This is a genomic window from Comamonas denitrificans (assembly GCF_017368815.1).
Taxonomy (GTDB): domain Bacteria; phylum Pseudomonadota; class Gammaproteobacteria; order Burkholderiales; family Burkholderiaceae_C; genus Comamonas; species Comamonas denitrificans.
This window is the reverse complement of the sequence record NZ_JAFNME010000011.1, coordinates 1-57,536: the sequence shown is the minus strand read 5'-3', so window position 1 is coordinate 57,536 and position 57,536 is coordinate 1. Positions and strand designations below refer to the sequence as shown.

Annotated in this window: 49 protein-coding genes (1 of these 49 running past the window's edge); 27 read left to right on the top strand and 22 right to left on the bottom strand. The window is 58.8% G+C overall.

Translation table 11 applies throughout. The features are described from left to right. The 4 genes from J1777_RS06745 to J1777_RS14500 form a co-directional block, all read left to right on the top strand. Positions 1–268, top strand: the final stretch of a protein-coding gene (locus J1777_RS06745) for a hypothetical protein (RefSeq protein ID WP_207575048.1). It extends 284 nt beyond the left edge of the window; the window shows 268 of its 552 coding nt (coding positions 285–552); its start codon lies beyond the left edge, outside the window; its stop codon occupies positions 266–268. Between the two features lie 2 nt (positions 269–270). After that, on the top strand, positions 271–864 hold the full coding sequence (locus J1777_RS06740; protein WP_207575047.1) for a hypothetical protein: 594 nt from the start codon (positions 271–273) through the stop codon (positions 862–864). 97 nt (positions 865–961) lie between these two features. Continuing rightward, entirely contained in the window at positions 962–2,239 is a 1,278-nt protein-coding gene (locus J1777_RS06735; RefSeq protein WP_242700429.1) for a RelA/SpoT domain-containing protein, read from the top strand. 56 nt (positions 2,240–2,295) lie between these two features. Further along, positions 2,296–2,532, top strand: a complete 237-nt coding sequence (locus tag J1777_RS14500; protein WP_341352942.1) for a DUF1010 domain-containing protein — start codon at positions 2,296–2,298, stop codon at positions 2,530–2,532. Positions 2,533–2,874: 342 nt separating this feature from the next. Here J1777_RS14500 and J1777_RS06730 read toward each other — a convergent pair whose 3' ends face one another. Beyond that, positions 2,875–4,431 (bottom strand): Fic family protein, encoded by a 1,557-nt coding sequence (locus tag J1777_RS06730; RefSeq protein WP_207575046.1) that lies wholly within the window; start codon positions 4,429–4,431, stop codon positions 2,875–2,877. 179 nt (positions 4,432–4,610) lie between these two features. Between J1777_RS06730 and J1777_RS06725 the strand changes: the two genes are divergently transcribed. Next, a complete protein-coding gene (locus tag J1777_RS06725; protein WP_207575045.1) occupies positions 4,611–5,507 on the top strand; it encodes a LysR family transcriptional regulator in 897 nt (298 codons plus the stop codon). Between the two features lie 45 nt (positions 5,508–5,552). On the opposite strand, the gene J1777_RS06720 is transcribed toward J1777_RS06725, so the two are convergent. The 5 genes from J1777_RS06720 to msrB all read right to left on the bottom strand — a co-directional run bounded on the left by J1777_RS06720 (position 5,553) and on the right by msrB (position 8,780). Next, positions 5,553–6,377, bottom strand: coding sequence for a type IV pili methyl-accepting chemotaxis transducer N-terminal domain-containing protein (locus J1777_RS06720; RefSeq protein ID WP_207575044.1), 825 nt, complete (start codon positions 6,375–6,377; stop codon positions 5,553–5,555). 109 nt (positions 6,378–6,486) lie between these two features. After that, positions 6,487–7,278, bottom strand: a complete 792-nt coding sequence (locus J1777_RS06715; protein WP_207575043.1) for a foldase protein PrsA — start codon at positions 7,276–7,278, stop codon at positions 6,487–6,489. A 66-nt stretch (positions 7,279–7,344) separates the two neighbouring features. Beyond that, positions 7,345–7,641 (bottom strand): BolA family protein, encoded by a 297-nt coding sequence (locus tag J1777_RS06710; RefSeq protein ID WP_207575042.1) that lies wholly within the window; start codon positions 7,639–7,641, stop codon positions 7,345–7,347. After that, positions 7,638–8,183 carry a septation protein A gene (locus J1777_RS06705; RefSeq protein ID WP_207575041.1) on the bottom strand — a complete coding sequence of 182 codons (546 nt, stop codon included), beginning with the start codon at positions 8,181–8,183 and terminating at the stop codon, positions 7,638–7,640. Before J1777_RS06705 ends, J1777_RS06710 begins: the two co-directional genes overlap by 4 nt. Positions 8,184–8,324: 141 nt before the next feature. Continuing rightward, positions 8,325–8,780 (bottom strand): peptide-methionine (R)-S-oxide reductase MsrB, encoded by a 456-nt coding sequence (gene msrB / locus J1777_RS06700; protein ID WP_207575040.1) that lies wholly within the window; start codon positions 8,778–8,780, stop codon positions 8,325–8,327. Positions 8,781–9,085: 305 nt separating this feature from the next. Here msrB and J1777_RS06695 point away from each other — a divergent pair, with 305 nt between their 5' ends. The 3 genes from J1777_RS06695 (at position 9,086) to J1777_RS06685 (ending at position 14,174) form a co-directional block, all read left to right on the top strand. Further along, on the top strand, positions 9,086–11,329 hold the full coding sequence (locus J1777_RS06695) for an NADP-dependent isocitrate dehydrogenase (RefSeq protein ID WP_207575039.1): 2,244 nt from the start codon (positions 9,086–9,088) through the stop codon (positions 11,327–11,329). A gap of 162 nt (positions 11,330–11,491) precedes the next feature. Further along, the gene (locus J1777_RS06690) at positions 11,492–12,847 is read left to right on the top strand and encodes an alanine/glycine:cation symporter family protein (protein ID WP_207575038.1); all 1,356 of its coding nucleotides are present in this window, start codon (positions 11,492–11,494) and stop codon (positions 12,845–12,847) included. Between the two features lie 85 nt (positions 12,848–12,932). Next, positions 12,933–14,174: a PLP-dependent transferase gene (locus J1777_RS06685; protein WP_207575037.1), complete on the top strand. Its 1,242-nt coding sequence runs from the start codon at positions 12,933–12,935 to the stop codon at positions 14,172–14,174. 98 nt (positions 14,175–14,272) lie between these two features. Here J1777_RS06685 and J1777_RS06680 read toward each other — a convergent pair whose 3' ends face one another. Together J1777_RS06680 and J1777_RS06675 are read right to left on the bottom strand one after the other, a co-directional pair. Continuing rightward, complete coding sequence (locus J1777_RS06680) at positions 14,273–15,340, bottom strand: FAD:protein FMN transferase (protein ID WP_207575036.1); 1,068 nt, start codon at positions 15,338–15,340, stop codon at positions 14,273–14,275. A gap of 58 nt (positions 15,341–15,398) precedes the next feature. Further along, positions 15,399–15,878: a c-type cytochrome gene (locus J1777_RS06675; RefSeq protein WP_207575035.1), complete on the bottom strand. Its 480-nt coding sequence runs from the start codon at positions 15,876–15,878 to the stop codon at positions 15,399–15,401. A gap of 245 nt (positions 15,879–16,123) precedes the next feature. Between J1777_RS06675 and nosZ the strand changes: the two genes are divergently transcribed. From nosZ to purL, 9 genes are all read left to right on the top strand, one after another. Next, positions 16,124–18,046: a TAT-dependent nitrous-oxide reductase gene (gene nosZ, locus J1777_RS06670; protein WP_207575034.1), complete on the top strand. Its 1,923-nt coding sequence runs from the start codon at positions 16,124–16,126 to the stop codon at positions 18,044–18,046. Between the two features lie 96 nt (positions 18,047–18,142). Next, on the top strand, positions 18,143–20,779 hold the full coding sequence (locus J1777_RS06665; protein WP_207575033.1) for a NosR/NirI family protein: 2,637 nt from the start codon (positions 18,143–18,145) through the stop codon (positions 20,777–20,779). A 107-nt stretch (positions 20,780–20,886) separates the two neighbouring features. After that, on the top strand, positions 20,887–22,110 hold the full coding sequence (locus J1777_RS06660; protein ID WP_207575082.1) for a nitrous oxide reductase family maturation protein NosD: 1,224 nt from the start codon (positions 20,887–20,889) through the stop codon (positions 22,108–22,110). Further along, positions 22,085–23,014, top strand: a complete 930-nt coding sequence (locus J1777_RS06655; protein ID WP_207575032.1) for an ATP-binding cassette domain-containing protein — start codon at positions 22,085–22,087, stop codon at positions 23,012–23,014. Before J1777_RS06660 ends, J1777_RS06655 begins: the two co-directional genes overlap by 26 nt. A 32-nt stretch (positions 23,015–23,046) precedes the next feature. Further along, on the top strand, positions 23,047–23,862 hold the full coding sequence (locus J1777_RS06650; protein WP_207575031.1) for an ABC transporter permease: 816 nt from the start codon (positions 23,047–23,049) through the stop codon (positions 23,860–23,862). After that, entirely contained in the window at positions 23,859–24,401 is a 543-nt protein-coding gene (locus J1777_RS06645) for a nitrous oxide reductase accessory protein NosL (protein WP_207575030.1), read from the top strand. Before J1777_RS06650 ends, J1777_RS06645 begins: the two co-directional genes overlap by 4 nt. Positions 24,402–24,420: 19 nt before the next feature. Continuing rightward, entirely contained in the window at positions 24,421–25,059 is a 639-nt protein-coding gene (locus J1777_RS06640) for a nitrous oxide reductase accessory protein NosL (RefSeq protein WP_207575029.1), read from the top strand. A 138-nt stretch (positions 25,060–25,197) separates the two neighbouring features. Further along, positions 25,198–27,378, top strand: a complete 2,181-nt coding sequence (locus J1777_RS06635; RefSeq protein WP_207575028.1) for a putative bifunctional diguanylate cyclase/phosphodiesterase — start codon at positions 25,198–25,200, stop codon at positions 27,376–27,378. A 173-nt stretch (positions 27,379–27,551) separates the two neighbouring features. After that, entirely contained in the window at positions 27,552–31,565 is a 4,014-nt protein-coding gene (gene purL / locus J1777_RS06630; protein ID WP_207575027.1) for a phosphoribosylformylglycinamidine synthase, read from the top strand. A gap of 117 nt (positions 31,566–31,682) precedes the next feature. Here the strand turns inward: purL and J1777_RS06625 are convergent, their stop codons facing one another. Continuing rightward, positions 31,683–31,904, bottom strand: a complete 222-nt coding sequence (locus J1777_RS06625) for a hypothetical protein (protein ID WP_207575026.1) — start codon at positions 31,902–31,904, stop codon at positions 31,683–31,685. Between the two features lie 219 nt (positions 31,905–32,123). Here J1777_RS06625 and J1777_RS06620 point away from each other — a divergent pair, with 219 nt between their 5' ends. Continuing rightward, a complete protein-coding gene (locus tag J1777_RS06620) occupies positions 32,124–32,720 on the top strand; it encodes an OmpW/AlkL family protein (protein ID WP_207575081.1) in 597 nt (198 codons plus the stop codon). A gap of 144 nt (positions 32,721–32,864) precedes the next feature. Here J1777_RS06620 and J1777_RS06615 read toward each other — a convergent pair whose 3' ends face one another. From J1777_RS06615 to sufB, 7 genes are all read right to left on the bottom strand, one after another. Further along, a complete protein-coding gene (locus tag J1777_RS06615) occupies positions 32,865–34,151 on the bottom strand; it encodes an O-acetylhomoserine aminocarboxypropyltransferase/cysteine synthase family protein (protein WP_207575025.1) in 1,287 nt (428 codons plus the stop codon). A gap of 132 nt (positions 34,152–34,283) precedes the next feature. Next, positions 34,284–34,838, bottom strand: a complete 555-nt coding sequence (sufT, locus tag J1777_RS06610) for a putative Fe-S cluster assembly protein SufT (RefSeq protein ID WP_207575024.1) — start codon at positions 34,836–34,838, stop codon at positions 34,284–34,286. Continuing rightward, a complete protein-coding gene (gene sufU / locus J1777_RS06605; protein ID WP_207575023.1) occupies positions 34,835–35,317 on the bottom strand; it encodes a Fe-S cluster assembly sulfur transfer protein SufU in 483 nt (160 codons plus the stop codon). Before sufU ends, sufT begins: the two co-directional genes overlap by 4 nt. Beyond that, entirely contained in the window at positions 35,314–36,567 is a 1,254-nt protein-coding gene (locus J1777_RS06600; protein WP_207575022.1) for an aminotransferase class V-fold PLP-dependent enzyme, read from the bottom strand. Before J1777_RS06600 ends, sufU begins: the two co-directional genes overlap by 4 nt. Beyond that, positions 36,564–37,787, bottom strand: a complete 1,224-nt coding sequence (locus J1777_RS06595) for a SufD family Fe-S cluster assembly protein (protein WP_207575021.1) — start codon at positions 37,785–37,787, stop codon at positions 36,564–36,566. Before J1777_RS06595 ends, J1777_RS06600 begins: the two co-directional genes overlap by 4 nt. 10 nt (positions 37,788–37,797) lie before the next feature. Next, entirely contained in the window at positions 37,798–38,556 is a 759-nt protein-coding gene (gene sufC / locus J1777_RS06590) for a Fe-S cluster assembly ATPase SufC (protein WP_207575080.1), read from the bottom strand. A 77-nt stretch (positions 38,557–38,633) separates the two neighbouring features. Next, the gene (sufB, locus tag J1777_RS06585) at positions 38,634–40,103 is read right to left on the bottom strand and encodes a Fe-S cluster assembly protein SufB (protein ID WP_423220535.1); all 1,470 of its coding nucleotides are present in this window, start codon (positions 40,101–40,103) and stop codon (positions 38,634–38,636) included. A gap of 529 nt (positions 40,104–40,632) precedes the next feature. On the opposite strand from sufB, the gene J1777_RS06580 reads away from it, so the two are divergent. Next, positions 40,633–41,070: a universal stress protein gene (locus J1777_RS06580; RefSeq protein WP_207575019.1), complete on the top strand. Its 438-nt coding sequence runs from the start codon at positions 40,633–40,635 to the stop codon at positions 41,068–41,070. Positions 41,071–41,173: 103 nt separating this feature from the next. Here the strand turns inward: J1777_RS06580 and J1777_RS06575 are convergent, their stop codons facing one another. Beyond that, positions 41,174–42,727, bottom strand: a complete 1,554-nt coding sequence (locus tag J1777_RS06575) for a GGDEF domain-containing protein (protein ID WP_207575018.1) — start codon at positions 42,725–42,727, stop codon at positions 41,174–41,176. A gap of 89 nt (positions 42,728–42,816) precedes the next feature. Between J1777_RS06575 and surE the strand changes: the two genes are divergently transcribed. From surE to J1777_RS06545, 6 genes are all read left to right on the top strand, one after another. Further along, the gene (gene surE / locus J1777_RS06570; RefSeq protein WP_207575017.1) at positions 42,817–43,596 is read left to right on the top strand and encodes a 5'/3'-nucleotidase SurE; all 780 of its coding nucleotides are present in this window, start codon (positions 42,817–42,819) and stop codon (positions 43,594–43,596) included. Next, on the top strand, positions 43,593–44,372 hold the full coding sequence (locus J1777_RS06565) for a protein-L-isoaspartate(D-aspartate) O-methyltransferase (protein WP_207575016.1): 780 nt from the start codon (positions 43,593–43,595) through the stop codon (positions 44,370–44,372). Before surE ends, J1777_RS06565 begins: the two co-directional genes overlap by 4 nt. Positions 44,373–44,387: 15 nt before the next feature. After that, positions 44,388–45,221, top strand: coding sequence for a peptidoglycan DD-metalloendopeptidase family protein (locus J1777_RS06560; protein WP_207575015.1), 834 nt, complete (start codon positions 44,388–44,390; stop codon positions 45,219–45,221). Positions 45,222–45,281: 60 nt separating this feature from the next. Then, complete coding sequence (locus J1777_RS06555) at positions 45,282–46,313, top strand: RluA family pseudouridine synthase (protein WP_207575014.1); 1,032 nt, start codon at positions 45,282–45,284, stop codon at positions 46,311–46,313. A 268-nt stretch (positions 46,314–46,581) separates the two neighbouring features. Next, positions 46,582–47,295, top strand: a complete 714-nt coding sequence (gene scpB, locus J1777_RS06550) for an SMC-Scp complex subunit ScpB (protein WP_207575013.1) — start codon at positions 46,582–46,584, stop codon at positions 47,293–47,295. Between the two features lie 8 nt (positions 47,296–47,303). Next, the gene (locus J1777_RS06545; RefSeq protein WP_207575012.1) at positions 47,304–48,494 is read left to right on the top strand and encodes a pseudouridine synthase; all 1,191 of its coding nucleotides are present in this window, start codon (positions 47,304–47,306) and stop codon (positions 48,492–48,494) included. 47 nt (positions 48,495–48,541) lie between these two features. On the opposite strand, the gene galU is transcribed toward J1777_RS06545, so the two are convergent. The 3 genes from galU to J1777_RS06530 form a co-directional block, all read right to left on the bottom strand. Continuing rightward, a complete protein-coding gene (gene galU, locus J1777_RS06540) occupies positions 48,542–49,426 on the bottom strand; it encodes a UTP--glucose-1-phosphate uridylyltransferase GalU (protein WP_207575011.1) in 885 nt (294 codons plus the stop codon). Between the two features lie 126 nt (positions 49,427–49,552). After that, the gene (locus J1777_RS06535) at positions 49,553–52,432 is read right to left on the bottom strand and encodes a valine--tRNA ligase (RefSeq protein WP_207575010.1); all 2,880 of its coding nucleotides are present in this window, start codon (positions 52,430–52,432) and stop codon (positions 49,553–49,555) included. A gap of 127 nt (positions 52,433–52,559) precedes the next feature. Then, positions 52,560–53,000 carry an Lrp/AsnC family transcriptional regulator gene (locus J1777_RS06530; protein WP_207575079.1) on the bottom strand — a complete coding sequence of 147 codons (441 nt, stop codon included), beginning with the start codon at positions 52,998–53,000 and terminating at the stop codon, positions 52,560–52,562. 130 nt (positions 53,001–53,130) lie between these two features. Here J1777_RS06530 and J1777_RS06525 point away from each other — a divergent pair, with 130 nt between their 5' ends. Both J1777_RS06525 and rocF read left to right on the top strand, forming a co-directional pair. Next, positions 53,131–54,234 (top strand): ornithine cyclodeaminase, encoded by a 1,104-nt coding sequence (locus J1777_RS06525; RefSeq protein WP_207575009.1) that lies wholly within the window; start codon positions 53,131–53,133, stop codon positions 54,232–54,234. A gap of 27 nt (positions 54,235–54,261) precedes the next feature. Further along, on the top strand, positions 54,262–55,194 hold the full coding sequence (gene rocF / locus J1777_RS06520) for an arginase (RefSeq protein ID WP_207575008.1): 933 nt from the start codon (positions 54,262–54,264) through the stop codon (positions 55,192–55,194). A 23-nt stretch (positions 55,195–55,217) separates the two neighbouring features. Here rocF and J1777_RS06515 read toward each other — a convergent pair whose 3' ends face one another. Both J1777_RS06515 and J1777_RS06510 read right to left on the bottom strand, forming a co-directional pair. Then, complete coding sequence (locus tag J1777_RS06515) at positions 55,218–56,492, bottom strand: heme biosynthesis protein HemY (protein WP_207575078.1); 1,275 nt, start codon at positions 56,490–56,492, stop codon at positions 55,218–55,220. A gap of 20 nt (positions 56,493–56,512) precedes the next feature. Beyond that, on the bottom strand, positions 56,513–57,536 hold a 1,024-nt coding region (locus J1777_RS06510), incomplete at its 5' end, for a uroporphyrinogen-III C-methyltransferase (RefSeq protein WP_207575007.1).

The window sequence follows — 57,536 nt, the reverse complement described above, 5'->3', positions numbered from 1 at the left end:
TGATCGATTTTATGATACGGTTCAAGGTGAGTTGAAATTACTTCACATTGAAAGAATGCAGGTATTAAAAATGGCTGAACGTGCGTCGCAGATGGCACTTTCCAATAATACCTCATCCGAACATAAAATAATCTACAAAGATATGGCAACTGAGCTTATTTCACAACTTTCTGCTTTTGGCGGAAAGGCAAATGAAAGTTTAGATGTTCTTGTGAAAAGTTTGCCTCCCATTTCAATGCCAGATCGTTTGCTTTCTTACGGAGATTAACCATGTTTTGGGTAATCGCCCCGATCGTAGCCGTTGGAGTTGTGGCGGCAATCATGTCGTCGGCATCCGAAGGAGAAAGAGCCGCACGCAGAAATTGGGAGTCAAAACGCGAGGAAGTCAAAAAGACTGTCGAAGAACATCGAAAAAACATTGAAGTTCATCTTAAACAGGCACAACAATCTTATGATTTTCATTTTTTAACTGATCTTCATTTTTCTTCTCACAGGGTTGCTGATAGTGCATACAAACTTCTAAATGACGCCAGAGACTCTTTTGGTGCCATAATCAGAATTCTTAATCAAGCATTCACAAAGAAAAATGAACTGAAATCAAAACTAGAAACTTCAACCCGAGAACAGAAGAATGAATACTTAACAGAAATCAGATCACTGAATGATTTTATAGGCAAGGTTTTAGAGGACAAGAAAACAATGGAGTCGCAAAGAGATGGCCTACTCGCAGAGGTAAAGCGTCTGAATGCGCAAACAGCAGAATTAAAAGCGGCAATTCGTGACCGATGCGGGGAAAAAGGAAGAGACTGGCATCAACGTCTTGAACAAAGAGCGCAAGCAAATAGATTGCGTCGAGCAAAATAGTTTATATCTTTCACCCGCTTATTGGCCTAACATTGCGCTCAACTCGGACGCCTTCGGCGCCGGTTAGCAGGGACGTTAGCTACTAGGAGAAATTTCGTTGGCTCTCACAAAAAGCAAAATTGACAGGGCGGGAATTGCGTTTGCGAAAGACAGCTTCCGTAATGTCGAAGAAATGGTTGAGTTCGAAGACGTCTTCGACGAATATCGAAAGTCACACCTTGAGCCGCTATCCGAAACAACACTGGAACTCCAGAGATGGCTTAACGAATATGGCCATGATTACTACATAGCCCAACGATTGAAGCGAAAGCCGCAAATAATAAGAAAGCTAAATCGTCTCAGTGTCCGACTCACGCAACTCCAAGACATCGGAGGATGTCGAATAATTGTTGAGAAAAATGAATTGGTTGATCAAATCATTTCATTTCTTAAGGCAAAGATAGAAAGCACAGAAGAACTCAAGCTTGTACGCATTACGGACTATCGGGAGAAGGGGCGAGACATTACTGGCTATCGCTCAGTACACCTACTACTTGAGCGCAGTGGAAAGAAATTGGAACTTCAGCTTAGAAGTCGGATTCAGCATTACTGGGCAGAAAGTATTGAGCGCACCTCGGTAATTTACGGACGCCATTTAAAAGAAAGTGAAGGTGATGAGAGAGTCATTTCATACTTTCAGAAATTGTCTGACGCCTTCTTTGAAATTGAATCTGGCCGCACCCCGTCGGTTCGTTTTCGACTAGAAATTGATGTGGCAAAGAAAGAGGCTGAGGGAATTATTCGAAAACATAGCTTATCAAAAGCCATTGATAGCCATGTAAATGAAGATATTATTCTTACTCTTACCGAGAAAGAAAGGAGAAGCTCAAGTCCAATCAATAATTGGATTATCGTCTTTGATTGGAGTTCAGGAAAATTTGTGAGTTGGGATATTGTTGGAAAAACCCCAGATGAAGCTATCAAGGCTTATGTTCACTACGAAAATCAATTCCCAGCGGAAAAGCATTTCGAAGTGGTTCTGATTGGTTCATCTCACGTTGCAACGGTGAGAAAGACTCACAGCCATTACTTCGGAATTGAAGATTACGAAAAAATACTCGAAAATCTGGATGAGTCTATTGAGGGTTTTAGGAGTGTGGGTGCAATTGATGTATCTAGTCGCCAAGTTCTTCTCAAACTCTACACGAAACATTTTTGGGGGCAAAAATCAGTTGCGCAAGAAACTCTGCGTAATCATTTTTGCAGAGAAGTCCACAATCTTGATGCCACATTAGACAAGCTCGTCCAACAAGGGTTGCTTTTACGCGAGTATGCCGGAGGCCCGGTATCCTTGAATATCAAAGCAAGAGCTGAAATTGACAAGCTTGTATCGTGATCTATTGGCTTACAAGTCCGTCGAGAGGCCGCATTTATTCCTGTTCATTTCAGCCCATGAATATCCAAACGCCATTTACCCTCGCAAGCGTTCATTCGCTGGGTATTTGGCGTTCACTTGGGCTTCGCGTGCGTGGGGAGGGCCAGTTTCAAGAATTTTTGGGTCCTAGCCCTTGTATAGCAAGCGCTGGCAGCTCTGATTTTCGTAGTCCGTGGCCCGTACGGTCACATTCTTTTTTGCGCTTTGGGTCTAACCCGGCGCTCAAGCCGACCCGCCTTCGGCGGTCGGCTTAGCTTTTTCGTTAGTCTTTAATAAAAAATGAAAATTTTTCTTGCCGCTATGGTTTTCGTCATTTCATCTAATTCGGCTTGGGCTCATGGCGGTGGATGTAGAAAGTCGTCTCCTCCCGGTAAGTGCTGTCATATGGACAGAAAAGCTGGCAGCGTGCATTGCCATTGAAGTGCTTGGCCAATTTAATAATTTTTATAGCCTGCAGATCAAACCGATCTGAATATTATGTTCGACTTATTTTCTCGTTAGATTTTGCAGCCAAAAAATAATATGCCCCACTGCAGCATCCAACACTCTCCCGATATTCCCCCTGAGGGCTGGGTACTGCTGGGGATAAAAATTCCTTAATCTTTTTCCGGTTCAAATGCCGCCCGCACGGCCTGGATGATGGGCGCGTGCAGGTCAAACCATGGCCCGTCTTCTTGGAAGAGCTGGGGGTATGCCTTGCGCAGCTTGTTGCTGATGGCCCAGTTTTCTTGCTTGAGTGAGCGGATGATGCGGTCGGCATCGGCGTCGGGCATTTCTATGACGGTTTTCAAGGCTTGCAGGGCGCTGTCGTACTGGCGCAGCAGTTGCGCTTCTGCGGCCATGTCGTGCTCCACGGTGTGGCGCAGTACTGCGCTGAGGTAATGCGTTTGGCCTGTTAAGTCTGGGTAGCGCCAGGCGTGTTGGGCATCTTCGGTTTGCAAGAATTGAAAATTGCTCTCCACCCCATCGGGGCAGGTGCGGCGTGGGCCAAAGCGGTAGGCATCTGCATACCGGCGCATGAAGGGGCGAGAAAACAGCTCCAGTGCGCTGTCGTAGTCGGCCCGCCCTTTGGCGCTGCCGGCAATGGTGGCCGACACCGGAACCACCAAATTGGCGGGGACGGCGCCATCGGCAGCCAGCAGGTGGTGGATAAGGAAGCGGTGTACCCGCCCATTGCCATCGGCCAGGGGGTGCAGATAGACAAAGGCAAACGATAGCGCGGCCGCTCTGGCCAAGGGGAGGGCACCACGGGTTTTGAGCTCATACGCCTGCAGTGCCGCCAGCATGCCGGGCACCATGGCGCAATCGGGGGCGATGTAATGCACCACCTGTGCCCGGAAGCTGTTTTCCCCCACAAACACCGGCGACTGGCGGATGCCCAGCCGCAGGGCTTTGTCGCCGAGCACGGCTTTTTGCAGTGTGAGCAGGGCCGGGGTGGCCAGAGGCTCTGGCATGCGCCCGCTGAATTGGCGGATGGCGGCCGCAAAGCGCTGCACCCGGTCGGTTTTATTGGCTTCGTGCTCAATGGCAAAGCTGGCCCGAGATTCTTTGAACGTGAGCCAGGCGGCGCTGCGCAGCAAGAGTTCTGGGCCGTAAGCCGCATCCAGCGCTTGCACACTGGCGGCGATGTCAAAGAGCCAGTCTCTTTGCGCATCTGGCCCCAGGTACACCATGGGGCAAAACGCTGGCGTGCCCGGCAAGTTGTTGTTGATGCGCCAGCGGCGCACCCGCTCGGGCTTGGGGGCGCTGAGGTAGCTGCTGCTATCAATGGCATCCACATAGGCCACGTTGGCGGCGGTGTCGGGCACCGGGAGCGTTTGGCCCGTGAGCCATTCGTACAAGAAGGCGGTGCGCCGTGCATAGCGGCCCGTGGGTTCGTTTTGCACCCACGCTGTGATGTCGGCGGGGCCCAGGTGGGCAAACAGGCGCGAGCAAAACTCCAGATTCAGCCGCTCGTACTTCAGTCCAAACTCGAAATGGCCAGCAAAGTGGTTGGGTGGCGCGTATTGGGGGGGCCAAGTGAGTGTTTCGCCTTGTGGCGAGAGAGCACGCTGGCGCACCGCGCCCAACTGGCTCAGGCTGAACAGGGGCTGCACCAGTTCAATACCGTGCTGCTGTGCCAAGTGTTGAAAGCCTAAGAGTTGGTTTGCCATAAAGATTATTTTGCTAAAAGTTCTATTATTTTGATAAAAAAACGGTGGTTTTACACCAAAACGATATAGTTTCTTGAGGTTTACTCCTATAAAAATAGCTGCTTGCGCTTGCGTGGTAAGCCTTTTGGCCTGTTTTTATAGATAAATAATCTGCCGTCAAGCACCGCTACACTCTGGCCATGGATTGGGATCACTTACGTTTTTTTGCTGCCTTGGTGCAGGCAGGTTCTTTGGCCGGGGCGGCGCGGCTCTTGCAGGTGGAGCACACCACGGTGGCGCGGCGTTTGCGGGCTTTAGAAAAGGTTATGGGCCAGGCGCTGTTTGTGCGCCATGCCGGGGCGTTCAAGCTGACCCAGGCGGGGCAGCAGTTGCTGCCTGCGGTGCAGACCATGGAAAAGGCGGTGCGCGGGGTGGAGCAGGCGGCCTTGCCCGAGGGGGTGGATGATGACCACCCGGCCGGCTTGGTGCGCGTGGGCGCAACCGAGGGGCTGGGCACGGTGCTGTTGGCCAACCAGTTGGCGCGGCTGACGCTGCGCTATCCGCAGCTTTCGGTGGATTTGCTGGCGCTGCCGCGTTTACTGCATTTAAGCCGGCGCGAGGCGGACATTGTGATTTCGCTGGAGCGCCCCAAGCGCGGCTCGGTCATCGTGACCAAGTTGGCCGATTACCACTTGTATTTGTATGGCGAGCGCCAGTATTTGGCCCGTTTGCCGTTGGTGCGCAGCAGCGAGGATTTGCGCCACCATGGCTTTGTGCATTACGTGGACGATTTGCTCTTTTCTAAAGAGCTGCAGTTGCTGGACCAGGTGTTCAAGCCCGAGCGCTTTGTGTTTCGCAGCACCAGCATCGTGGCGCAGTACGAGGCGGTGCGCTGTGGTGTGGGGCTGGCGGTGCTGCCCGCGTTTATGGCCGACCGCGACCCAACGCTGCAGCGCGTGTTGCCCGAGCAGGCCCGCTTTACGCGCACGTTTTGGATGAGCATGCCGCAGGAGGCCAAGGCCGTGCCGCGCATTCAGGCGGTGTGGCGGTTTTTAAAAGATGTGGTGCGCGAGCAGCAAGGGCGGTTGTTGCCGTAAGCCCTTTGCCTTTTTGCGCCTTTGCCTCTTTGCGCTTTTACGCCTTTACTTCTTTGCACCCACTTGGGCGTACAGCCCGGCGATAAGGTCCAGCTGTTCGTAAATGCGTTCGGATGTGGTGGCGATGTCCAGGCTTTCTTTGCTGCCGGCCAGGGCGGGTTTGTTCAGCGCTTTATCAAAAAATACCCATTGCGGCTCTACTAGGCTGAGGGCGCTGCGAATGGCGTTGGTGTTGGTTGTTTCTGCGCTCAGGGCGTGGTGGGCCTGGGCAAATTCTTGCCGGGCGGCCGTGATGGCTTGGCCGGTAGCGCTGTCGGCAATGCCCCAGGCTTGGGCTTGGTAGAGCTTGGCGATGTACTGCGAGAGCATGCGCTGGCGGCCCGAGAGATTGACCAGGCGGCCTGAGGCGGTGCCCAGGTGCGCTTCAAGCTGGGTAACGCCTTGGCTGGTTAGGCGCAGCATCATTTCTGACAGGGCCAGCACTTCTTTGCCGTTTTCGGGCTTGGGGTTTTCGGTGTTGAGCGCGGTTTTGTAGGCTTTCCAGTTTTGCGCCAGCTCTTGGTAGGTGTTCTTAATGGTGGGGGTGGGGGCAAAGGCTTGCAGGGCCGTCAGCTGGCGGTCAAAGGTGCCGATGGTGGTGTTCAAAACGGTGGTTGAGCGCTGGGTATCGACCTGCATGCCGATTTGCAAAAACGCTTTGGCCATGCGCTGGGACAGGGCCCGCTCTTTGCCCGCGATGTTGATGGCCGCGTGCGCGTCGGTGATGGTGGGCGTGGTGGCGGCTGGGCTGGCCAGTGGGCTGCTCAGGCAGAGGCTGCCCAGCAGCAGGCTGGAGGCTTGGCGGCGGTTGAGGAGGGCGGGCGTGGTCATGCAGCAGGTGAAAAATCCAAAAAAGCGCGATTCTAGTGGGCTGCCCATAGCAAAAAAGGTGTCCCTTTTTACAAAGAGACACCTTGTTGATATGGCGCAGAAGGGGGCGTTATTCCACTTTGGCTTTGGCGCGCAGTTCGTCTTGGAATTTGCCCATTTTTTGCTGTTCCAGCTCTTGCTTGATTTGGGCTTTGACTTCTTCCAGCGGGGGCAGTTGGCCGTCGCGCACGTCTTCGATGCGGATGATGTGCCAGCCAAATTGGCTTTTGACCGGGGTGTCGGTCATGGCACCTTTGGCCAGCTGGGTCATGGCCTGGGCGAACTCGGGCACGTAGCTGTCGGGGGTGGACCAGCCCAGGTCGCCGCCTTGGGCTCCTGAGCCGGGGTCTTTGGAGGCTTGTTTGGCGGCATCGGCAAATTTTTTCTTGCCGGCTTTGATGTCGGCAATCAGGGCTTTGGCTTGGTCTTCGGTTTCGACCAGGATGTGGCTGGTGCGGTATTCCTTGCCGCTGTTGCTGGCGGCCACTTTGTCGTATTCGGCTTTGATTTCTGCGTCGGTGACGGGGTTGGCTTTCTCAAAATTGACAAACAGCTCGCGAATCAGCAGCGTTTGGCGGGCCATTTCCAGGTTTTGCTTGTATTCGGGGGTGCGATCCAGGCCACGGCGGGCGGCTTCTTGCATGAAGATTTCGCGGGCGATCACTTCTTCTTTGAGTTGCGCCTCCATCTCGGCGGGCAGTTCGCGGCCACTGCGTTCTTCAATCTGCTGTTTTAGGAGCTCCATGCGCTGAACTGGTACGGGTTTTCCGTTCACAACAGCAATATTCTGCGCAGATACTGCGCAAGCAGCTACACCAAAGAGAGTGGCGACGGCGATTTTGGAAAGCATGTGTTTTTGCATAAAAGCTTCAGTGGGGAAGAAAAAAGAGGTGAAAGAAGAAATGCAGGGGCAGATGATGGGGGTGGATTAAGCCTCAATCGCCAAGGCGTGTAAGCCAGAATCGAAAAATGCTTGCAAGCAGGTGTAAACCATGCGGTGGCGGGCCACGGTGTTCAGGTTGGCAAACGCATCGCACTCAATGCGCACCCGAAAGTGGGTGCCAAAGCCGGTGCCATTGGCACCAGCGTGGCCGGCGTGCAGGTGGCTTTCATCAATTACTTCAAGCCGGCTGGGGTTGAGCTGCGCACGCAAGGCCGCTTCAATGGCCGCAGCGGTGACGGCGATGGGGCTTTGTGTGGTTGGGGAGTTTTGAGGGGTGTTCATTGGGAATCCTGGGGTTTTTCTTGCATAAAGCGGCTCATATACACGGCTTGGACCAAGATAAACAAGAGCATCAACCCCAGGCCGCCGAACATTTTAAAGTTCACCCAGGTGTCGGTATCAAAGTGGTAGGCAATCCACAGATTCAAGCCGCCCATGGCCGCAAAAAAGCCGCTCCAGGCCCAGTTCAAGGTGTTCCAGGCGTGGTCGGGCAGTTGCACTTGGCCCCCCATCAGGCTTTTGATAAAGTTTTTGCGCAGCAAAAGCTGGCCGACCAAAAGCGCTGCGCCCATCAGCCAATACAGCACCGTGGGTTTCCATTTAATAAAGTTTTCATCCTGGGCCAGCAGCGTGGCACCCCCAAACAGCACGATCACCCCCAGGCTGACCCATTGCATGGGTTCGACCTTGCCCAATTTAAAGCGCAGGTAGGCAATTTGGACGATGGTGGCGACGATGGCCACCGCTGTGGCGGGGTAGATGCCCCAGAGTTTGAACACCGCAAAAAACAGGGCAATCGGGAAAAAATCAATCAGTAACTTCATAGCGCAAGGGGCTGTGCAGGAAGGGGCCAAGCATGCCACAGATCAGCCCTAGGCTGGGCAGTGCCCGCTCCCCCCAAATGCGGGGGCGCGTGGCTGCAGGTGTGGCGCAGAGGGGAAGGTGGGGAGGTGTGGGGGAGGAGCTTAGGCCGAGGTGTTCGGGGAGGTGGCGCTGTCACTGGCACCGTCGCTGGCGCTGTCGGTAAATGCCAGGGCGGCAGAGTTCATGCAGTAGCGCAGGCCCGTGGGGGCTGGGCCATCGGGGAAGACGTGGCCCAGGTGCGCACCGCATTGGCTGCACAGGGTTTCCACCCGCACCATGCCGTGGCTGCGGTCGGCACGCTCGGCAATGGCTTGGGGCAGCGCCTGGGTAAAGCTGGGCCAGCCGCAACCGGCATCGAATTTTGTCTCGGAGGTGAACAAGGCCGCCCCGCAGCAAATGCAGTGGTACTGGCCAGCCTGCCAGTGCTGGTTGAAGCGGCCGGTAAACGGGCGCTCGGTGGCGGCTTGGCGGGTGACGGCGTAGGCGGCCGGCTCGGCCTGCTGCGCGGCCAAGTGGGCTTGCCATTCTTCAGCGGTTTTTTGGATGGGAAATTGCATGGCAGATGTTGAGCGGTTGGCCAAGAGAAAGTTCCTACGCCCACGTGGGCACGGGGGCGCGTTTTGACTTGTGGCAGTCTTGTTGCAGTCTTATAGAAGATTTTGCCCAAGTCTTCTATAAGAGTTAGGAAAAATCGCCGTTAGCGGTTAGAATTTTGTATGGTGGAAGAAGCTTGCAGTAATGTGAAATACAGCCTGGTCACAAGCTAGACGCTGTATTCAAAATGCAAGACACTGCCAAGAAGGGCAGCGGGCACGGCCTGCGCCCTGATTCCGAGCAACCTAATTCAAGCCAAAAGCACGCAATGACGACACAACAACCGACCATCATCTACACCCTGACGGATGAAGCCCCTCGCTTGGCCACGGGTGCCTTCTTGCCTGTGGTGCAAGCGTTTGCTGCCACAGCCGGTGTCAAAGTGGAAACCAGCGATATCTCTGTTGCCACCCGCATCCTGGGTGAGTTCAGTGATCGCCTGCCCGAGAGCCAGCGGGTGCCCAACACCCTGGCCGAGCTGGGGAAAAAAACCCTGGAGCCTTCAGCCAACATCATCAAGCTGCCCAACATCAGCGCCTCGGTGGGTCAGCTGATCGCGGCCATCAAAGAGCTGCAGGGCAAGGGCTACGCGATTCCTGACTACCCGGAAAACCCCACCACCGACGAAGAAAAAGACATCAAGGCCCGCTACGCCAAGTGCCTGGGCTCGGCCGTGAACCCCGTGCTGCGCGAGGGCAACTCTGACCGCCGCGCCCCGGCAGCGGTGAAGAACTACGCTAAAAAGCATCCGCACTCGATGGGTGAATGGAAGCAGTGGTCGCAAACCCACTGCTCGCACATGCACGAGGGCGACTTCTACCACGGCGAAAAATCCATGACGCTGGACAAAGCGCGTGATGTGAAGATGGTGCTGGAGACCAAATCCGGCCAGACCGTGGTGCTCAAAGAGAAGGTCAAGCTGCTCGAAGGCGAGATCATCGACTCCATGTTCATGAGCAAAAAATCCCTGTGCGAGTTCTACGAGCGCGAGCTGGAAGACTGCAAAGAGGCAGGCATTTTGTTCTCCCTGCACGTCAAGGCGACGATGATGAAAGTCTCGCACCCCATCGTGTTTGGCCACTGCGTGAAAATTTACTACAAGGATGCGTTTGCCAAGCACGGCAAGCTGTTCGAAGAGCTGGGCATCAACGTGAACAACGGCATGGCCACGCTGTACGAAAAAATCCAGACCCTGCCCACTTCGCTGCGCGAAGAAATCATCCAAGACCTGCATGCTTGCCACGAGCACCGCCCCGAGCTGGCCATGGTGGATTCGGCCAAGGGCATTACCAACTTCCACTCGCCCAACGACATCATCGTGGATGCCTCCATGCCCGCCATGATCCGCAACGGCGGCAAGATGTGGGGCTCGGACGGCAAGCCGTACGACTGCAAGGCCGTGATGCCCGAGTCCACCTTTGCCCGCATCTACCAGGAGATGATCAACTTCTGCAAATGGCACGGCAACTTTGACCCGCGCACCATGGGCACCGTGCCCAACGTGGGCCTGATGGCACAAAAGGCCGAGGAATACGGCAGCCACGACAAAACCTTTGAAATCCAGGAAGACGGTGTGGCCAACATCGTGGACATTGCCACCGGCGAAGTGCTGCTGACGCAAAACGTCGAGCAGGGCGACATCTGGCGCATGTGCCAGGTCAAAGATGCGCCCATCCGCGACTGGGTGAAGCTGGCCGTGACCCGTGCCCGCAACTCGGGCATGCCCGCCGTGTTCTGGCTGGACCCCTACCGCCCGCACGAGGCCGAGCTGATCAAGAAGGTGGAGCGCTACCTGAAAGACCACGACACCACCGGCCTGAATATCCAGATCATGAGCCAGGTACGCGCCATGCGCTACACGCTGGAGCGCGTGGCCCGTGGGCTGGACACCATCTCGGTGACTGGCAACATCCTGCGCGACTACCTGACCGACCTGTTCCCCATTCTGGAGCTGGGCACCAGCGCCAAGATGCTCTCCATCGTGCCCCTGATGGCCGGTGGCGGCATGTACGAAACCGGCGCGGGCGGCTCGGCCCCCAAGCACGTGCAGCAGCTGATGGAAGAAAACTACCTGCGCTGGGATTCGCTGGGCGAATTTTTGGCTCTGGCTGTGTCGCTGGAAGACCTGGGCATCAAAAACAACAATGCCCAGGCCAAGCTGCTGGCCAAGACGCTGGACCAGGCCACGGGCAAGTTGCTCGATGAGAACAAGTCCCCCGCCCGCCGCGTTGGCCAGATCGACAACCGCGGCAGCCAGTTCTACCTGGCGATGTACTGGGCCCAGGCCTTGGCTGCGCAAACCGAGGATGCTGCCCTGGCGGCCAAGTTTGCCCCGATTGCCAAGCAGCTGACCGACAACGAAGCGGCCATCGTGGCCGAGCTGGCAGCGGTGCAGGGCAAACCGGCCGACATCGGTGGCTACTACCAACCCGACTTGGCCAAGCTGGATGCGGTGATGCGCCCAAGCGCTACTTTTAATGCAGCTATTGACGCTGTTGCCGTCTTGGCTTAAGCCTTTTTAGGCTCTAAAAAACGCCGCGTTCTGCGGCGTTTTTTTATGGTACGAGCGTGTTTTTCCGGTGGTAAGCTCGCGCGTTTAAAAAAACTCCCCCAAGTCATGGACCGTGCGGCCCGTGACTTTTTTTGTTGTTAATCGGTAAAAAAAAGAGGTGCTATGGCGCAACTAACCCAATGGCTCAACGCCGTTAATGCCTTGGTATGGGGCATCCCCATGGTGGTGCTGATTTTGGGCACAGGCTTGTATTTACAGCTGCGGCTGGGACTGCTGCCATTGCGCAAAATTGGCTACGGCTTTCGCATGATTTGGCAAAGCCGCCGGGTGAAGGAGGGCCAAGCGGGCGATATTTCGCCCTATGCGGCGCTGATGACGGCGCTGTCGGCCACCGTGGGCACGGGCAATATTGCCGGCGTGGCCACGGCGATTGCTGTGGGCGGCCCGGGCGCTTTGTTTTGGATGTGGATGACGGCCCTGGTGGGCATGGCCACCAAGTACGCCGAGGTGGTGCTGGCCGTGCGCTTTCGCGAGCAAAACGCCCAGGGGCGCTGGGTGGGCGGCCCGATGTACGCCATTAAAAATGGCCTGGGCCCGCATTGGCGCTGGCTGGGCACGGCGTTTGCCGTGTTTGGGGGGCTGGCCGGTTTTGGGATTGGTGCCATGGTGCAATCCAATGGCATTGCCACGGCCATGGAAGGGGCGTTTGCGCTGCCCTTGTGGGTCAGTGGGGTGGTGCTGGCGGCGCTGACGGCGGCGGTCATTCTGGGCGGCATTACCCGCATTGGCGCGGTCGCAGAAAAGCTGGTGCCAGCCATGTGCGTGCTCTACATCGTGTGCGTGCTATGGGTGCTGGGGGTGTTTTTTGACCGCATTCCGGCCGCGTTCGAGCTGATCATCACCCAAGCTTTTGCCCCCACGGCGGCGGTGGGCGGTTTTGCCGGCTCCACCATGCTGATGGCCATGCGCATGGGGGTGGCGCGGGGTATTTTCTCCAACGAGGCGGGGCTGGGCACGGCCGGCATTGCCCAGGCGGCCGGACAAAGTACCAGCCCGGTTTTTTCCGGTCTGGTGGGCATGATGGGCACCTTTATCGACACCATCATCGTCTGCACCATGACCGGGCTGGCCATTGTGGTCAGTGGGGTGTGGAACAGCGGTGCCAGCGGCGCGTTGCTCAGTACCCAGGGGTTTGAGGCCGCCATGCCTGGCGTGGGCAAGTATGTGCTGGCCCTGTCGCTGGCGGTGTTTGCCTTCACCACGATTTTGGGCTGGGCCTATTACGGCGAAAAATGCTGGGATTACTTGGTGGGCACCAGGGCAGAAAAACCGTTTCGCCTGGCGTGGGTGCTGGCAGTGTTTTGTGGTGCGGTGGTCACGCTGGATTTTGCCTGGTTGGTGGCCGATACTTTGAACGCCTTGATGGCCATCCCCAACTTGCTCTCGTTGCTGCTGCTCTCGCCGGTGATCGTGCAGCTGACGCGAGAGTATTTCTCTGACCAACAAACCAACAATTAAGGAGCTGCTTGCGCTGATGTATCTTTACTTTTAAAGGTATTTTTTATAAAAACATTGATATTAAAGCGCAAAGTGCTATTGTTTTATGACTAATCCGCATTTAAGCACCCACCTTATCCACCATCCCTACGCCGCGCCGACCGAGTTTTCTGCACCGCAGCAGCCGGTGCACAAGGCCTCGACCGTGTTCTTTCCGGATGTGGCCACCATGCGCAGCCGCCGCTGGCTGGACAAAAGTGGCTACACCTATGGCCTGCACGGCACGCCCACGTCCTTCACTTTGGAAGAGCGTTTATGCGCGCTCGAAGGCGGGCAGCAATGCTTGCTGGTGCCCAGCGGTTTGGCGGCTATCAGCACCATTTCGCTGGCGCTGCTCAGCCAGGGCGATGAGGTGTTGATTCCTGACAATGCTTACGGCCCGAACAAGGATTTTGCCCAGCATGAGTTGGCCCGCTATGGCATTCGCTACGCCTTTTTTAATCCTATGGATGTAGAGGATTTGCGCAGCAAACTCAGCCCCGCCACCAAGCTGGTATGGCTGGAAGCGCCCGGTTCGGTCACCATGGAATTTCCGAATTTGCTCGCCCAGGTGCAGCTGGTGCGCCAGCACGGGGCCCTGTCAGCGCTGGACAACACCTGGGGCGCTGGTTTGGCATTTTTGCCCTTTGATCTGCTGCGCGATGGCGGCAGTGTGCAGGTCGATATTTCGGCCCATGCCCTGACCAAATACCCCAGTGGCGGGGGCGATGTGCTGATGGGCAGCATCATCACCCGCGATCACGCGGTGCACATGCGCTTAAAGCTGGCGCATATGCGCCTAGGGCTGGGCGTGGGCATGAACGATGTGGAGCTGGTGCTGCGCTCCTTGCCCAGCACCGCTTTGCGCTACCACGCGCAAGACAAAACAGCCCGCCAATTGGTTGCGGCCCTGCAGCGCCAAAATGCGGTCAAGCAGCTGCTGCACCCAGCGTTTGCCAGCAGCCCTGGCCATGCCCATTGGCAGCAGCTGTGTGCCACGCCAGAAAATCCTGCAGGCGCGGCGGCCGGTATTTTTAGTGTGGTGTTCGATGCGCCGCAAAGCCAGGTGGATGATTTTTGCAATCGCCTGCAGCTGTTCAAACTGGGCTACAGCTGGGGCGGCCATATCAGTTTGGTCATGCCGTATGCCCTGGATGAAATGCGCGATTTAGGCCGGGGGGCCGTGCTGCCTGGTTGCCTGGTCCGGCTGTGTATTGGCCTCGAAGATGCTGCAGACTTAGAGCGGGATGTGGCCCAAGCTTACGGCCATGCCTTTGGGCACGCGTGGCGTGGGCAAGGCGTGCACTGATTCGTGAAGGCCAGCACAGCGCCTCCAGCAAAAAAGCCCATCTGTAATGCAGATGGGCTTTGTTGCAGATGGGCTTTTTTACCAGGGGCGCAGGTGGTTTATGCCGTTTGCAACTGCTGCGCCATGCTGGCGTTTTGCCACACTTGGCCGTCGCGGTCAGCAAGCAAAAGGGCCACTTCGGGGTGCCGCTGGCTCCAGGCGGGGGCCGCTGCTGGGCCTTGCACCATCAGTGCGGTGCCCCAGCCATTCACCGCCGCAACATCGCGGGCGACCAGGGCAACACCATGCACCTGGGTGGTCGGCCAGCCGGTGCGGGGGTTGAGTACGTGGTGGTAGCGCTGACCATCGCGCTCAAAACAGCGCTCGTAATCGCCCGAGGAGGCCACCACGCCCTGGCCTTCAATGGCCACAGCGCCCAATAGTTGGCTTGGCTGGCGTGGGTCGCGGATGCCGATGCGCCAGGCTTTGCCTTGGTTCAGGCCTATGGTGACGACATCGCCGCCGCCATTGATGAGGGCGTTTTCAACCCCCTGGGCTTGGAGTGCTGCCAGGCCGGCCGCCAAGATGGGCAGTTTGGCAATGCCGCCCAAATCCAGGGCCATGCCCGATTGGGTGAGGCGGGCGGTGTTGTTCGAGGCAGAGAGCTGCAGCTTATCGGCACCGATGTGCTGCAGCGCTTGAGAAATTTGGGCCGTGCTGGGCATGGCCTGCACCCCAGGCTCAAAACGCCAAGCAGCCAAAGCACCCACCGTGGGGTCAAACGCGCCGTTGCTGGCGTGCCAAACGCTGCGGGCCTGTTCCAGCACCGCCATCATTTCTGGCGGAACGGTAACGGCCGCCTTGCCTGCTTGTGCATTGATTTGCTGCAGCACGCTGTCGCTGCGAAAGCGGCTCATCATGGCTTCAAGCGTTTGCATGTGGGCAAATGCCCGCTCCATGGCCGCTTGCAGCGCTGGGGCCGAGGAGGACGCACCATAAACCACCATATCCACCTGGGTGCCCATCAGCACGCGGCTGGCGCGTTGCAAAGGGGCGGCGGCATGGGCATGGGCAGCGTTGGCCCATACCGAAGGGGTGGCCAGCAACCCCAGGCTGCCCAGCATGGGGACGGCCAGCGCAAAGCGCCGCCGAGAAATCTGTCCTGCAGGGATGCCGGAGTCTGCCATGGTGCGTTTCCTTTCTTAAGCAGCCATTCGTTGATGACTGGATGGCTGGATGGCCTGATTACTTCGATTGAGCAACCATGAAATCAACGGCCGCCTTCATTTCATCGTCGGTCAGCTTGGGATTGCCACCACGGGCGGGCATCATGCCGCTGTTGCCTGTGTAGCCTTCAATAGAGTGCTTGTACAGGGTCTCGGTGCCTTGGGCGATGCGCGGAGCCCAGTTTTCTTTATCGCCCGGTTTGGGTGCGCCAGCCACGCCAGCGGCGTGGCACATGGAGCAGGTTTTGTTGTAAACGCTTTTGCCATCGATGCTGGCGGTTTCCGCAGCTTTCGGTGCTTCGGCGACAGCGGGTGCAGCAGCCGGTGCAGCCTCTGCCGCTTTAGGCGCTTCAGCGGCCGGTGCTTCAACTTTAGGGGCCTCAGCAGCAGGGGCAGCAGCGGGAGCCGCAGCAGGCGCTTCGGCTTTAGGGGCTTCTTTACCGCAGGCAGCCAGCAGCAATGCAGCCGAGATAGCCACGGCAAGAGGAAGTTTTTTCATATTGGACTTTCTTTAAGTATTGAGGTAACAATGAAAACGGAGTGCGCTTTGCAATCGGCACTTGGCCGACACTGGCAGTACCCAGGCCCCGTTGGATGCGTCGTAGTTTGAACGACTTTGAAGAATATACATTTGATATGCATCAATGTGCAAAATCTGGGGCCATGGACACTAGTACTTGCCCTAAGGTCATTTCCCTAGGGATATTTGGCCCTAGAGGCTTAACCACATAGATATAAAACACCATGAGTCAATCGAACCGTCCCGAAACAGAGGCCGTACCGGCCCGTCGTAAGTTCCTTAACACTGCTGCGCTGGCTGGGCTGGCAGGTGTTGTAGGGTGTACCGAAAAAGCCGCGCCTGCCGCTGCCCCTGCGGCCGCGCCAGCTGCCTCCGCAGCGACATCCTCTGCAGCGTCGGGGATTCACCTCAAACCTGGTGAACTTGATAGCTACTACGGCTTGTGGAGCGGCGGTCACAACGGTGATGTGCGTGTACTTGGCATGCCATCTGGGCGCGAGCTGCTACGCATTCCTTGCTTCCGCCCCGATGCGTTGGTTGGCTGGGGGATTACCAATGAATCCCTGGATGTAATGGGGCGTAATGCCGAAGGCGGCCCTCTGTACAACGTGGCCGACACGCACCACTTGCACGCTTCGTACAAGGACGGCAACTACGATGGTCGTTACGCATGGGTGAACGACAAGCTCAACAGCCGCATTGCCCGTATTCGCTTGGATTATTTTGTTTGCGACAAGATCACGACGCTGCCTAACGTCCAGGGTTTCCACGGAATTTTCCCCGACAAGGCCGATCCGGTCGATCCCGCCATCAACTACACCACCCGAGTTTTTTGCGGTGCCGAGTTCTCCATTCCCCTGCCCAACGATGGCACCGATGCCAACGTCCCGGAAAAATACCGTTCGCTGTTCACGTGTGTGGATGCAGAAACCATGGAAGTGCGCTGGCAAGTGCTGATCGACGGCAACTGCGACTTGACCGCCACCTCCTACGACGGCAAGTTGGCTGCAACCAATCAGTACAACGTGGAAATGGGCGTGCACTATGAAGACATGATGTCGGCAGAGCGCGATGCTTGCCTGTTCTTCAACATTGCCCGCATTGAAGAGGCTGTGAAAGCCGGTAAGTTCACCACCTATGGCACGTCCAAAGTGCCGGTGGTGGACGGCACCCAGGCAGCGAACAAGGATCCGCTGACCGCCCTGACTGGCTACGTGTCCGTACCCAAAAACCCCCATGGTGTAAACGCCTCGCCCGATGGCAAGTACTTCATTTGCGCAGGCAAGCTCTCCCCCACCACCACCACCATTGAACTGAGCAAAGTGCTGGATTGGTTTGATGGCAAGCTGCAAAACATTGACGATTCGATCGTCGCTGAAGTGGAAGTCGGCTTGGGCCCACTGCACACCGCCTTTGACGGCCGTGGCAACGCCTACACGACGCTGTTCTTGGACAGCCAGATGGTCAAGTGGAACGTGGAAAAAGCCATCGCTTATCACAATGGCGATAAAACGGCTGAATACATCATTGACCGCTTGGACGTGCATTACCAGCCCGGCCACACCAACGCCACACAATCTGAAACCAAGGCCGCTGACGGCAAATACTTGGCCGTAGGGTGCAAATTCTCTAAAGACCGCTTTCTGCCGGTGGGGCCTTTCCACCCAGAGAATGAGCAGATTGTTGATATTTCCGGCGACAAAATGGTCTTGTTGGCCGATCACCCCGTGCGTGGTGAGCCGCATGACTTTATCATCTTTAAGCGCGATATTATCAAAACCAAGCAAGTCTATGATTTGGATGAATCCCCGCTGGCCATTAAAGATCCGAAAGAATCGGGTGTTTTCCGTGATGGCAAAAAAGTAACCGTAAAAATCACCTCGCAAGCACCTGCATTCTCGATGCGAGAATTTACCCTGAAAAAAGGTGATGAAGTGACTTTGATTTTGACCAACTTGGATAAAATTGAAGACTTGACCCACGGTTTTGCTATTCCAAAGTACAACATTCAGTTTATTATTAACCCGCTGGAAACCAAATCGGTAACCTTTGTGGCAGATAAGCCCGGTGTGTTCTGGGCATACTGCTCAACCTTCTGCCACGCTTTGCACCTTGAAATGCGTACACGGATGATTGTTGAGGCTTAAGCGGCCCTCGTAACTTCCCCCGCGCGGTGTTGGCGGGGGAAATGAGCGATTTTTTCACAGGCACCCCGTGGTGCCTGTTATCTATTGGATAGTCAGATGTCTTCTCTGCGTCATCGGTTTACTGCCTGGTTATTTTTTTTGTTTTTGGCTGTGGTAGCGGCAGGGACTTCTCCCCATGCCTTGGCTGCCTCGTCCACGGCGTATGAGGCAGAGCTGCCGGCTAATTTAGCGACCACACCCGATATGTGCTCGCTGTTGCCGTGCACCGATGTTTTTCCTGGTGCAACGCATTTCTCAAAGCGCAAAGGACAGCCTCCTTATGTTGAGGCATATGACAACGATTCTGCCCAGAAAAAATTACTGGGCTATGTCATGCTGTCCACGGATATTACTGATACTCCGGCTTACTCTGGCAAGCCAGTGGTAACACTCATTGGTATGGATACCCAAGGTAAATATGTGGGTGTCAAAGTGCTCAAGCATTCTGAGCCTATTTTGCTATTGGGTATTCCTGAATCTGCCCTGATTAATTTCAATAACCAGTACCTGGGTAAATCAGCAAGTGACAATATTGAGGTTGGTCCTTCACGCCCTGATGAGAATATCTTGGGTGTTGATGCCATTTCAGGTGCGACCGTCACCGTGATTGCACAAAACCAAGTGATTCAGCTTTCGGGTCAGGCTGTGGGACGGCAAACTGGAATTATTGAGCCAACTGTTCGTGATCCGGCTAAATTTATTACTACAGAAAAAAAATATACTTGGGATGATTTGGTAAAACTGGGTGCCGTTCAGCGCCTTTTGGTAAAGCCTGAGCAAGTGGGCTTGCCGCGCAGCACGGAGCCATTTATCGAGTTATGGTTTGGTGATTTGAACCATCCGGATATCGGTATCAGCCTGATCGGTAAAAATAATTTTGAACGTTTGCAATCTGACCTCAAAGAGGGAGAGAATGCATTTTTCATTATTAAAACCGCAGGTCAAGAGTCTTTTAAAGGTTCCGGATTTGTGCGTGGTGGTATTTTTGACCGCGTGCAAGTCAAGCAAGGTGCGGATGCCTTTACCTTCCGTGATTTGGATTATTTAAACCTCTACGGTTTAGATGCTGAAAATGCACCGCGCTATAACGAAGCGGGTATTTTTATCATTCGTTCCCATGCTTTCTCTGCTGCTTACCCCTGGCGCTTGGCTTTTTTAGGCAATCGGATAGATCGTGCCACTGGACATCGCAGCTTTGCAGTTTTTGAATCCAAATACTGGCTTCCTGAAAAAATGCTGGAGGGTGGCCGTCCAAAAGTTCAAGAGCCTGATGCCCCCTGGGTGCGTGTCTGGAAAACGCAAGCGGTAAAAATTGCCCTGTTTGCTTTTATCTTGGTGGCAGTGACGATTGTGTATGCCTTCCGTGAAAAACTAACACGCTTATCAACCCATAAAAATAAATGGCCGGTGAACGGATTTAAATATATTTTCTGGGCCATCAGCATGGGTTGGATCGGTTTTGTGCTGATGGCGCAGCCGTCGATCACCCAGGTATTGACATGGTTTCACGCGTTATTATTTCAGTGGACGTGGTCATTGTTCTTGTCGGATCCGTTTATTTTCTTATTCTGGATCTTTATTATCGTAACGGTGTTCTTATTTGGCCGTGGCTTGTTCTGCGGGTGGATGTGTCCGTTTGGTTCTTTGCAAGAATCGATTTATAAAATCGCCAAAGCGATTGGTTTTAAACGCTTTCAAACTCAGCTGCCCCAAAAATGGCATGACCGTTTGAAGTGGGGCAAGTACATCGTCTTTTTCTTTCTGCTCACGGTTTCGTTGTTCTCGATGGGGTGGGCTGAGAAGCTCTCTGAAGTCGAGCCGTTTAAAACAACTTTCCTTGTCGGGGTAATGAACCGTTCGTGGCCCTACGGTTTGTTCGTGGCGGTTATTTTGGGTGTCTCTATCTTTATTGAACGCCCTTATTGCAAATACATTTGCCCCTTGGGTGCTTCGCTGGCCATTCCAAGCACCTTCCGCTGGTTTGGCTTAAAGCGCAAACAAGACTGTAATAGCTGCAAAGCTTGTGCTGTTGGCTGCGGTGCTCAGGCGATCGATGTGGATGGCCGTATTGACCATCGCGAGTGCTTGCACTGCCTCGATTGCATGATTTTGTACACCGATACCAAAGGCTGCCCACCCTTGGCCAAAGAGCGCAAACGCCGCGAGCGCGATGGTTTGGAAATCACGCCCATTGGTAAGAATGGTTACTTTATTCCTATCCATCCGGCCAAGTTTGAAGATCAGATTTCGCCCAAAGCCAAAGACGGTGTGGATCCGCGCATGCCTACCGACCCCACTCTGCCAGCGCATAAGCGTGACGTTGGGCTGTTCAAGTGGGTGCTGCTCGAGGTACGCGATCACCTGTGGCCTTGGAGCAGCGAAGGCTGGCGCAGCAAGCGTGCTTTGCAGATGGCGGGCATTGCCTTGGCCGTGGCCGCCACTGTGGCGTGGGTGATGACGGCCATGGGGCACCTCTCTTCGGGGGCCATTATTGGCTGGTGGTTTGGCTGGAGCGTGTACGAAGTGCTGATTAGGATGTCTGGTCGTCGCTACGTCAAAGATGGCCTGTGGTGGCACGACCATTACCGTGTTGCGGGTTGGTTTGACATGATGAGCTACGTTGCCTTTAAGAATTTAATGATTGGTGCTGCCCTGTTTCTGGTGCTGCAAGCATTGGGGCTGTTTACGCCGTGAAGAATGTGATACCTATTTTCAATTTTTATAGCTTTTCACGCTTCATTGACGCTGGATTAAAGGCTTTTTACTCTAAAAAAATAGCCCCGCTTGGGCTTGCGCTGACCATGTGCAGTGTGGGCCAAGCGGCCACCATTTCGGTGCACCCAGGGGATGATTTGGCGGCAGCGGTGGCTGCCGCCGCCCCTGGCGATGTCGTGGAGGTGGCGCGCGGCAAGTACCTGGTCAATCTGCTGATTGATAAGCCGCTGACCTTGCGCGGTATTGATCGGCCGACGATCAGCGGTGGTAATACAGGTGACACCATCCGGGTGACCGCACCGGATGTGGTGCTTGAAGGTTTGATTGTTAGCGACTCTGGCGATAGCTTGAAAAATCAAAATTCCGGTATTTACCTTTATCCTGGTTCGCACCGCGCAATTGTGCGCAATTGCTATTTGTCTTATAACCTTTTTGGTTTGTGGATAGAAAAAGCAAATGATGTTCTTATTGAAAATAATAATATTACTGGTAAGCGCGAATACAATTCACCTTTGCGAGGCAATGGGGTACAACTGTACAACACCAAAGGCGCGAAAATTCTGAATAATAGAATTAGTTATGTGCGCGATGCGCTGTATGTGGATGTTTCGCACCATGCTATTTTTAAAGGGAATAAGCTGCACAATAGCCGTTATGGTACCCACTATATGAACTCCTATTATAATGTTTGGGAGGATAATGATACTTACTATAATCGAGGTGGTTTGGCGCTGATGGAAGTGCGCAACCAAGAGGTGAGAAATAACCGTGCGTGGGGTAATTCTGATCATGGAATTATGTTGCGTACCTTGCAAGATTCTGTGATTGAAGGCAATGTGGTTGCAGGTAATAACCGTGGTTTTTTTATTTATGATGTTGAGTATACAAAAATAACAAATAATATTGTTGTTGATAATTTTGTAGGCGTTCATTTGGCCGGTTCGGCACGCAATGAAATTGAAGGCAATGACTTCATCTCTAACCGTGAGCAAGTGCGCTTTGTCGGTTCGCGTGATCAAATTTGGGGTGAACGCAGTGGCAACCATTGGAGTAATTACATTGGCTGGGATCGCGATGGCAATGAAATTGGCGATGTGCCTTACGAAGCCAACGATATGGTCGATCGCCTGACGTGGCGGCACCCTAGTGTCAAGCTTTTGATGGCCAGCCCAGCGGTGCAGGCGCTGCGCTTAGTCAGTCAGCAATTCCCAATTTTGCGTGTGCCTTCGGTGGTGGATCCCCTCCCGCGCATGCGCCCTCAATACGAAGAATGGAGTAAATGGCGTGGCAAACACTTCCCCGGCCAATAAAGAACAATCAGCCATAGTTTTGCGCGATGTGCGCAAACATTATGGCGCCGTGCATGCTGTTGATGGTGTTGATTTAAAAATACCGCAAGGCCAGGTTTTTGGTTTGATTGGTCATAACGGCGCCGGTAAAAGCACTTTATTCAAAATGATGCTGGGGCTGGAGCGACCCACATCCGGACATATTACGGTGGCGGGTGCCGATGTGGCCGGGCCTAACTTTCGTGCCGCGCGTCGAAAATTGGGTTATTTGCCCGAGAACGTGGTTCTCTACGATAACTTAAGTGGTTTGGAAACTTTGAATTTTTTTGCCCGCCTCAAAGGAGCCTCTTTGCAGGAGTGTCCATCGCTTCTGGACAAGGTGGGCTTATCGCATGCCGGCAAGCGGGCCGTTCGCGAGTATTCCAAAGGTATGCGCCAGCGGCTGGGGTTTGCCCAGGCGTTGCTTGGCAAGCCAGAAGTGCTGTTTTTGGATGAGCCAACCAATGGTCTGGATCCGCAAGCAATTCGTGATTTTTATTTCACCTTGCGCGAGTTACAGCAAACCGGCGTGACGATTGTTATTACCTCACATATTCTTTCGGAATTGCAAGAGCGGGTAGATAACTTGGCGATTTTAGCCGCTGGAAAATTACAAGCCCAAGGCAGTGTTCAGCAATTGCGAGAAGATACAGGTTTGCCTTTGGTGGTAGAGGTGGATGTTGCTGCTGAGCGGCAAAGCCAAGTGATTGAAGCTGTGCGCACCCTGGTGCAGGCCGAGCCGGTGATGCTGCCCCAGGGCGTGCGTTTTGAGTGCTCCCGGGAGCAAAAAATGGCGGTTTTGGCGGTGCTGGCACCATTGGCTTTGCAAGATATCCGTTTGCTGGAGCCTTCTTTGGAAGATATGTTTTTTGGATTCTCGCGGTAATTTCCTCAGTATTTAAAGATTAAGTTGTATTCATGGAATTTAAACCTGTTCTTACTGTTGCTTCCAAAGAATTTTGGGACCGTATTCGCAATCGCTGGGTGCTGGCCGTGGCTTTGGTGTTTGCCGCGTTTTCTGTGGTCATTGCTTATTTTGGCAGTGCCCAGCAAGGCATGGTTGGTTTTCGCTCGATTGAGGTGACGATTGCCAGCTTGGTCAGCTTGGTCATTTATTTGATTCCTTTGATTGCCTTGCTCTTGGGATTTGATGCGATTGTGGGCGAGCGTGAGCGGGGCTCTTTGGGCTTGTTGCTGGCTTTGCCAATTACCCGGTTTGAGCTGATGTTGGGCAAGTATTTGGGTTTGGCCCTGGCTTTAACCTTATCAACCTTGATTGGTTTTGGAGTGGTGGCCGTGTTGCTTTGGCAGCATATGGATGCCAATGCCTTGTTCCATTATTTTGGATTTATTTTTAGTTCCGTTTTACTGGGTTTGGCGTTTCTCAGTATTGCGGTGTTGATTTCTGTCATTGCCGGTGACCGTACCCGTGCTTCTGGCATGGCGATTGCGACCTGGTTTTTCTTTGTACTGGTATTTGATTTGATTTTGTTAGGAGTTTTGGTTACCACAGGCGGCAAGTTTGCTGGTGATTCGTTTGCCTGGATGTTGTTGTTAAATCCAGCGGATGTGTTTCGTATTTTGAATGTTTTCTCTTTGGAAGATGTTCGTACTTTGTATGGATTGGCCAGTGTGATGCCGGCTTCTTTGGGCAACCCGCTCAAAATGGGTGGCGTTATGTTGGCGTGGATTGTTTTGCCCCTGGCTGTGGCAAATTGGAGGTTTAAACCATGAGTTTTTCTTTAAATATTGCGCGTTCCGCATCGTTGGCTTTGGTCTTGGCTTTAGGGGGTGGGGTTTTGACGGGCTGCAGTGACGAAGCGGTGCAAGCGCAGGCCTTGGCCCCGGTGGAGATTGACCGTGCAACCTCCTGCGAACTTGATGGCATGCTGCTCATTGACTATGCGGGCCCGAAAGCGCAAATCCATTACGCCGGACAAGAAAAACCATCTTTTTTCTGCGATACGGTTGAACTCTTTAACACCTTGTTGGCTGGGGAGCAGGTGCGTGCAGTGCGCATGGTGTATGTGCAGGACATGGGCAAAGCCGATTGGGAGCACCCCGAGGGCCATTGGATTGATGCCAAAACAGCCATTTACGTCGTGGGCAGCAAGCGCCATGGCTCCATGGGTACCACCATTGCCAGTTTTGCGCAGAAAGCGGATGCGGAAAAATTTGCTGGCGAATATGGTGGCACTGTTTATCCCTACGACGGCATCAAGCTGGACATGGTCGATTTGACCGGCGGTGCTTTGCACGACACGCGCATGTAAAGTCAGCGAGGGCGGTGCTATGGCGTACTGTTGCGCACGGCGCAAGGCTTTGGGCGGGTTGCTGCTGGCCGGGATCACTGTTGGCACGGGTGTTGTCGGGTGGAAGCGGTTTGCCGCTGCGCCTGTAGAACTGCCCGAGGCCGAGGTGTGCCTGGATGCGCCCCCTTCTGCTTACGATCCTGCATCGGGGCTGGCCTTGAGCGCTGCTCGCCCGATCCCTGTCGATGCCCGTTGCCCGGTGTGTGGCATGTTTCCGGCACGTTCCAAAGAGTGGGCAGCGCAGGTGATTTTTAACAATGGCGATGCCCATTTTTTTGATTCCCCGGTGTCTTTTTTCCTGTTTGTGCAGAACATGGAGCGCTTCATGCCGGGGCGGGGGGTGCAAGAGGTTGTGGCCGCTTACGTTACGGACAGTGCCCAACCAACCCCGCCAGCGTGGATTGCTGCAGAATCGGCCTTTTATGTGCACGGCTCGAACGCCTTGGGGCCCATGCGCTCGGGCAATTTGCCGGCGTTTTCTGATGCTGGTGCTGCCCAGGCTTTTGCCCAGCGCCGTGGGGGGCAGGTGTTGGCGTATGCGCAGGTGGATGCGCAAATCGTCGCCTCGTTAGCCCCGGCAGGCAGCCACCAGCATGCAGAAATTGATAAAAAACCTTGATTAGATTCTGTCTTTGATGGGGGTCAAACAGTCGGTTATTGGTTTTGTGACACTATTTTACGGTTGTAAACAATTTTAAAGTAGCACCGATCCATGACGGATGATCAATTAGTGGCAAAGGGCTCCCTTGCGTGCGAGATGGAGGTGGCCGTTGCCTTGGCTCGTGCGCTGCGCGAGCAACAGACTTTGTTACAAAGTACGGACATCGGTGTAGCGTTTATTCAAAAACGGGCCATACAGCGCTGCAACCAGCAATTTGCTGAAATTTTTGGCTTTCCTGACAGCGCATCCTTGCTGGGACAGGCCAGCTACTTATTGCATCCGTCGCGCGATGCGTTTCGGGCGCTGGGGCGCGATGCTTTTGCCGAAATGGCGCAAGGGCGCACCTTTCGCAGCCTGCGGCAAATGCGGCGCAAAGATGGCAGCTTGTTTTGGGCCAGTTTGACCGGGCGATTCATTAATTCAGAAGCCCCTTCCGAAGGCTCTATATGGACTTTGGATGATGTGGACGCGCAAATACTTATGCGTTCAAAGCTTGATGCTATTCAATTGCAAACCCAAATCTTGCTCGATCACGCCATGGTGGGGGTGGTGTATGTGCGCGAGCACAAGGTGGTGCAGTGCAATCGGCATGCCGAGCAAATGCTGGGGTACGCCCCAGGGCAGTTGTGCGGCCAGGCGGCGCGGGACTGGTTTGCCAGCGACAGCGACTGGGCTGCGCAACTGGCCGATTACGCCCCCACGCTGGCGATGGGCAAAGTGTTTTCCGCTGAGCTGAACTTGCGCCGCCAAGATGGAGCCGAGCTGATTTGCGAGACCCGCAGCAAGGCCTTGGACGATGGCAGCACGGTCTGGATTTTTATGGACATTACCGAGCGCCGCCAGACCCAGGAAGCCCTGCGCCAAGCCCATGCCGAACTGAAGCGGGTGGTCTCTGAACGCACCCATGCGTTGGTCAATACGACCAAGAATTTGGACAAAGAAATCCAAGAGCGCAAATACGACCGGGAGCACATCTATTGGCTGGCCCATTACGACCCGCTCACTGGCCTGCCCAATCGCTCTTTGTTGGCCGAACGCAGTCAGCAGGCGATTGCACAAGCGCAGTGCAGCAACACACCGCTGGCGGTGCTGTTTTTGGACTTGGACCACTTCAAGCACATCAACGACTCCCTGGGGCACAAAGTTGGGGACAGCCTGCTGACCCACATCGCCAAACGATTGAGTCAAACCGTGCGCGAATACGACACCGTGGCCCGCTTGGGCGGCGACGAATTTGTGCTGCTGCTGCCCCGTGCGAATGCGGCCGGGGCCCAGCGGGTGGCGGGCAAAGTGGCCCAGGCCTTTAATGCGCCCTTTCAAGTGGGGCCGCACGAGCTGACCTTGGGCTGCTCGGTTGGTGTGGCTTTGTACCCGCAGGATGGGCGCGATTTTGATGCCCTGGTGCAGTCGGCCGATATGGCCATGTATGGCGCCAAGCGCCAAGGGCGCAATACCTACCGTTTTTTTACTTCGCAGATGCAGGCCCAGTCGATGCGGGCCCTGGAGCTGGAAAACGCGTTGCGCCGTGCCTTAGAGCGCGAGCAACTGTGCTTGCACTACCAGCCGCAGGTCGATGCCAACACCGGCAAGATACTGGGCGTGGAGGCGTTGCTGCGCTGGCAGCATCCGAAGCTGGGTGCCGTCTCCCCGGCTGAATTTATTCCGATTGCAGAAAGCAGCGGCTTGATTTTGCCCATTGGTCAGTGGGTCATGGCCACAGCGGCCCAGCAGCTCAAAGCGTGGCGCGACAAAGGCTTGCTGCACTTGACCATGTCGGTGAACTTGTCGGCCCGGCAGTTTCACCAGCCCCAGCTGCCCGATTTGGTGCGCCAGGTGCTGGAGCAGGCCAACATCCCTGCCCAGGTCTTGGAGCTCGAACTCACCGAAAGCGCGGCCATGAGCGAGGTGGTGGCCGTTGAGCAGACCGTGGCCGAACTGCAAAAGCTGGGCGTGCGCCTGTCGATTGATGACTTTGGCACCGGGTATGCATCGCTGACCCAGCTCAAGCGCCTGCCCACTTACAAGCTCAAAATTGACCAGTCTTTTGTGCGCGATATGGACAATGGCGATGCCGATAAAGCCATGGTCAATGCGATTGTGCGCATGGCCCAGGCCATGGGCTTGCGCATTACCGCCGAAGGGGTGGAGACCCAGGAGCAGCTGAAATTTCTGCAAGCCCTGGGCTGCGATGAAGCCCAGGGCTACTACTTCAGCCGCCCGCGCTTGCCCCATGAGCTGGAGCCATTTTTGTTGCAAGACAGCTGGAAAGCCTGCTAATCCTTTGGCCCATGCGCCGGTGTGGGCGCAGTGGGGGCGTTGCCCCGGTAAAATGCGTGGTTTCCCCAATGCTTCATTGCCGGGCCCCGTCTTGCACAGGGGCCGGGTGTGGTTCACCTGCGTTTTGCCCTTTTCTTTTCCACTTCCATTCTTTTTTGCCCATAGGCCGTCTTGTGACTTTGCATCTGACACAGTTTGAGGGCGCAAACGCCCTGAGCGCGTTTCGCAGCCAACAGCTTTTGACCGACCTGGTCGCCATTCACCCCAAAATCACCGGGATCACGGCCCGTTTTGTCCACTTGGTGGCGAGCCAAAGCGCCCCCGACAGTGCTTTGCAGCAGCGCTTGCAGGCCTTGCTAACGTATGGTGAGTCGGCCGCGGTGCCAGGGCAGGGCGATGCGGTGTTTGTCGTCACCCCGCGCCTGGGCACGATTTCGCCCTGGGCCTCCAAGGCCACGGACATTGCCCGCAACTGCGGCCTGGACGTGTTCCGGGTGGAGCGCATCACCGAATACGCCATCGCCCTGAAGGGCGGGCTGCTGGGGGGCAAGGCCGAGCTGTCCGCCGCGCAGCGCGAGCACATTGCCGCCTTGCTGCACGACCGCATGACCGAATCGGTGTTTGCCACCCGCGCTGAGGCCGAGCAGCTGTTCAGCACCCTGCAAGCTGCGCCGATGGAGTTCGTCGATGTGCTGGGCGGTGGCCGCGCCGCCCTGGAACGCGCCAATACCGCCTGGGGCCTGGCCCTGGCCGACGACGAAATTGACTACCTGGTCGATGCCTTCACCAAGCTGGGGCGCAACCCCACGGATGTAGAGCTGATGATGTTCGCCCAGGCCAATAGCGAACATTGCCGCCACAAAATCTTCAACGCCCAGTTCACCATCGACGGCGTGGCGCAGGAGAAATCGTTGTTTGGCATGATTCGCCACACCGAGGCCACCTCGCCCCAGCACACCATCGTGGCCTATGCCGACAACGCCTCCATCATGGAAGGCCATGAGGTCGAGCGTTTTATAGCCAAATACAATGGAAACGCAGAGCAGGCAAGCGCTCCTAGCTATCAAAAAGAAAAAGCCTTGCACCATGTGCTGATGAAGGTGGAAACGCACAACCACCCCACGGCCATCTCGCCCTTTCCCGGCGCATCGACCGGCGCGGGCGGCGAAATCCGCGACGAGGGCGCTACCGGCCGGGGCTCCAAGCCCAAGGCGGGGCTGACGGGCTTTACGGTGTCCAAACTCTGGGGCAGCGACGTGGGCAAACCGGCGCACATTGCCAGCCCCTTGCAGATCATGGTCGAAGGCCCGCTGGGCGGCGCAGCGTTCAACAACGAGTTTGGCCGCCCTAATTTGACCGGCTATTTCCGCGAGTACGAGCAGCAGGTGGGTGAGGTGGTGCGTGGCTACCACAAGCCCATCATGATCGCTGGCGGCCTGGGCGTGATTGAGGCGCAGCAGACCAAGAAAATCGCATTTCCCGCCGGCACGCTGCTCATCCAACTGGGCGGCCCCGGCATGCGCATTGGCATGGGCGGGGGCGCGGCCAGCTCCATGGCCACGGGCACCAATGCCGCCGAGCTGGATTTTGACTCGGTGCAGCGCGGCAACCCCGAGATCGAGCGCCGGGCGCAAGAGGTCATCAACCACTGCTGGCAGCAAGGCGCGGCCAACCCCATCCTGGCCATTCACGACGTGGGCGCGGGCGGCCTGTCCAACGCTTTCCCCGAGCTGACCAACGATGCCGGGCGCGGTGCCCGCTTTGACCTGCGGGCCGTGCAACTCGAAGAATCGGGCTTGGCACCCAAGGAAATCTGGAGCAACGAAAGCCAAGAGCGCTACGTGCTGGCGATTGCCCCTGAATCGCTGCCCCAGTTCCAGGCCTTCTGCGAGCGCGAGCGCTGTCCGTTTGCCGTCATCGGCGTGGCCACCGAACAGCGCCAGCTGGTGCTGGAAGACACGGCGGTGGAGTCTGGCGACCAGAAATTCCCCGTCGATATGCCCATGGATGTGCTGCTGGGCAAGCCGCCCAAGATGGTCAAAGACGTGACCAGCGTGCAGCGCACCCTGCCGGCCATGGACCTGACCGGCGTACCGCTGGAAAAAGCCGTGATTGACGTGCTGGCCCACCCCACGGTGGCGAGCAAGCGCTTTTTGATCACCATTGGCGACCGCGCCGTGGGGGGCCTGACGCACCGCGACCAGATGGTGGGCCCCTGGCAGGTGCCGGTGGCCGATGTGGCCGTCACCCTGGCCGACTTCACCGGTTTCAAGGGTGAAGCCATGGCCATGGGCGAGCGCACCCCGCTGGCGGCCATCAACGCCCCGGCCTCGGGCCGCATGGCGGTGGCCGAAGCCATTACCAACATGCTGGCCGCGCCGATCGAGCTGTCCAAAGTCAAGCTCTCGGCCAACTGGATGGCCGCGTGCGGCGAGCCGGGTGAAGATGCCGATCTGTACGCCACCGTCAAAGCCGTGGGCATGGAGCTGTGCCCGCAACTGGGCATTTCCATCCCTGTGGGCAAGGACAGCCTGTCCATGCGCACCCAATGGCAAGAGGACGGAGTGCTGAAAAAAGTCACCTCGCCCGTCAGCTTGATCATTACCGGCTTTGCCGCCATCGACGACGTGCGCGGCACGCTCACGCCGCAGCTCGATGCGCAGGAGCCGGACAGCTCGCTGGTGCTCATCGACCTGGGCCGGGGGCAGAACCGCATGGGCGGCTCCATCCTGGGGCAGGTGCTGGGCCAAAGCGGCAACACCACGCCCGACCTGGACAATGCCGACGATTTGAAGGCCTTGGTGGCCGCCGTAAACACCTTGCGCCAGCAAGGCCTGATCTTGGCGTACCACGACCGGGGCGACGGCGGCCTGTTGGCCACGGTGGCCGAAATGACCTTTGCCGGGCACGTTGGCGTGGCGCTGAACGTGGACATGCTGGTGACCGAAGGCGACGGCATTACCGATGGCCGCATGGATTCGGGCGAGGGCAAAAACTGGGGCCAGCAGATCGCCGGCCGCCGCGAAGACCTGACCCTGCGGGCCCTGTTCAACGAAGAACTGGGCGCGGTGCTGCAAATTCGCACCGCCGAGCGCAGCCAAGTCATGCAGGTGCTGCGTGAGCATGGCCTGATTCAGTGCAGCCACATTATTGGCAAGACGCGTCCGGCCTCCAGCCCGGTGGACATGGGCAAGGGCGAGCTGCAAATCTGGCGCGATGCGCAAAAAGTCTTTGGGGCCAGCTTGGAAAACCTGCACCAGGTGTGGGATGCCGTGAGCTGGAAAATCGCCCAGCAACGCGACAACCCCGCCTGCGCCGACAGCGAACACGCCGCCGCTGGCGCGGCCAACGACCCCGGCATGCACGTGCACCTGACGTTCGACCCGCAGGACGACGTGGCCGCCCCCTACCTGAACCTGCAAGCCCAGCCGCGCGTGGCCATCCTGCGCGAGCAGGGCGTGAACTCGCAGGTGGAAATGGGCTTTGCCTTTGCCGCAGCCGGCTTTGATGCGGTGGATGTCCACATGAGCGACCTGCAAGCGGGGCGGGCGCACTTGCAAGACTTTGCGGGCATCGTTGCCTGCGGGGGCTTTAGCTACGGCGACACCCTGGGTGCGGGCATTGGCTGGGCGCGCTCCATCACCTTCAATGAACGCCTGTCCGAGCAGTTTCAGCAATTTTTTGGCCGGGGTGACACCTTTGCCCTGGGCGTGTGCAACGGCTGCCAGATGTTTGCCGAGCTGGCCGACATCATCCCCGGTGCCCAGGCTTGGCCGCGCTTCACGCAAAACCAAAGCCACCGCTTTGAGGCGCGTCTGTCCATGGTGGAAGTGCTGGACAGCCCCAGCATCTTCCTGCAAGGCATGGCGGGCAGCCGCCTGCCCATTGTTGTCTCGCACGGCGAGGGTTTTGCCAACTTTGCTGCACGCGGTAACGCCGATCAGGTGGTGCAGGCCATGCGCTATGTTGATAACCACGGCCAGCCCACCGAGGTCTATCCCTTCAACCCCAACGGCAGCGCCGGCGGCCTGACGGCGGTGACCACGGCCGACGGGCGCTTCACGGCCATGATGCCGCACCCCGAGCGCGTCTTCCGCAATATCCAAATGAGCTGGACCAGCGGCGACCCCAGCGCGGCCAGCCCCTGGATGCGCGTCTGGCGCAATGCCCGCAAGTGGTTGGGGTAAAAAAATAGCGGCCAGGATGGGCTGCTAAAAAAAGAGCTTCTAACGCTTTATTGGTAAGCGTTAGAAGCTCTTTTTATGCCTAAAACTACCGTGCGTGTGTGCGTGTGTGCGTGGTGCTTAGGCAAACAAATTGAGTTTGGTGCCCAAGTTGCCATACGCGGCCAACTGGGGTTGCAGCAGCGCCATCTGGGTGGCGCTGGGTGCGGTCACCATTTTGACGGTGGGTTCCTCTTGCGGTGCGCGGCGGCGCAGCTCTTGCAAGGTGATGGCATCGGTAGTGTGGTTTTGGGCCCAGGCCGTGCTGGCATCGCGCAAGGCTCTGGCGTAACGAAGGTCCATAGCAGTGGCTCCAAAAGAGTGCGATGGGGCCACTGTAGGCGCAAGGTGGCCGATCCAATCGGCGAAAAAACGGGGTGTTTGTGGCGGTTGGACGAAACGTTACAAAATTAAGGGGAATTACCAATTCTTGATGCAAAGCAATATTGACCGTTTTACTCATGGGCCTAATACGCAGCACGGGGGTCGTCCCCGGACAACACTTGAATACCTTTCACCATGATGAAGAAAACCCTGCTGGCTGCTGCCGCTTTGTGTGCACTGACTTCTGGCGCTGCCATGGCGCAAAACTACCCTCAAGATGGCAAATGGATGGTACGCGCCCGCGCTGTGCATTTGGACAGCGCCAACGGTGGTGCTGCTGGCGACAAAGGGGTCAGCGTCAATGACAAGTGGATCCCTGAGCTGGATATTTCTTACTTCTTCACCCCCAACCTTGCCGCTGAGCTGATCCTGACCTACCCGCAAAAGCACGATGTGCGGTTGAACGGCGCCAAGATCGGTACCTTGAAGCACCTGCCCCCCACCTTGCTGGCCCAATACCACTTCACCAACCTGGGCGCTTTCAAGCCCTACCTGGGCGCTGGTATTAACTACACCCGTTTTTCCAGCGTGGACATTCTGGGCGGCGCTTTGAACGTCAAGAAAAACAGCTTCGGCCCGGCCCTGCAAGTGGGCTTTGACTACGCGCTGGACAAAAACTGGTCGATCAACTTCGACGTGAAAAAAGTCTATATCGACACCAATGTGAGCGGCGGCATTGGCAAGTTCAAGGTCGATCCCGTGCTGGTGGGCGTGGGCCTGGGCTACCGCTTCTAAGATCGCCCTTTCTGCTAAGACTCCAAGCAAAAACGCCACCTGCAAAGGTGGCGTTTTTTTATAGCTGTTTGCGCTGATTTTTAAAGGATTGAATGGTTTAATAGCCTTCAATCCTTTTGTTTATCAGCGCAGACTGCTCTTTTTTTAAACGGCTTGCAAGGCGCGGTTCAGGTCTTCCAGCAGGTCGTCGATGTGTTCAATGCCAATCGACAGGCGCACCATGCCCTCGGTCACGCCGGCCTTGGCCAGCTCTTCGGGGTTGAGCTGGCGGTGCGTGGTCGAAGCCGGGTGCGTGGCCAGCGATTTGGCATCGCCAATGTTCACCAGGCGCAGGAAGAGCTGCAGCGCATCCAGGAAGCGGGCACCGGCGGCGCGGGCATCTTCGCCGGGGGCGGTTTTCAGGCTGAACGACAAAATGCCCGAGGCCTTGCCACCCATCTGGCGCTGCACCAGTGCGTGGTCGGGGTGGTTGCTCAAGCCGGCGTAGCGCACCCATTCCACCTTGGGGTGGTTTTGCAGGGTTTCGGCAATTTTTTGGGCGTTTTCGCAGATGCGGTCCATGCGCAGGGGCAGGGTTTCAATGCCTTGCAGCGTCGCCCAGGCGTTGAAGGGCGACAGCGCCGCGCCCATGTTGCGCAGCGGCACCACGCGCGCGCGGGCGATGTAAGCGGCTGCGCCCAGGGCTTCAGTATAGACCACGCCGTGGTAGCTCACGTCCGGCTCGTTCAGGCGCTTGAAGCGCTCCTTGTGCTCGGCCCAGGGGAACTTGCCGCTATCGACGATGACACCGCCGATGCTGTTGCCGTGGCCGTTCATGTACTTGGTCAGGGCGTGGACGACGATGTCCGCCCCATGCTCAAACGGGCGGCACAGGTAGGGGCTGGGCACGGTGTTATCGACGATGAGCGGCAGGCCATGGGCGTGGGCCACATCGGCCAGGGCGCGGATGTCGGTCACATTGCCCAGGGGGTTGCCAATCGATTCGCAGAACACGGCTTTGGTGCGCGCATCGATCAGTTTGGCGAAGCTGGCCGGGTCGCGCGGATCGGCAAAGCGCACTTCGATGCCTTGCTGCGGGAAGGTGTGGGCAAACAGGTTGTAGGTGCCGCCGTACAGGGTGCTGGCGCTGATGATGTTGTCCCCGGTCTCGGCAATGGTCTGGATGGCAGCGGTAATGGCCGCCATGCCCGAGGCCATGGCCAGCGCACCGATGCCGCCTTCCAGAGCGGCTACGCGCTGCTCCAGCACGTCGGTGGTGGGGTTCATGATGCGGGTGTAAATGTTGCCGGCCACTTTCAGGTCGAACAGGTCGGCACCGTGCTGGGCGTTGTCGAAGGTGTACGAGGTGGTCTGGTACAGCGGCACGGCGGCCGAGCGGGTGGTGGGTTCGGTTTTATAGCCCGCGTGGACGGCCAGGGTTTCGAGGCGCATGGGATGTGTCTCCAAAAAAAGAAAAGGCAAAAATAAAAATGCCGGACAAGCTGCCGATTGTGAAGCAATTGGGCAGTTTGTCCGGCGTGGAGCACCTTCGCCGTTCAAGGGCAGGGGCGCTTGAGAACGTGTTCACAGCCCCAGGGTCAGTTGCGCCTCTTCGCTCATCATGGAGCGCGTCCAGGGTGGGTCAAACACCAGGTTTACGGTGATGTCTTCGACCTTGGGCAGGGCCAGCACCTTGTCGCACACCTCGTTGGCAATGGCCTCGCCCATGCCGCAGCCGGGGGCGGTGAGCGTCATGTCGATCACCACCTGCACATCGCCGTGGGCATCAATGGGGGTGACTTCACAGCGGTAAATCAGGCCCAGATCCACGATATTGACGGGGATTTCGGGGTCGTAGCAGGATTTCAGGGTTTCCCAAATCAGCGGCTCAATGTCGGCGGTGGAGACGTTCTCGGGTACGACGATGCTCTCGGGCGGCTCTTTGCCAATGGCATCGGCATCGTCCCCGCGCAGGCGCACCAGCTGGCCTTCGACCACCAAGGTGAACGAGCTGCCCAGGGCCTGGGTGATTTGCGCCAGCTGCCCTTCCTGCAGTTCAAAAGGCTGGCCGCTGGGGATGGTTTCCACGGTGACCGTGCGGCGGACCAAAACGTCTTCGCGTTGGCGGCGGTTCATCATGCAACGCCTCCTTCGGTGGCGGGGATGCCATCTTCGGTATTGGCCGCTTCTTGGTTGCCAGCAATGGCGTGCATCAGCGCGTGCCAGCCCAGCAGGGCGCATTTGATGCGGCTGGGGTATTGGCGCACGCCGGCCAGGCTGACCAGTTTGCCCAGCGGGGCTTCTTCGGGGTCTTCTTCGCCGGTGAGCACGGCGCGAAAGTGCTGTTGCAATTCTTGGGCCAGGGCCACATCCTGGCCTTTGACCGCTTCGGTCATCATCGAGGTGGAGGCCATGCAGATGGCGCACCCCTGGCCGCTGAAGCGGATGTCCTGCACGGTGTTGCCATCGAGCAGCAATTCGACGGCCACACGGTCGCCGCATGAGGGGTTGGTGCCCTGGGCCTGGTGGCTGGGGCTGTCCAGGTGGCCGAAGTTGCGCGGGGCACGTTTGTGCTCCATCACCACTTCTTGGTAGAGATCGTTTTCTACAGAACTCATCGTAAAACTTTCAGTGCATGGGCGATGCCGTCGATCAGGCGGCTCACCTCGGCTGCGGTGTTGTACAGGGCAAAAGAGGCGCGGGTGGTTGGCCCTAGCCCAAAGTGGTTGTGCAGTGGTTCGGCGCAGTGGTGGCCGGTGCGCACGGCAATGCCGCGCTCGTCCAGCAGGGTGCCGATATCGTGCGGGTGCACATCCTGCACAACAAAAGAAACCAATGCTGCCTGTGGGGCCTGGGGGGCCAGGATGGTGATGCCGTCCAGCGCCTGCAAGCCCGCCACGGCCTGCGCGCGCAAAGCGTGAAGGTGCGCATCAATGCGGCTGCGGCCTATCTGGTCGATAAAGCGGGCGGCCGCGGCCAAGCCGACGGCCCCAGTGACATTGGGGGTGCCGCCCTCCAGGCGGGTGGGCACGGCGGCATAACCGGCGCGGTCGTATTCGACCCACTCGACCATGTCACCACCCAGGCGCAGGGGGTATAAAAGTTCTAGCGCTTTGCGCTTGCCAGCCAAGGCCCCGGTGCCCATTGGACCGTACATTTTGTGGCCAGAGAAGGCCATAAAGTCGGCATCCAAGTCGCGCAAATCAGGCATGGCGTGGCCGACGGCTTGGGCGGCATCCAGCACCGTCAGCGCCCCGGCTTGCTTGGCCAGGGTGAGCATGGCCTCGAAGGGCGGGCGCTCGCCAGTCGCGTTGGCCCCGGCGGTCAGGGCCAGCACGCGGGTGTGCGGCGTGATCAGGGCTTGCAGGTCGGCCAGGTGCAGGCGGCCTTGGGCATCGGGCATCAAAATGCGCAGCTTGGCCCCGGTCATGCGGGCCGCGTGCTGCCAGGGCACCAGGTTGGCGTGGTGCTCCAGGCCGCTGACGATGATTTCATCGCCCGGGCGCAGCCAGGCTTTGCCCGGCCCAGCCCCCCACAGGCCAAAGGCGACGGTGTTGAGCGCCTCGGTGGTGCCGCTGGTAAAGGCCAGTTCGTGCTCTTGGCCTGCGCCAATAAAGGCTTTCACCGTGCTGCGGGCGGCCTCAAAGGCATCGGTGGCGCGTTGGCTCAAGGTGTGTACGCCCCGGTGGATGTTGGCGCGGTCATGCTGCTCAAAATCGAGCATGGCCTGCTGCACCGGCAGCGGGGTTTGGGTGGTGGCGGCGTTGTCCAAATACGCCAGCGGCTGGCCCTTGACCTGCTGCTGCAGCACGGGAAACAGGCTGCGCAGCAGTTCGGGCTGGAGCAGGGCAGGGGCTTGGTCGGTCATGCGCTTTCCTGAAGGGTGGTGGCGGCCAGGTGGGCGTTGATGGCTTGGGGCAGCCAGTCGCCCTCGAGCCAGGCGCTCAAGAGGCTGCTGCTGGCCTCGCCATCGCCATCGCTTTCGATGTTGGGCAGGGCGCGTTCGAGCAGGGCGCGGGCTTTGCCCTCGATGATCAGGCTGCGGGCGGTGTCGGGGGCCAGACCACGCTGCTGGGCGTAGAACAGGGCATCTTCCGGCAAGGCACCCCAGGTGGCCCCGTGCACGGCGGCAACCTGATCGTGCAGGATTTCCAGGTGCGGGCGCAGGATCAGGCGTGGCTGGCCATCCAGCGCAATGCCCCACAGGCGCTGGTGCACGTTGGCATCGCGGGCACCGGGGGCAATGTAGGTGAAGGCATTGGCCACGCTGCGCGATTTGCCGCTGGCCAGGGCCAGCATTTGCACGTGGCTGTCGGTATCGGGCGCGTTGTGGCGGGTGTAGATCTGGTGGTCCACATTGTGCGTGCCCGTCAGCAGCAGGCCGGCATGGCGCACGCAGGCACCGGGGCCATGCAGGTCGATATCGCTGCGCTGCAGCTGATAGGCGCAGCCGCTGGTACACAGGGCCTGGTGGTAGTGCGCGTGGCCTTGTACGTCCACATTTTGCGTGTGGGCCAGGTGGTCAGCGGTGCGCACATCGGCAATGCGCAGGTGCTGCAGCACCGCGCCTTCGCCCACGCGAATGTGCATGTGCAGGTTTTGCGTGATTTGCTGCAGATCGCCGCTGCGGCTGTGCGTGTGCAGCAGCAGGCAGCGGGCGCCGGGGGCCACGTCCAGCACCACCAAGGGCGCATCCACGGCGGTATGGGCTGTGTGGTGGATATGCAGGCGCACTGGGGCGGCATTGGCCCCGTTGGCGGCGACCTGGATGCGCAGCCCTTTGCGGCACAGGGCGCGGTGCGCCCAGGCAAAGGGGGCGGCCTCGCCCTGGGGGGCGGGCAGGTCGGCAAACAGGGTGGCGCGTTCTGCGGCGTGCAGGGCGCTCAAGTGCTGCACTTGCACGCTGGCCGCGCCGTCTTGCACGGTGACTTGCCAGTCCTGGGTGCTGGCCACGGCGGCGGGCTCGGTGCCAAGCCAGGTCTCTAAGGCCGGTGGGGGCAGGTGGTGAAATGCTTCGCTCTTGCGGGCAATCCAGCCGTGGGTTTGCAGCTGGGCTTGCGCTTGGGTGATGTCCAAAATCTCGCTCATGCCGGCTCCCTTAAGCCGTAGCGCGGGTAAAGCCGGTTTCGGCAATGCTGCGGGCCAGCTCCAGGCCACCGGTCTCGGCAATGCGGCCCTGGTCTAAGCGCAGCACTTGGTCGGGCTGCAGCGATTCAATCATTTGCAAATAGTGCGAGACGACGATAAAGGCCGTGCCCTGGGCCCGCATGCGCTGCACCAGCTCGACCACGGCACGCACGCCGTCCACGTCCAGGCCGGAGTCGATTTCATCGAGCAGGGCCACGCGGGGGTTGAGCTGGGTCAGTTGCAGCAGCTCGTTGCGCTTGCGCTCGCCGCCGGAGAAGCCTTCATTGACGGGGCGATTGAGCATGGTGATGGGCATGCCCAAGGTTTTTGCCCCTTGTTTGGCACCGCTCAAAAAGTCAAACGCATCCAGTGGTGCTTCGCCCTTGGATTCGCGCACGGCATTCAAGGCGGTGCGGATGAACAGGTTGTTTTTGACGCCCGGAATATCGGGCGGTGATTGAAACGACAGGAAAAACCCGGTGCGGGCGCGCTCGTGGGCGGGCAGCTGGATCAGGTCTTTGCCGTCCAGAATGGCTTGCCCAGCGGTGACCTTGTAGTGCGGGTGGCCGGCCAAGGCCATGCCCAGGGTGCTTTTGCCACTGCCGTTGGCCCCCATCAGCACGGTGAGGCTGCCAGGTTGCACATCCAGCGTGATCGATTGCAGCACGGTGCGCTCGCCAATATCAACGCGCAGATCACGAACTTGTAAAACAGGGGTGCTCATAAATATCCTTAATTCTTTAATCTGATAGCTGCTGGCGCTTGTATTTAAAGCATTTCAGCATGGTTTATGTCTTTAATTGTTGCCTAGCCTACGGAGCCTTCTAGCGAAACTGCGAGCAAGGCCTTGGCCTCCAGGGCAAATTCCATGGGCAGCTCTTCAAGCACCGCCTGGCAAAAGCCGCCGACGATGAGCGAGGTGGCCTCTTCGGGATCAATGCCGCGCTGCTGGCAGTAAAACAGCCGCTCTTCCGAGATGCGGGTGGTGGTGGCCTCGTGCTCCACCATGGCATCGCTGCGGGCAGTATCGACATAGGGGAAGGTGTGGGCCCCGCACTCGCTGCCGATCAGCAGGGAATCGCACTGCGTATGGTTTTGCGCCCCTTCGGCCCCGGCGTTGATGCGCACCAGTCCGCGGTAGCTGTTGTGCGCCCGGCCCGCACTGATGCCTTTGGAGACAATGCGGCTGGTGGTGTTCTTGCCGATATGGATCATCTTGGTGCCCGTATCGGCTTGCTGGCGGTGGTTGGAGACGGCGATGGAATAGAACTCGCCGCTGGAGTTATCACCGCGCAGGATGCAGGAGGGGTATTTCCAGGTGATGGCCGAGCCGGTTTCAATCTGCGTCCAGGCAATGCGCGAGCGCTTGCCAGCGGCCAGGCCGCGCTTGGTCACAAAGTTGTAGATGCCGCCCACACCGTTTTCATCGCCGGGGTACCAGTTTTGCACGGTGGAGTATTTGATGTAGGCATCGTCGTGGGCGATCAGCTCGACCACGGCAGCGTGCAGCTGGTTTTCATCGCGCTGGGGGGCGGTGCAGCCTTCCAGGTAGCTCACTTCGCTGCCTTCTTCGGCAATGATCAGTGTGCGCTCGAACTGGCCGGTGCCCTGGGCGTTGATGCGAAAGTACGAGGACAGCTCCATCGGGCATTTCACGCCCTTGGGGATATAGACAAACGAGCCGTCTGAGAACACGGCCGAGTTCAGCGCCGCATAGTAGTTATCGGTTTGTGGCACCACGGTGCCCAGGTATTTCTCGATCAATTCGGGGTGGGTGTGTACTGCGTGCGAGAACGAGCAAAAAATCACACCAACATCGGCCAATTGCTTGCGAAAAGTCGTGCCCACCGAGACCGAGTCGAACACGGCATCCACCGCCACACCGGCCAGCTTGGCGCGTTCGTGCAGCGGCACGCCCAGTTTTTCGTAGGTTTCCAGCAGCTTGGGATCGACTTCATCCAGGCTCTTGGGCCGGTCTTTGAGCGACTTGGGGGCCGAGTAATACGACAGCGCTTGCAAATCAATCGGGCTGATTTGTAAGCGCGCCCATTCGGGCAGTTCCATGCTTTGCCAGCGTTTTAATGCGGCCAAGCGCCAATTGAGCAAAAACTCAGGCTCTTTTTTGATGCGGGAGATGGCGCGAATCGTGTCCTCGTTCAAGCCAGGGGGCAGACTCTCGGACTCGACATCGGTCACAAAACCATGTTGGTAGGGACGCTGCAAGGCCTGGTTCAAAGCCTCTTCCTGGGGCTTGTCCGGGCTGATGGGGGAAGTCATGTCTGGAGAAGATGCCATGGAGTTGTACTTTATAAAATAAACATGAATATCATATGTATCTTTGCAATCCTCTGTGCAAAGTTACCGGGAGCCCGCAATTTTTTTATGGGGATTGCACAGGGCTGCACAAAAGGATTGGCCCCATGGTTTAAAAAATGAGCTAAAGCAGCCCATTTTAAAGAGGATGGGGGCATAGATTTTTTATCTAGACGAGGTCCGCACAAAGCACTTGCCTGTGCGCAAGTTGTATGGGCAAGGTTCTGATGATTTTCCACCGCAAAATGCAGTCTGTGATTAGTGCTGAGCGATAACCGCATCATGTATGAGACCTTTCCCGGTCAGCGCCTGAATATCCGCCAGTCCGGCTATCGCAATACGCATGGGGTGGTCGCTGCAGAAACGGGATGTTTTTGGCCCTGGAAAAACAAAAAGGGCGCATAAATCAAGTCAAGCGGTTTGATTTTGCGCTGATGGCACATCGATTTGTTCTATGCTGGTGCCATGCATAGATTTCATTTAGGAGGTGCGTATGTTTAAACACATTTTGGTTCCGGTCGATGGTTCGGCCACTTCAATGCAGGCCGTTGGCAAGGCAGCCGGCTTGGCCAAGGCATTTGGCAGCGAGGTGACGGCGGTGTATGTGCTCGATCCTTATCCATTCACCGGCGTGGGGGCAGACTTTGCGTATGGCCAGGCTCAGTACCTGAGTGCTGCTACGGCCGAGGCCAACAAAGCCCTTGAAGACGTGAAAAAGCTTTTGGATGAAGCTGGCGTGTCCACTAAGACCTTGGTGGGTGAAGGCCATGCCATTCACGAAGGCGTGGTGCGCGTGGCAGAAAACGTTGGGGCTGACCTGATTGTGATGGGTTCGCACGGCCGCCGAGGGCTGGAAAAACTGGTGTTGGGCAGTGTTGCGCAACGCGTTTTGCAAGCTGCGCACATTCCGGTGCTGGTTGTGCGCTCGTAAGCGATCTGCGTGTTCCAGAAAAAACGGCCTGCACTGCAGGCCGTTTTGTTTTTTGGCACCAGTGCCTGGCGGCGGGCCAAGGTGTGGGCTGGGGCCACTCCATTTAATGGAGCACGACGCGCTGGCCGCCCATGCGAATGGCTTGGCGCAGTGCTTGGGCAGCGCGTTGCAGGGTTTGTTGCGGTGTCTCTTGGGGCAGTTTTTGTACTACGCCAGCGCTCAGTGCCATGGCCAGGCAATCATCGGCGTAGAGCAGGGGGGTTTGTGCCAGTTCCTGCTGCAGCCGTGCCAGGGCTTGGCTGGCTTCGGGGGCGGCGCTGTCGGGGAAAATCAGCACCAGATTTTGTTCGCTAGAGCGGCCAATCGCATCTTGGGGGCGCAGTGTGCTGCGCGCAATTTGTACCAGGTGCCGTAGCGCCATTTCATGCGTTGCGTGCAGGCCATCGCCAACAGAGGGCCGGGGGCTGGTGGTTGCTTGTTCCGCAGGGGTTTGCACTTGCAGCACGGCAATGCTCAGGGGGCTGTTCAGGCGGGTGCTGCGGGCGGCTTCAGCCAAAAAGGTTTCTTGCAGGCCTTGGGTGTTGAGGGCTTCGGTGCTGGGATCGTGGCGGCTGGCATCTTGCATGCGTTGCAAGTTGTGGCTGAGTTGGAAGATTTGTTGCTCTTGCGCCAAGGCTTGCTCTTGCAAATCACGCATGGTGACAACGGCCTGCTTGCTTTCGCGGGCCAAGCGACTGCCTGAGGCGACGACGGCTTCCAGCAGCGGGGTGAGGGCGGGCAAATCAGGGGCTTGCTCGATTTTTTCGGCGTAATGGCTCAGCTGCTCCTGGTGCTGCTGGCTGTTGCCGCTCAGGGCTGCCATGTGCTGCGCGTATTGGGCCAGCAGCTCTTTAAAGCGGTTGTGGGCTTCTTCATGGCTGCTGTGCAGCTCAAAGTGGCGAAACAGCAGGCTTTTCAATTGAATTTGAATTTGTTGCAGCTGGGGCGCTGTCCAAGGGCTGGCAATGCCTTCTTTCAGTTTTTCGGCCAGCCTCTGCAGCAACGGGTCTTGCGTGCTGATGGCGCGTAAATGCTCCACCGTCATGCCCACCATCTGGGCGATTTGGTGCGCCCGCTGGGCCTGTTCTTGGCTGAGGAAGGACAGGCGAAAGCTGTAGTTTTGCAGCATTTGCTCCAGTGCCTGGGGCCGTGGTGGTGCTTGGCGCAAAAAATCGACCAGCTGCAGCGAAATCTCTTGCGTGCGCTGGTCCTCTGGGCCCAGAGCCCCCACCGTGTTTTCAATCAAGCGGGCCAGCTGCTCGGCCAAGCTGGCGGGCAGCACCTCGATCGGGGTGCTGGGGCAGGACAGCACCGTAGCTTGGGCGCTGCCGGTCAGCTCCAGCTGGGCGTACTCGACCACGGCCGTTTGCAGTTGGAGCCAGTCTTTGGCTTCCACGGCTTGTAAAAAGGCCTGAGTGAGCTGTTTTTGCCGGGGGGTTTGGGAGGGCAGCAGCGTGCCAATGTGGCGCAAGCGCCGTTGGGGGAAAGCCTCTTGCGGGAGCAGGCCGGCCACCTCTTCATACACCGCTTGGTAATTCTCGGGGGTGGGCGGCAGACGGCGTTGGGCCAAAATTTGCAAGCTTTGGCGGGCAATTTCAGCAGGGGAGCGGGAGCGCATAACAGGTTGCAGCGAGGGCGTAGGGTAAAAGCACGGGGACAGGGGCAGCGGCAACCTACAATCGGCAGCCGGTATCTCTTTAGCCAGACATGAAAATACTTATTTCTAACGACGATGGATTTCAAGCCCCTGGTATTGTGGCCCTGCACCAGGCCATTGCCCAAATTGAGGGGGTGCAAGTGGAGGTCGTGGCCCCTGAGCACAATAACAGTGCCAAATCCAATGCCTTGACTTTGAATGCACCTTTGTACGTGCACCGTGCAGCCAATGGATTTCGGTATGTGAATGGTACGCCGGCCGATTGTGTGCACATTGCTTTGACGGGGCTGCTGGGCTATCGGCCTGATTTGGTGCTGTCCGGCATTAACAATGGCGCAAATATGGGCGATGACACGATTTATTCCGGCACCGTGGGTGCGGCCATGGAAGGTTTTTTGTTCGGCATTCCCGCAATTGCCTTTTCGCAAGTGGAAAGCGGCTGGGCCCACTTAGAGGCGGCGGCTGACAAAGCACGCGCCATGGTCGCGCAACTGCGCCAGCAGCAATTGGTGGGCAGTGCGCCGTGGTTGCTGAATGTCAATATTCCCAACCGCTCGAGCGATGCGCTGGGCGCTTTAAAGCTGTGCCGACTGGGCCGCCGCCATGCAGCAGAGCCAGTGATTACCCAAATCAGCCCTCGGGGGGAGACGATGTACTGGATTGGCAGCGCAGGGGCCGCCAAGGATGAAGCCGAAGGCACCGATTTTCACGCTACGGCCCATGGCCATATCGCAGTCACCCCGCTGAAGGTCGATTTAACTGATTATCAAAATCTGGGCTATTGGGGGCAAACCGCCGCCCGATTGCAAACCGCGATGGAGAGCGTATGAGCGCTGCCCCTCCGCCGCCGCGCCGCCCGGGTTTTCCGGCCCGCTTGCCTTCATTGGGCCATGCCCCATCCTCCCCCTCGGTGCGTGCGGCGGCCCCGTCTGCGGCCACGGCCTCTGGCTGGGGGTTGGATTCAGCCGCCGTGCGCCAGCGCATGGTGCAACGCCTGGCTGCCGGGGGGATTCAATCGCCCTTGGTTCTGCAGGCCATGGGGCAGGTGCCGCGCCATGGGTTTGTCGATAGCGCCTTGGTGGCCCAAGCGTATGAGGACACCAGCTTGCCCATTGGCTGGCAGCAAACCATCTCCAAACCCAGCGTGGTGGCCCGCATGATTGAGTTGCTGTTGGGTGCCCCGCTGGCCCAGCAGCACGGCTTGGGGCGGGTGCTGGAGATTGGCACCGGCTGCGGCTACCAGGCAGCGGTGCTGTCCCAAGTGGCGCGAGAGGTGTACTCGATTGAGCGGCTGCGCAATTTGCATGAAAAATCTCGTAGCAATCTGCGCCCGCTGCGCTTGGCAAACGTCCATTTATTACTCGGAGACGGCATGCTTGGCTATGCCCAAGGCGGCCCGTATGCGGGAATCATTTCTGCTGCGGGGGGACAAAGCCTGCCCCAGGCGTGGCGCGATCAGCTGGCGGTGGGAGGGCGCTTGGTGGCCCCTGTTGCGCAAGAAAATGGCCAACAAATGCTGCTGGTGCTTGAGCGCAGCGAACAGGGTTTTACAGAATCGGTATTAGAAGCAGTGCATTTTGTCCCCTTAAAATCCGGGGTTGCCTGAAACAGGGAAAGGTTTATGAGCAAGCAAAAGAATTTGAAATTAGGTTGGAGCGCTTTGCTCGTGGGCGTTTTATTGGTCGGTTGTGCCCAGACCAACCAGGCCCCCGTCGAAACACGCACCGGGTTTGGGCGCACGACCACCGTCGATCCGGCCACCTTGCCGGGTGCTGAAAATGCCGGAAAACCGGGGTATTACACCGTCAAGCCGGGGGACACCTTGATTCGCATTGGTTTAGAGCACGGCCAAAGCTGGAAGGACATTGCCCGCTGGAGCAATTTGGAAAATCCCAACGCCATTGAAGTCGGCCAAGTTGTGCGCGTGGTGCCGCCTGGGGCCGCGCCGGGTGAAGGCCGCCCCAGCACACCCCCCACAACGACTACCGCCAGCAGCAGCCCTGTGCAGGGCACCGCTTTGCCGCCCGCCGGTGCTACCAGCACCCCAGCACCGCCACCTGTGCCCGCTGCGGCCCCATCTGCCGATGCGGCTGGTTTGGGGCTGATTTGGCCCGCCAGCGGCACAGTGATTGGCACCTTTAATGAAACCACCAATAAAGGCGTTGATATTGCAGGCAAAGCCGGCGATCCTGTGGTTGCCGCTGCCGCCGGCAAAGTGATTTATGTGGGCGAGGTGCGCGGTTATGGCCAGCTGATCATCATTCAGCACTCCAAGGATTATTTGACTGCTTATGGACATAACCAAAAGCTGCTGGTCAAAGACGATCAAAACGTGAAAAAAGGCCAAAACATCGCTGAAATGGGCAGCACCGATACCGACCGCGTCAAACTGCATTTTGAATTGCGCCGCCAGGGCAAGCCGATTGACCCCCTTCGTTATTTGCCCAAGCGCTAACACCACTTTGCACCTACTTTTGCCCGGCGCTGCCGGGCTTTTATTTTTAAGGGCCGGTTTATGGCATTGACCGCATTGAATCCAGCGCTTGCATCCCTCGACCCCGATGCATTGCCCGATGAGGGGGCAGACCCAGGCGACGAAGAAGCCCACGCCGTTGAAGTGCGCCAGCTGCAGGTGCCCATGGATTTGCACACCAGCCGGCTTGACAAAGCCCTGGCCGAGCTGGTGCCCGAATTTTCCCGCAGCTACTTGCAGCAACTGCTGGGCCAGGGCGCGGTGCAGCTCAATGGCCAGGCTGTGCAAAAGCCCGCAGCCAAAGTCAAACTGGGCGACCAGCTCACCGTGGCCATGCGCCCCACGGCGCAAAGCCAAGCCTTCAAACCCGAGGCCATGGCCTTCAACGTGGTGTTTGAAGATGAGCATTTGCTGGTGGTGAATAAACCCGCCGGTCTGGTCGTACACCCCGCGCCGGGCAACTGGAGCGGCACCTTGCTCAACGGCCTGCTGGCCCACCACGCTGGGGCTGTGCAAGTGCCCCGCGCGGGCATCGTGCACCGCTTGGACAAAGACACCAGCGGCCTCATGGTGGTGGCCAAAACCCGTGCCGTGATGGATGCCCTGGTGGCGCTGATTGCCCAGCGCGATGTGAGCCGGCGCTACCTTGCACTGGGACAGGGGGGATGGCAGGGCGCACCGATGCAAACCGTGGATGCCGCCATTGGCCGCGACCCGCGCAACCGCTTGCGCATGGCGGTGGTTGATTTGCAGCACAGCCCTGGCAAAACGGCCCGCACCGACATCACCTGTTTAAGCACCACCACGGCGCATTGCCTGGTGCATTGCAAACTGCACACTGGGCGCACCCACCAAATCCGTGTGCACATGCAGCACCTGCACCACCCTTTGGTGGCCGATGCGGTGTATGGCGGCGCTGCCGAGGGCGGATTGCAGCGCCAGGCCCTGCATGCGTTTGCCCTGCAATTTGTTCACCCCATCACGGGACAAGACCTGGCCTTGCGCGCGCCGCCCCCGGACGATTTTTTAACGGCAGCGGAAAAACTGGGCCTTCAGTACAATTGCCCGCCTTAGAACATGTTCATGATCTCGAATGAAGGTGTGGGGGATGCGGTTCGGGATGGGTTGCGAGGCGCAAACCACAGCAATAGCTTGGCTATTGCGAGGATTTGCAACGACGCAGACCGCCCAAAGCCGCGCCCGCACACCCATGAGGAGATCGTGAACACGTTCTTAGAACGTGAACACGTTCTGAAAACAGCGGTTTGAGTGCTGTTCATGGCCCTGCTGTGATTGCCCGCCCGGGAGGGTCGGATTGTTAAATTTTCCCAAGGATGGATGTATGGATGCCAAAAAGGTGCTGGAAGCTGCCCTTTTATGTGCCGCCCGAGCGCTGCCCGAGCGCGAACTGCGCAGCCTGTTTGACGGGGCCCTCGATACCCCGCAACTGCGCAACTTGCTACAACAATTAAAGCTTGATTGGCAAGACCGGGGCCTAGAGTTGGTACAAATCGCCTCAGGATGGCGATTTCAAAGCCGCCCCGAGCTGCATATTTTTCTAGAACGCCTCAACCCCGACAAACCCCCGCGTTACAGCCGGGCGGTATTGGAGACGCTGGCCATCATCGCCTACCGCCAACCCGTCACGCGTGGCGATATTGAAGACATTCGCGGCGTGGCGGTTGGCAGCCAAATCATCAAACAGTTGGAAGACCGGGGCTGGATTGAAGAAATCGGCTACCGCGAAACCGTGGGTCGCCCTGCCTTGCTGGCCACCACGCGCCAGTTTTTAGATGATTTGGGCCTGCAGTCCCTGGCCGACCTGCCCTTGTTGCAAGGCGAGGACGGTGATGACAGCGCCGCCGCCCAAACCCATTTGTTTGCCGCCCTGGAGCAAGCCGCTGGCGCGGCCCAGGCCGAACCCTTCACCCCTGACTTTTTTGCCGACCAAGGCATGGCCCTGGTGAATGCCCCCGCCGCCCGCCTTGCCGCTGATATCTCTGATATTTCTGCCACACCTTCTATTCCTAGCCCGCCCCCTGAGCCGGGGCAGTGAGAACCACCATGCACAAAACACCCCACACCCCCAGCGCGACCCCCACCACTGCGCTGGCCCCTGTCGATGCCAACACCAACACCTTGAGCGGTGGCTATGACTTTGCCGACATCGTCGGCGGTGCCCTCGATGCCCCTGAGCTGCAGGCCGACACTGCGGCCCAAGAGCAGCCGGCCCAGCCCTACAAACGCGTGCTGCAGCCCCTGGCCGACGCGCCCAAGCTGCACAAAGTGCTGGCCCAGGCGGGGCTGGGCTCGCGCCTGGAGATGGAGCGCAACATCGCCGCTGGCCGCTTGACGGTGAACAACGAGGTGGCCCACGTTGGCCAACGCGTGCAGCCGGGCGACCAGATCAAGCTCGATGGCAAGCCCGTGCGCATCCGCATTGAAGCGCCCACCGTGCGCGTGCTGGCCTACCACAAGCCGGCAGGCGAAGTCGTCACCCACGACGACCCGCAAAACCGCCCCACCGTCTTTCGCCGCCTGCCCTACCTGGGGCAAGGCAAATGGCAATCCGTGGGCCGCCTGGACTTGAACACCGAAGGCCTGCTGTTGATGACCAACTCGGGCGACCTGGCCAACCGCCTGATGCACCCCAGCTTTGGCCTGGAGCGCGAATACGCCGTGCGCGTGCTGGGCGCACTGACCCCGGAAGAAAAGCAGCAACTGCTCGATGGCGTGATGCTGGACGATGGCCCGGCCGCCTTTGGCAGCATTGACGAAGGCGGCGGCGAAGGGGCCAACGTCTGGTACCGCGTCACCATCAGCGAAGGGCGCAACCGCGAAGTGCGCCGCATTTTTGAAAGCCTGGGCCGCGCCGTCAGCCGTCTGATTCGCATCCGCTACGGTGCCATGCAACTGCCGCGCGGCCTGCGCCGGGGCGCGTGGACGGAGCTTGATGAGCGCGATATCCAGGCCCTGGCCCTGGCCAGTGGGGCTGGCAAAGCCTTGCTGCGCAAAAAACCCCAGGCGCAACCGAATGTGCGCCGCGAATCCGACCGCGCCGGATCACGCAAAAAAACCCGGGTGAACGAGGCCGAAGAAGCCCGCCAACTGCGTGCCCGCAGCGCCGGCAAACCGCGCCGCCCCAGCACCCCGAGCACGCCAGAAGCCGCCCCCGAACGCATTGGTCAAGACAGTTTGCTGCGCGCCCGCTTGGCACAAAAGCGCAAATCGGGCGCGGCCAAGCGCGGGCGCTGAGTGTTTGAGCCCCCCTTGGCTGGCTGCACGGCCAGCGGGGGCGGCACTCAGATGGCCACGGTTTTCAGGTATTGGCGGAAGGCTTCGCCCACCTGGGGATGCTGCAAGGCCAGCTCCACCGTGGCTTGCAAGAAGCCTTCTTTGCTCCCGCAATCGTAGCGCTTACCGCTGTACTGGTAAGCGTAAACAGCCTCATGCGCCATGAGGCGGGCAATGGCATCGGTGAGTTGGATTTCGCCACCCACACCGCGCGGTTGGTTGCGGATTTCTTCAAAAATGCGTGGGGTGAGCACGTAGCGCCCGGCCACGCCCATGCGCGAGGGGGCGACCTCGGGGGCGGGCTTTTCAACGATTTCATCAATGCGCAGCAGGGGCCCGCCGGCGCTTTCGCCCCGGACAATGCCGTAGCGCTGGGTGTGCTCTTGCGGCACTTCCTGCACGGCCAGCAGCGAGCGGCCTTGCTTTTCAAAGGCGGCCGTCATTTGCGCCATGACACCGGGGCCGCCCTGCTGGCCCACCATCAAATCGTCGGCCAGCAGCACGGCGAAGGCTTCATTGCCCACCAGCGGCTCGGCACACAGCACGGCGTGGCCCAGGCCCAGGCTGCGCGGCTGGCGCACGAACAGGCAGTTCATGTCCTGCGGGGCGATGCTGCGCACCAGTTCCAGCAGGGCGGTTTTGCCGGCAGCGGTCAGTTCGCTTTCCAGTTCGTAGGCGGTGTCAAAGTGGTCTTCAATAGCGCGTTTGCTGCGGCCCGTGACAAAGATCATGTCGCGGATGCCGGCCTCGTAGGCTTCTTCGACGGCGTATTGGATGAGCGGTTTATCGACCACGGGCAGCATCTCTTTGGGCGATGCCTTGGTGGCAGGCAAAAAGCGGGTGCCCAGGCCAGCGACGGGGAATACGGCTTTGCGCACGCGGGTGGTGTTCATGGAGGATGTCTCTTTCTTGTGAAAAAAGAGCTATTGCCGCTTTGAATAAAAGGATTTCAGATGGTTTTGATACTGAAATCCAATGTATTCAAGCGGTAATAGCTCATGTTTTTATGCGTTTAACAATCAAGCCAAGCGGGCCAGTTGTTCCTGGATGCGCTCCAGGGTGGCGCTGAAATCGGCCACGCGCTTTTTCTCTTGCTCCAGCACTGCGGCGGGGGCTTTGGCGCAGAAGGCTTCGTTGGAGAGTTTGCCGTTGGCCTTGGCGATTTCGCCCTGCAGGCGGGCGGCTTCTTTGCCCAGGCGGGCTTTTTCGGCGGCCACGTCGATTTCGACGAACAGCGCCAGCCGTAGGCTGCCCACCACGCTGACCGGGGCGGTCTGGGCGGCCTGCGCCCAGGCGGCGGCATCGTCAAACACTTGCACGTCGCTGAGTTTGGCCAGGTTTTTCAGCACCGCCGCGTTGGTGCGCAGAAATTGCGCATCGTCTGGCGTATCGGCCACGGCCAGCAGGGGCAGGCGCTGGGCGGGCGAAACCCCCATTTCGCCGCGCAGGGTGCGGCAGGCATCGACCATGGCCTGGATGCGGGCCACGTAGCTTTCTGCGGCTTCGTCGATTTTTTCTGCTTGGGCCTGCGGGTAGGCGGCAATGGCAATCGACGCACCGGGCAGCCCGGCCACGGGGGCGACGACTTGCCACAGCGCTTCGGTGACGAAGGGGATGATGGGGTGGGCCAGGCGCAAGATGGCCTCCAGCACACGAATCAGCGTGCGCCGCGTGGCGCGTTGCTGGGCCTGGGTGCCGGTTTGGATTTGCACTTTGGCAATTTCCAGGTACCAGTCGCAGAACTCGTTCCAGACAAAGTCATAGACCGTGTTGGCCACGTTGTCCAGGCGGTAGTCGGCAAAGCCTTTGGCCACGTCGGCCTCGACTTTTTGCAGGCGCGAGACGATCCAGCGGTCGGGCTGGCTGAAGTGCAAATAGCCCTCGTGGCAGCCCTGGGTGGTGTCCAGGCCGCAGTCCTGGCCCTCGCAATTCATCAGCACAAAGCGGCTGGCGTTCCACAGCTTGTTGCAGAAGTTGCGGTAGCCCTCGCAGCGCTTGCTGTCAAAGTTGATGCTGCGGCCCAGGCTGGCCAGCGCGGCAAAGGTAAAGCGCAGCGCGTCGGCACCGTAGGCGGGGATGCCGTCGGGGAATTCTTTTTCGGTGGCTTTGCGCACTTTGGGGGCCGTTTCGGGGCGGCGCAGGCCCTGGGTGCGTTTTTCCAGCAGGGGCTCCAGGGCGATGCCGTCGATCAAATCGACCGGGTCAAGCACGTTGCCCTCGGATTTACTCATCTTCTTGCCCTGGGCATCGAGCACCAGGCCGTGGATGTACACGTGCTTGAACGGTACGCGCCCGGTGAAGTGCACGCTGGCACCAATCATGCGGGCCACCCAGAAGAAGATGATGTCGTAGCCCGTCACCAGCACGCTGCTGGGCAGGTAGAGGTTGTAGTCGTCGGTGGGCGCATCCGTTTGCTCAGGCCAGCCCATGGTGGAAAACGGCACCATGGCGCTGGAGTACCAGGTGTCGAGCACGTCTTCGTCGCGGCGCAAGGTTTTGCCGGGGGCCTGGGCCTGGGCTTCGGCTTCACTCTTGGCCACATACACGTTGCCGTCTTCGTCGTACCAGGCGGGGATTTGGTGGCCCCACCACAGTTGGCGGGAGATGCACCAGTCTTGGATGTTGTTCATCCACTGGTTAAAGGTATTGACCCAGTTTTCAGGCACAAACTTCACTTGGCCGCTGGCCACGGCATCAATGGTTTTTTGCGCGATGGATTTGCCCGTGGCATCGCCCGTGCCGGGTTTGGCCACTTTGTCCATGGCGATGAACCACTGGTCGGTCAGCATGGGCTCGATCACCTGACCGGTGCGGGTGCAGATGGGCACCATGAGCTTGTGCTTTTTGGTTTCAACCAGCAGGCCCTGGGCCTCCAGATCGGCCACCACGGCCTTGCGGGCGGCGAAGCGATCGAGGCCCCGGTATTTTTCTGGCGCGTTGTCGTTGATGGTGGCCGTCAGCGTCAGCACGCAAATCATCGGCAGGCTGTGGCGCTGGCCCACGGCGTAGTCGTTCTGGTCGTGTGCGGGGGTGACTTTGACCACGCCGGTGCCAAAGGTGCGATCCACGTACTCGTCGGCAATGATTGGAATCTGGCGGCCCACCAAAGGCAGGGTCACGGTCTGGCCGATCAGGTGCTTATAACGCTCGTCTTCGGGGTGGACCATCACGGCCACGTCGCCCAGCATGGTTTCAGGCCGCGTGGTGGCCACCACCAATTGCCCCGAGCCATCGGCCAGCGGGTAGGCGATGTGCCACAGCGAGCCGTCTTTTTCTTCGTTTTCCACTTCCAGGTCGGATACGGCCGATTGCAGCACCGGGTCCCAGTTCACCAGGCGCTTGCCACGGTAGATCAGCCCTTGCTCGTACAGTTTGACAAAGGTTTCGGTGACCACTTTGGAGCGCTTGTCGTCCATGGTGAAGTATTCGCGGCTCCAGTCCACTGTGTCGCCCAGGCGGCGCATTTGGGTGGTGATGGTGTTGCCGGATTTTTCTTTCCACTCCCAGACTTTTTTCACGAAGTCGGGGCGGCCCAGGTCGTGGCGGCTGATGCCTTGCTCTTGCAATTGGCGCTCCACCACAATTTGCGTGGCGATGCCCGCGTGGTCGGTGCCGGGAATCCAGGCGGTGTTGAAGCCCTGCATGCGGTGGTAGCGCGTCAGGCTGTCCATGATGGTTTGGTTAAACGCATGGCCCATGTGCAGCGTGCCGGTGACGTTGGGCGGGGGCAGCTGGATGGCAAAGGATGGGGCGTTGGCATCGGGCTGGCCGGTGCCGCGCACGCCCGCATGGCCGTAGTTGCGCCGCTCCCATTCGGGGCCCCAGTGGGCTTCCAGGGCGGCGGGTTCAAAGGATTTGGAGAGGCTGTCTAAGCCAGGTTGGGCAGGGGTATCGCTCATGGGGATGGGGTATGAATCGGGTTAATCAGAGGAATATATGCAAACGGCATCCCGCAGGATGCCGCCGAAGGGTGGGTAAATAGGGGGGACGGATGGCGGGATTTTAACGACGATGCCCGGCGCGAATTTATTCGCCGCCGCCCTGCGTGGCCCGCAGGGTTTCCAGGTGGATGTTCGTCTCGGTATGGCGGATGCCCTTGATGAGCCGGATGCGCTCCAGCACGCGGGACAGGCCCGCCGGGCTGTCGGCCTGCAATTCGGCCAGCAAATCCCACTGGCCGTTGGTGGCGTGCAACGCCTGCACGCCCGGCTCGCCGAGCAGGCTGGCGGCGACGCGCCCGGCCTCGTTGCCCTCGATGGTGATGCTCATCCACGCTTGCAGGGCGGTGCTGGCCACCGCAGGGCGCAGGCGCACGGTGTAGCCGACGATGACGCCGTTGTCTTCGAGCTTGCGCAGCCGGTTGGTGACGGTGCCGCGCGAGACGCCCAGCCGCGCCGCCAGGGTGGCCACGCTTTCGCGGGCGTTGTGGCGCAGCATGGCGATCAGGCGCTGGTCGATGGCATCCAGATTGCTCATTGTGTCAATTTATCTTGTGCAAATCGTCAGAAAGGTCTGCATTATGGTGCAATGTTGCCGATTTGAATTGGCATGGGTCTGTGGGAGACTTTTGTAGTCGATACACAACAGGAGACTTCCCGTGACCATTCAAGCCAGTCCAACCCCAGCCGTCCAGACCGATTTCCTCAGCGCCAGCGATGCAGCGCGTCTCGTTGCCCGCGTGGGTGTGGTGGGCGTGCTGCGCATGATCGCCACGGCCATCGAGGACGATTACCTGCGCTGGCAGGACTTTGACAAATCGGCCCGCACCGCCGCGCATTCAGCCAATGGCGTGATCGAACTCATGCCCGTGGCCGATGCGCGCGATTACGCCTTTAAATACGTCAATGGCCACCCCATCAACACCCGCTACGGCCTGCCCACGGTGATGGCCTTTGGGGCGCTGGCCGATGTGGCCACGGGCATGCCGCGCTTTGTCAGCGAGCTGACGCTGACCACCGCGCTGCGCACCGCTGCCACGTCGGTAATGGTGGCCAAGCGCCTGGCCCGCCCGGACAGCCGCAGCATGGCACTGATTGGCAACGGCTCACAAAGCGAGTTTCAGGCGCTGGCTTTTATAGCGCTGCTGGGCGTGCGCGAGTTGCGCCTGTTTGATATTGACCCGGCCACCTCGCAAAAGCTGCTGCGCAATCTAGAGCCTTTTTTGCACGAGTTTGGCGCGACCGCACATATCTTGCCCAGCGTGCAGGAGGCCGTGCGCGGCGCGGACATCGTCACCACCGTGACGGCCGACAAAGCCTACGCCACCATCTTGCACGCCAGCATGGTCGAACCCGGTATGCACATCAATGCCGTGGGCGGTGACTGCCCCGGCAAGACCGAGCTGGAGGCCGCCGTGCTGCAGCGCGCCCAGGTGTTTGTCGAATACGAGCCGCAAACCCGCATCGAGGGCGAGTTGCAGCAAATGCCGGCCGACTTTGCCGTCACCGAGTTCTGGCGCGTGCTGCAAGGGCAGGCCGCAGGGCGCACGGCAGCGCAGCAAATTACGGTGTTTGATTCGGTGGGGTTTGCGCTGGAGGATTATTCGGCCCTGCGCTGCATGCACGCCCTGGCCCGCAGCGCCGGGTTGCTGGCGCAGATCGAGCTGATTCCTACGCTGGACGACCCCAAGGACTTGTTCGCCATGGTGCGCCAGGCCCAGGCGGCCCACACGGCGCTGCATGCGGACCGCAAGGCGGCGTGAATCATTTTTTGTTTATTGGAGTTCGCCATGCACCAAGCACAAGCACAACCGCACGTCACCCTCATTGGCGTGCCCACCGATGTCGGCGCATCGCGCCTGGGCGCGGCCATGGGGCCCGATGCCCTGCGTGTGGCCCAGCTGGGCCCGGCCCTGGCCCAACTGGGCGTACAGGTCCACGACATAGGCAACCTGGCCGGCCCGCCCAACCCGCGCGGCGCGCGCGATGCGGCAGGCATGCGCAACCTGGCCGAGTGCATCGCCTGGAACCAGCTCACGCACGATGCCGTCTGGCAGGCGCTGCAGCAAGGGCGGCTGCCCATCATGCTGGGCGGCGACCACGTGCTGGCCACCGGCTCCATCAGCGCCGTGGCCCGCCATTGCCGCGCCAAAGGCCAGCGCCTGCGCGTGCTGTGGCTGGATGCGCATTCGGACTGCAACACGCCCGACAACTCTCCCAGCGGCAACATGCACGGCATGCCGGTGGCCAGCCTGTGCGGGCTGGGGCCGCGTGCGCTGGCCGAAATGTCCGGGGCCGTGCCCGCGCTGCCCGCCTCGGCGTTTTGCCAGATTGGTCTGCGCAGCGTGGATATGTATGAAAAGCACATGATTCGCGAGTTGGGCCTGCACGTCTTTGACATGCGCGCCATCGACGAGCTGGGCATGCGCGAAGTCATGCGCCGCGCCCTGGCCGATCTGGGGCCAAACGACCACCTGCACGTGAGCTTTGACGTGGATTTTCTTGACCCCGACATCGCCCCCGGCACCGGCACCCCCGTGCGTGGCGGCCCCAATTACCGCGAGGCCCAGCTGTGCATGGAAATGGTGGCCGACACCGGCCGCCTGGGCTCGCTGGACATCGTGGAGCTGAACCCGGCCCTGGACCTGCGCAACCAAACGGCCGAGTTGGTGGTGGATTTGGTGCAAAGCCTGTTTGGCCAGAGCACGCTGGCGCGAGAATAGAGCGGCCCTAGCTTAAAAATCTCTCAATCCCGTGCCAGTGCCGCCGCGCGCCAGGCCGTGGTGGCGGCTGCGGGGTCATTGCGCTGCTCGGCCAAGATGGCCAGCGCCCGCCAGCAACTGGCCTGCAGGGCAGTGTCCTGCAGGCGGGGCAGGCTTTGGCGCAGCAACTGCTCGGCCTTGCCCCACAGTTGGCGCTGCAGGCAGGCCATGCCGCCCAAGTATTGCAGCAGGGCTTCTTTTGGGTAGTGCGTTTGGGCTTGCTCGATGCGCTTGAGCCAGGCACCGTCCAAATTTTCCAGGCTGTGTTGCAAGGCCAGGAACAGGCGCTGGGCTTGGTAAGTGGGCAATTGGCCTTGGATATAGGCTTCCCAAAGAGGCAATAGCCATTGGCGGGCCTGGGTGGCATCGCCCGCCAGGTCGATCCACTGGCGCACGGCGGGCAGGGCAATATCCGGGTGGTGCTGCTCGGCGGTGGGCAGGCTGCGCCAGAGTTTTTCCAACTGCTGGGTGTCGTGGCAGGCGCGGATTTCTTCGCCCACCAGGCTGGCAATCAGGCTGCTGGCACTGGCGGGGGTGAAGCCGCCGTGCTTGGCCAGCAGGCGGGTGGTTTCCAGGGCGGTGGCGTTGTCTTGCGCCAAACGGGCGGCCTTGAGCTTGATGCGCAGCGCCAGCGTGCGCCGGGCGGCCCCTTGGGGCAGCTGGGCCAGGCGTTGCAGGCTTTCTTGCGGGTTGCGATCGTCCAGCGCCCAGCGGGCGGCGCGCATTTGGGCCCCTTCGCGCACTTCCTGGGCCAAGGGGCTGGGTTGTTGGCTGGTGTCTTCCAGAAGCTGGGCGTAGTGCTGGTCGCGCACGCTGGGGTCTTGCAGGGCGTGGGCGCTGTCAGCGGCCAGCAGGTGGGCGATGGAGCGCAGGCTGCTATCGAGCGGCACGGCGGCATTGCTGTGCCGCAGGCTGTTGCTGTGTTCCAGCAGCTCGCGCGCTGATTTGCTGGCGCGCACAAAGCGGCCAGCTTGCAAGTGGGCCAGGCTGCGGATGAGGGCAGCGTACAGCTTGCGCTCCTTTTGCTGCTGGCGCCAGCGCCGCGTTTGCTCGGGCAACTGGCCAAGCACGGCAACGCCGCGCAGGCTGGCGTAGCACAGCACAAACAAGCCCAGCAGTGCCAGCAAGGCCATGTTCAATGAAATATCGACCCGGTACGGCGGCCAAAACAGGCTGACCATGCCCTGGTTGTTGCCTGCAAACAAGGCCAGGGCCACGGCCAGCGCAAACAGTCCGACAAACCACAGTGCAGCACGCATCATGGGGGGTGACTCTCTTTCTATTCCTGGATGGCAGTGGCATTGGCCAGCGCCGTCAGGGTGTCGTCCAGGCTGGGCTGTTGGCTGGTGCGCAGCTGTTCTTGCAATTGAATCAAGGTGGTTTGGGCCCCTTGGGTGCGACGCGCCTTGGTGACAAAGTATTTGCCCAGGCTGGCTTGCACCGCTGCCAAATCGGTGATGGCCGCTGAATACTGCCGCCCCAAAATGGCCAAGCGGGCATTGAGCAATTGCAGCTTGAGGTTTTCACGCAGAAAAACCCCTTCTTCCGGGGAGAGCAGGGCAGCCTCAGGCCCGGAAATGGTGCTCACGCGCAGCAAGCTGCCGGCTTCTTCGCGCAGGCCCTGCCACAGGGCGGCGCTGCGTGTTTGCCACCATTGCCAGCCTGTGGCGGGCTCGCTCTGGGCGCTTGGTGCGGTGGTATGCCGTGCAGGGGCGATGTCTTCAGGCGCGGTGGGCAGGCCATTTTGCAGGGGCAAATCGTCGATCAGGCGCAGCACCTCATCCAGCCGGGTGAGTAGGCTGGTGGTATCGACGATGGGGGCTTGGCGCAGGCGCTCCAAGTCGCGTTCCATGGCCCGTTGCACCAAGGCCAAGCTGGGCTGGGCTGCACCTTCAATGCGTTTGCTGGCGCTTTTGAGGCTGGCAATCAGCGGTGCGGTGCTGCCGGTCAGCTGTGCTTGTTGCACTGCCAGCCGCATGGCCGCCTCTAAATCCAGGGCCAGGGTGTCTTCGCGGGTGCGCGAGAGTTTGTGAACCAGCTCCTCCAGCTGGCCGCGCTGCAGGCTCACTTCGGCCAGCCGTGCCTCGGCCACGGTCAGGCGGGCGTTGGCCGCCAGCACCTGGTCTTGGGCTTCTTTGGCCACAGTTTGGGCCTGCTGGGCTTGGGCATTGGCCTGGGCGGTTTGCTGGGCCAGCACTTCTTGCATGGACTGCACTTTGTTCCAGGCCAATACGCCACTGGCCAAACCGGCAGCCGCCAACAGCAGCGATAGCCAAGTCCAGCCCGGTGCCGCTGGGGCGGGG

What these genes read in the sequence shown, in the direction of transcription:
- J1777_RS06535 (WP_207575010.1), bottom strand. Translation starts at nt 52,432, where the DNA reads ATGAGCGATACCCCTGCCCAACCTGGCTTAGACAGCCTCTCCAAATCC.
- J1777_RS06685 (WP_207575037.1), top strand. Translation starts at nt 12,933, where the DNA reads ATGACTAATCCGCATTTAAGCACCCACCTTATCCACCATCCCTACGCC.
- J1777_RS06565 (WP_207575016.1), top strand. Translation starts at nt 43,593, where the DNA reads ATGAGCGCTGCCCCTCCGCCGCCGCGCCGCCCGGGTTTTCCGGCCCGC.
- J1777_RS06640 (WP_207575029.1), top strand. Translation starts at nt 24,421, where the DNA reads ATGGCGTACTGTTGCGCACGGCGCAAGGCTTTGGGCGGGTTGCTGCTG.
- J1777_RS06650 (WP_207575031.1), top strand. Translation starts at nt 23,047, where the DNA reads ATGGAATTTAAACCTGTTCTTACTGTTGCTTCCAAAGAATTTTGGGAC.
- J1777_RS06660 (WP_207575082.1), top strand. Translation starts at nt 20,887, where the DNA reads ATGTGCAGTGTGGGCCAAGCGGCCACCATTTCGGTGCACCCAGGGGAT.
- J1777_RS06695 (WP_207575039.1), top strand. Translation starts at nt 9,086, where the DNA reads ATGACGACACAACAACCGACCATCATCTACACCCTGACGGATGAAGCC.
- J1777_RS06580 (WP_207575019.1), top strand. Translation starts at nt 40,633, where the DNA reads ATGTTTAAACACATTTTGGTTCCGGTCGATGGTTCGGCCACTTCAATG.
- J1777_RS06545 (WP_207575012.1), top strand. Translation starts at nt 47,304, where the DNA reads ATGCACAAAACACCCCACACCCCCAGCGCGACCCCCACCACTGCGCTG.
- J1777_RS06720 (WP_207575044.1), bottom strand. Translation starts at nt 6,377, where the DNA reads ATGACCACGCCCGCCCTCCTCAACCGCCGCCAAGCCTCCAGCCTGCTG.
- sufU (WP_207575023.1), bottom strand. Translation starts at nt 35,317, where the DNA reads ATGAGTTCTGTAGAAAACGATCTCTACCAAGAAGTGGTGATGGAGCAC.
- scpB (WP_207575013.1), top strand. Translation starts at nt 46,582, where the DNA reads ATGGATGCCAAAAAGGTGCTGGAAGCTGCCCTTTTATGTGCCGCCCGA.
- J1777_RS06675 (WP_207575035.1), bottom strand. Translation starts at nt 15,878, where the DNA reads ATGAAAAAACTTCCTCTTGCCGTGGCTATCTCGGCTGCATTGCTGCTG.
- galU (WP_207575011.1), bottom strand. Translation starts at nt 49,426, where the DNA reads ATGAACACCACCCGCGTGCGCAAAGCCGTATTCCCCGTCGCTGGCCTG.
- rocF (WP_207575008.1), top strand. Translation starts at nt 54,262, where the DNA reads ATGCACCAAGCACAAGCACAACCGCACGTCACCCTCATTGGCGTGCCC.
- J1777_RS06560 (WP_207575015.1), top strand. Translation starts at nt 44,388, where the DNA reads ATGAGCAAGCAAAAGAATTTGAAATTAGGTTGGAGCGCTTTGCTCGTG.
- J1777_RS06680 (WP_207575036.1), bottom strand. Translation starts at nt 15,340, where the DNA reads ATGGCAGACTCCGGCATCCCTGCAGGACAGATTTCTCGGCGGCGCTTT.
- J1777_RS06690 (WP_207575038.1), top strand. Translation starts at nt 11,492, where the DNA reads ATGGCGCAACTAACCCAATGGCTCAACGCCGTTAATGCCTTGGTATGG.
- J1777_RS06725 (WP_207575045.1), top strand. Translation starts at nt 4,611, where the DNA reads ATGGATTGGGATCACTTACGTTTTTTTGCTGCCTTGGTGCAGGCAGGT.
- J1777_RS06595 (WP_207575021.1), bottom strand. Translation starts at nt 37,787, where the DNA reads ATGAGCGAGATTTTGGACATCACCCAAGCGCAAGCCCAGCTGCAAACC.
- J1777_RS06665 (WP_207575033.1), top strand. Translation starts at nt 18,143, where the DNA reads ATGTCTTCTCTGCGTCATCGGTTTACTGCCTGGTTATTTTTTTTGTTT.
- J1777_RS06600 (WP_207575022.1), bottom strand. Translation starts at nt 36,567, where the DNA reads ATGACCGACCAAGCCCCTGCCCTGCTCCAGCCCGAACTGCTGCGCAGC.
- nosZ (WP_207575034.1), top strand. Translation starts at nt 16,124, where the DNA reads ATGAGTCAATCGAACCGTCCCGAAACAGAGGCCGTACCGGCCCGTCGT.
- J1777_RS06615 (WP_207575025.1), bottom strand. Translation starts at nt 34,151, where the DNA reads ATGCGCCTCGAAACCCTGGCCGTCCACGCGGGCTATAAAACCGAACCC.
- J1777_RS06555 (WP_207575014.1), top strand. Translation starts at nt 45,282, where the DNA reads ATGGCATTGACCGCATTGAATCCAGCGCTTGCATCCCTCGACCCCGAT.
- J1777_RS06730 (WP_207575046.1), bottom strand. Translation starts at nt 4,431, where the DNA reads ATGGCAAACCAACTCTTAGGCTTTCAACACTTGGCACAGCAGCACGGT.
- J1777_RS14500 (WP_341352942.1), top strand. Translation starts at nt 2,296, where the DNA reads ATGAATATCCAAACGCCATTTACCCTCGCAAGCGTTCATTCGCTGGGT.
- J1777_RS06705 (WP_207575041.1), bottom strand. Translation starts at nt 8,183, where the DNA reads ATGAAGTTACTGATTGATTTTTTCCCGATTGCCCTGTTTTTTGCGGTG.
- surE (WP_207575017.1), top strand. Translation starts at nt 42,817, where the DNA reads ATGAAAATACTTATTTCTAACGACGATGGATTTCAAGCCCCTGGTATT.
- J1777_RS06575 (WP_207575018.1), bottom strand. Translation starts at nt 42,727, where the DNA reads ATGCGCTCCCGCTCCCCTGCTGAAATTGCCCGCCAAAGCTTGCAAATT.
- J1777_RS06740 (WP_207575047.1), top strand. Translation starts at nt 271, where the DNA reads ATGTTTTGGGTAATCGCCCCGATCGTAGCCGTTGGAGTTGTGGCGGCA.
- J1777_RS06620 (WP_207575081.1), top strand. Translation starts at nt 32,124, where the DNA reads ATGAAGAAAACCCTGCTGGCTGCTGCCGCTTTGTGTGCACTGACTTCT.
- J1777_RS06710 (WP_207575042.1), bottom strand. Translation starts at nt 7,641, where the DNA reads ATGAACACCCCTCAAAACTCCCCAACCACACAAAGCCCCATCGCCGTC.
- J1777_RS06625 (WP_207575026.1), bottom strand. Translation starts at nt 31,904, where the DNA reads ATGGACCTTCGTTACGCCAGAGCCTTGCGCGATGCCAGCACGGCCTGG.
- J1777_RS06515 (WP_207575078.1), bottom strand. Translation starts at nt 56,492, where the DNA reads ATGCGTGCTGCACTGTGGTTTGTCGGACTGTTTGCGCTGGCCGTGGCC.
- sufB (WP_423220535.1), bottom strand. Translation starts at nt 40,103, where the DNA reads ATGACTTCCCCCATCAGCCCGGACAAGCCCCAGGAAGAGGCTTTGAAC.
- J1777_RS06715 (WP_207575043.1), bottom strand. Translation starts at nt 7,278, where the DNA reads ATGCAAAAACACATGCTTTCCAAAATCGCCGTCGCCACTCTCTTTGGT.
- sufT (WP_207575024.1), bottom strand. Translation starts at nt 34,838, where the DNA reads ATGATGAACCGCCGCCAACGCGAAGACGTTTTGGTCCGCCGCACGGTC.
- msrB (WP_207575040.1), bottom strand. Translation starts at nt 8,780, where the DNA reads ATGCAATTTCCCATCCAAAAAACCGCTGAAGAATGGCAAGCCCACTTG.
- J1777_RS06645 (WP_207575030.1), top strand. Translation starts at nt 23,859, where the DNA reads ATGAGTTTTTCTTTAAATATTGCGCGTTCCGCATCGTTGGCTTTGGTC.
- J1777_RS06635 (WP_207575028.1), top strand. Translation starts at nt 25,198, where the DNA reads ATGGAGGTGGCCGTTGCCTTGGCTCGTGCGCTGCGCGAGCAACAGACT.